Consider the following 56,020-nt stretch of genomic DNA (forward strand, 5'->3'; position numbering starts at 1 on the left):
CGATCGCGATCACCATCGAGGTCACCGTCAGCAGCAACGTCCAGCCAATGCCCCGGATCACCAGGACATCAAAAAGATAGGTACGGACCGTGCCCCAACGGAACTGCGGATTTGTCCAAATCGACTGGATGGCCAGGACCGCCAGCACGATGATGATGACGCTGGCGACCCACCGCCCCGGGTGCCGGACAGGAACGGACTTGATCAGCTCCGGAGCCCCTTCGGGGCCCTGGGCCTTCCTGCGTGCCGCGATGACACTCACTGTGTGACCACCGGGTTGACCTCAGCCTTGGTGACCGCGCCCTCGGTGTTGTTCCAGGCCTTGAGGATCTTGCCATAGGTGCCATCGTCGATCAGCTTGTTCATGACCTTGCCGATGACGTTCGTCAGGGCCATGTCGTTTTTGGCGATCGCGATGCCCTCGGGGGCGCCGTCGTAGACCTTGCCGAGGGTCTGCAGCTGGCCGCCGGTCTGTGACAGGGCGTAGCCGATGATGGGGGAGTCGGCGCTCATGGCGTCGATGCTGCCGTTGACCAGGCGCGTGGTGACGTCCGTCTGGTTCTTCAGCGAGACAATGTCGATGGCGGGCTTGCCGGCCTTGACACAGGCTGCGGAGCGGCCGGACACGTCCGGGTTTTCCTCAATGGTGCCCGTCTGGACGCCGACCTTCTTGCCGCAGAGGTTGTCCATGGTGATGCCCTTGGGGTTGCCCTTCTGGACGGCCCACAGCACGCCGGCATTGAAGTAGCTGACGAAGTTCACGGCCTTGGCACGTTCCGGGTTGATCGTGAAGGAGGAGATGCCGAGGTTGTACTTGGCACCGAGGGACGGCAGGATCGAGGAAAACTCGGCCGTCTGGACCTTGGCCGTCATGCCCAGGGTCGCCGCGATGGCCTTGGCCAGGTCCACGTCGTAGCCTTCGGGGGTCTGGCCGTCCGCGCCGCCGAGGAACTCGGCAGGGGCATAGGAGGTGTCAGTGCCGACGGTCAGGGTGGTCTGGCCCTTCATGGCCGCGGGAAGCTCTGCAATGAGTGCAGGATCCTTGGCCACGGTGCCGGGGTCAAAGGAGGCTGCCGTGGCGCCGCCGGTGCTGCCTGCGCCGGACCCGCCGCCCTGGGACGCGGTGGTGCAGCCTGTCAGTGCCAACGCTGCCACTGCGGCCACGGTTGCCAGGCGAACGGTAAGCCTAGACGAGATTTGCATATTTAACCCTTTGTTTCGAACTGGAGCACAGAGATCAGAATCTAGTGTAACGCCCTGTGATTTGCATCACGGTAAACTATGTTTCACTATCAAACAACTTTATCCGCCAGTGCGCAAGGGCCTTCCCGGGGAAGCTGTCTGAAATCCCGGACGAAATCAGGCATGCAGGCCGAGCGCCTGGAGCATGGGCCGGAACTTGGCCCATGTCTCGGCCAGCTCGGACTCCGGATCGGACGCCTCGACGATGCCGGCGCCGGCGTACAGCCGCACCGAGAAGGGGTCCTCCAGCACCGCCCCGCGCAGGGCGATGCCCCACTCGCCGTTGCCGGCCCCGTCGAGCCAGCCGACGGGCCCGGCATACGGTCCACGGTCCATCTTTTCCAGTTCGAGAATCAGCTCCCCGGCGTTTTCGCGGGGCGTTCCGCACACGGCCGCCGTGGGGTGCAGCGCCTCGACGAGGGCCAGGGAGGTGGGGAGGTGGCCCTCAAAGTCGGCCAGCTCGGCCGTGACGTCGGAGGCCAGGTGCCAGACGTTGGGCAGCTCCAGGATGAACGGTTCGGCCGGAAAGGAAAGGTCCGTGGCGAAGGGCGCAAGCTGCCGGGTCAGGGAACGGACGGCAAAGTCGTGTTCCTGGCGCTGCTTGGCCGAGCCGCCCAGGACCGACGCCGCAAACCCCACCGCGCCGGCCGGTTCGTCGTTGCGGTCCAGGGTGCCGGCGAGCACCCTGGCCTGCGCCGTGGTGCCGTCAACCTTGATCAGCATTTCCGGCGTGGCACCCACCAGGCCGCGCACCCCGTACGTCCAGCATTCGCCGTACAGCTGCACCAATCGTTGCAGGATTGAAACCCGCGAGACCGGTTTTTCAAGGTTCGCCACCACATCGCGGGCCAAAACCACCTTGTCCAGGCCGCCGCGTCCAATGGCGCGGACGCCCTCGGCGACGGTTGCCTTCCACTGCTCCTCGGTGAGCGCCCCGGAACGCACGGTGCCCGCGGCGGGGGGCTCCGGCGTCGTACCGGAACGGCTTCCGGCAGCGTTGGACAGGACGCCGCGCAACAAGGCGTGGGCGGAATCCGCCGTGGGCACCGTGCCGTCCACGGTGAGATGTGTGACCCACGCAGTGCCGTCGCGGAAGCCCACCACGAGTTCCGGAATGACCAGCACGGACGGGTGCGGGCTGGACTTGGAGAACGCGAAGGAGCCGAAGGCGAGGGGGCCGGTGCCCGGCACGCGGACGGGATCCCGGACCAAGGCGCCCTCCAGCAGCTCCTTCCACCACTGTTCGGCGTCGGCAAAGCGCTCCGGGCCGGTGCCGGAGAACTGGGCGATCTCCCCGTAGCCCAGCAGGCCTTCGCCGCGGCGGAGCCAGCAAAAGGCGTCGGGGGCCAGGAGGTCGGCGGGCGTGGCGGCGGAAAGCCCGTCCAGTGCTGCGGCGTCCAGGGCCGTGGTCAGGGTGCGCAGCGGAAGGGTGCCGGGGGTTGCAGTCATGATGAGTCAAGGTTACTCGTCCACACGCGCGCGCAAAGTTTGAGAGACTAGGGGGGTGAACCGTGCATCCCTTGAGAAGCGTCCGGACGAAGTGGCCGCCATGTTCGACGACGTGGCCCCCCGATACGACATCGTCAACGACATCCTGTCCATGGGGCAGACGCGCCGCTGGCGGCGGGTCGTGGTCGATGCCGTCGATGCCGTTCCCGGCCAGCGCGTGCTGGACCTGGCGGCCGGCACCGGCACCTCCAGCGAGCCCTACGCCGACGCCGGCATCCACGTCGTGGCCTGCGACTTCTCCGTGGGCATGCTCAAGGTGGGCAAGCGCCGCCGCCCGGACATCGACTTCATCGCCGGGGACGCCACCAACCTGCCGTTCGCGGACAACTCCTTCGACGCCACCACCATCTCCTTTGGGCTGCGCAACGTCATCGACCCGAAGAAGGCGCTGCGCGAAATGCTGCGCGTGACCCGGCCCGGGGGCAAGCTGGTGGTGGCCGAGTTCTCCCACCCGACCTTTGCCCCGTGGCGCACCGTCTACACCGAGTACCTGATGCGCGCGCTGCCGGCCGTGGCCCGGAAAACCGCCTCCAACCCGGACGCGTACGTCTACCTGGCCGAGTCGATCCGCGCCTGGCCCAACCAGGACGAACTCTCCGCCTGGCTCCATGAGGCCGGCTGGACGTCCGTGGCGTACCGGAACCTCAGCGGCGGCATTGTGGCCGTGCACCGCGCCGTGAAACCGGCCTAGCGGTCCCCGTGAAGGTACTTGTTGTCGGCGCCGGCCCGGCCGGATCCACCGCCGCCTGGCACCTGGCCTCCGCCGGGACCGAGGTCACGGTCCTGGAGAAGACCCGTTTCCCCCGCGAGAAGGTGTGCGGCGACGGGCTCACGCCCCGCGCCGTGCGGGAAATGCAGCTCATGGGCCTGCCGCACCCGGCCGGGGACGGCTGGCGGCGGAACAAGGGGCTGCGCCTCATTGCCGGCGGCCGCACCGTCGAGGTGCCCTGGCCGGAGCTTTCCAACTTCCCCGACTACGGGCTGATCCGCACCCGGCTGGGCTTTGACGAGGCCCTGGCCCGCCATGCCCAGGCCGCCGGCGCTTCGGTCCTGGAGGGCCATGCGGTCACCGGGGCCCTGACGGACGACGCCGGAACCGTGGTGGGTGCCCGGGCGTCGCTTGTGGACGGGGAGGGGCGGAAGACGGGGGAGACGCGGGACTTTTTCGCCGACGTCGTGCTGGCCGCCGACGGCAACTCAACCCGGACGGCCGTCTCCCTGGGCCTGCAAAAGCGCGACGACCGGCCCATGGGCGTGGCCTGCCGCACCTACTTCACCTCCCCGCGGCACAACGACGACTGGATGGAAGGCTGGCTGGAGCTGGCGGCGCCGTCCAAGGCGGGCCGGCCCGGCAAGCCGCTCCCCGGCTACGGCTGGGTGTTCGGCGTGGGCGACGGCACCTCCAACGTGGGCCTGGGCATCCTGAACTCATCCAAGGAATTCGGCAAGCTGGACTACCGTTCCGTGCTGCGCGAGTGGACGGCCTCCATGCCTGCGGAATGGGGGTTCACGCCGGAAAACCAGGTGGGGCCCATCCGCGGCGCCGCCCTGCCCATGGGCTTCAACCGCACCCCGCACTACTCCGACGGGCTGATGCTGCTCGGCGACGCCGGCGGCATGGTCAGCCCCTTCAACGGCGAGGGCATTTCCTACGCCATGGAGTCGGCCCGCTTCGCGGCGGAATTCATTGTCCGCGCGGCCGGGACCAACTCGCGGCTGGCCGCGAACCACGCCCTCGCCGGCTACAGTGCCCATGTCCGCGGGCAGTGGGGCAGCCACTTCACCCTGGGCCGCATCTTTGCGGGACTGATCGGCAACCCGGCCATCATGAAGCTGGCCCTGCGCACGGGCATGCCGCTCCCGGCCCTCATGCGCTTTGTGGTGCGGCTCATGGCCAACCTCACGGACCCCGGTGAACGCGGTTTTGAGGATAGAGTGATTCATCTACTGGAGAAGCTGGTGCCCGCCACCGGCAACCAAGGCACGACCCGTGACGTCCACGCAACATCCCTTCCAATAGTTAGTGTTAAGCAGTGACTACTTCCGCAGACCATAGCTGGACCCATGCCGGACACGGGCGTACCGATTCCGCGGACGCCAATCCCAGCACCATGGCCATTGCCACCGCCCTGCAATTGCCTGCCGGATTCACCGCCGTCGCCGATGACCCGGAGCTGGGGCCCTCCATCGCGCTGCGCATGGCGAAGGTGGAAAAGGTCCTGCGGGAGGCCATCGCCAACTCCGACCCCCTGGCCGACGCCACGAGCCGCCACCTGGTGGAGGCCGGCGGCAAGCGCATCCGCCCGCTGCTGGTGCTCCTGGCCGCCCACCTGGGGGACGCAGGCAGGCCGGAAGTGGTGCAGGCCGCCGTCGTGGTGGAACTGACGCACCTGGCCACGCTCTACCACGACGACGTGATGGACTCCGCCCCCTACCGCCGCGGTGCGCCCACGGCCCACGAGGTGTGGGGCAACACGGTGGCCATCCTCACCGGCGACCTCATTTTTGCCCGCGCCTCCATCCTGGTATCCGAGCTGGGCGGCCGGGCGCTGGAAATCCAGGCCCGCACCTTTGAACGCCTGTGCCTGGGCCAGCTGCACGAGACCGTGGGGCCGCGCGAGGACCAGGACCCCGTGGAGCACTACCTGTCCGTGATTGCAGACAAGACCGGCTCGCTCGTGGCCGCCTCCGGGCAGCTTGGCGCCATCTTTGCCGGCGTGCCCGAGGAACTGCAGGACGTCATGCTGGAGTACGGCGAAAAGGTGGGCATCGCGTTCCAGCTGGCCGACGACGTCATTGACGTCACGGGGCTCAAGCAGGTGTCCGGGAAGTCGCCGGGCACGGACCTGCGCGAAGGCGTGCCCACGCTGCCGGTGCTGCTGCTGCGCAAGGCCGCTGCGGCGGGCGATGCCGCCGCCGCCTCCGTGCTGGCGCTCGTGGAGGGGGACCTCAGCAGCGACGAGGCGCTGGCGGAGGCCGTGGCGGCGCTGCGCGAACACCCCGTGACCGCCGAGTCCTGGACCGTGGCGCGCGAATGGTCGGCCCAGGCCATCGCCGCCCTGGCCCCGTTGCCTGACGGCATGGTCAAGTCGGCGCTGGCCAGCTTTGCCGAGGCCGTGGTGGACCGCGACGTCTAGCCCAGGTTCAGGCCGGTGACGGCTCCGCCCCGTGCGGGGGTCAGTCGTCTTCGTCGTCGTTGAAGACCCAGTCGAGCATGTCGAGGACAAACTCGCTGAACGTGCCTTCCTCGTTGACCCACTCGCCGGTGGCGTTGTTGCGGCGCCACACGATCGGGTCGGGGACATCGGCCTGGTCCACCCGCATGCCCCAGGTGTAGGCCTCGTCCTCGTCCTCCAGGAACAAAAGGTAGCCGTCCTCGATTTCGAGCTCTTCCGGATCCCAGAAGTAGTAGTACGCCTCCATGAGTTCTTCACAGTTGCCCACGGCGTTGAGGAATTCCTGCAGGGCCTGGGGGACGGTGAGGTCCAGTTCGGCAAAAATGCTGTCCAGGTCCTCCCGGTCGATCCCGTCCGCTTTCTGCCACGGTTCGCCCAGGTACAGGGGAACCAGGCCACGGAACTTCTCAACAAAGATGTCGGACATTCAATACTCCAGGATCGGCGATTGTTGTTTCCCCAATCCTAGCCGCGACGGAATCGCGGTCGTGCCCAGCTGCGGGCCGCCAGGGGCGCGTGCCAGTGGAAGTGCAGGGCCAGCATGCGCAGGGCGAAGACCACCACCGCGACAACAGTCCCCGTGACCAGGTTCAGCCAGCCCAGGTACCACAGGCCCGTGGCCAGGGCCGAACCCAGGAGTGCCGGAATGGCGTACATGGTCTTCGGGTCGAAGACGCTCGGCACCTGGTCTGCCGTGATGTCGCGCAGGATTCCGCCGCCCACGGCCGTCGCCACGCCCAGCAGGATCGCGGCGGCCGCGTTCATGCCGGCCTCCAGCGCCTTCAGCGAACCGGTGATGCAGAACAGGGCCAGCCCGCCGGCGTCGAACATCAACACGAGCCGGCTGACGCGTTGCACGCCGCCCACCACGAGGTACACCATCAGGGCGGCCAGCAGCGGCGCCGCCAGGTAAATGGGGTTGCTGAAGGCGGCGGGCGGCCCGGCGTTGAGGATGAAGTCGCGGACCACGCCGCCACCCAGTCCCACAAGGGATCCCAGCAGCACCGAGCCCACCAGGTCAAAACCCTTCCGGACCGCCAGCAGCGAACCGGAGACGGCGAAGAAAAAGCAGCCCGTGAGGTCCAGGATCAGTGGAATGTCAAGGTGCACGTGTCACTTCCTTGGGTCGGAGGGTCGGCGGAGCGGCCGCGGAGGGCCGGTTCAAGCGTACGGCGGCCGACTGCAGGGCAACCATCAGCGGTCCCGGACGCGCCGGGCGCACGCCCCCACGGCCGTGAAATGTCGATACGCTGGCACCATGGACAACGCCGTCGCGCAACCTCTCATCCACATCAAGGATTTTCGCATGCAGTTTGGCGAGAACACCGTCATTGACGGGCTCTCCTTCGACGTGGCGCGCGGGGAGACGTTTGGTTTCCTGGGCAGCAACGGCAGCGGGAAGACCACCACGATCCGGGCCCTGCTGGGCATCTACCGGCCCACGTCCGGCACCCTGGAAATCAACGGCCGGGTGTTCAGCGACGACTATGGGGCCCGGCTCGGGTACCTGCCCGAAGAGCGCGGACTGTACAAAAAGGAGTCCGTGCTGGACGTCATGACGTACTTTGGCCGGCTCAAGGGACTCTCCCGGGCGGATTCACAAAGGTTTTCCCGCGACTACCTGGACCGGGTGGACCTGGCCGACAAGGCGGATGTGCGTGTGGACAAGCTTTCCGGCGGACAGCAGCAAAAGATCCAGCTCGGCGTCACCATCATGAACAATCCGGAACTGTTGATCCTGGACGAACCCACCAAGGGCTTCGACCCGGTGAACCGCAGGCTGCTGATGGACATCATCGAGGACAGGAAGAAGGCCGGCGCCACCGTCATGATGGTCACGCACCAGATGGAGGAGGTGGAACGGCTGTGCGACCGGATCATCCTGCTCAAGGACGGAAGGAGCGAGGCCTACGGCACCATTGACGAGGTGCAGAACCAGTTTGGCGGGCGCACCGTGCGGCTGAAGTTCTCCGGAACCCTCCCCCCGTCACCGAATTTCCGGGTGGTGCTGGCGGACACCAACTATGCCGAGCTGGCCCTGGACGACTCCGCCGACGAAGCGGAGGTGTTGCGCGAACTGGTTCATTCCGGGCTGCTGGTCCGCAGCTTTGTGGCGGCAAAGCGCAGCCTGGACGACATCTTCATCCAGGTCTATGGGGAAAATTCCACGGCCGAAGCGGCGGCGATCTAGCATGGCACGGCACAACCTGGGCACCGTGGTGCAGTTTGAATTCACCCGCACCATCAAGAAACGCCGGTTCTGGATTGCCACGCTGGCCATCCCGGCGCTGCTGGCCATCGTGTTTGGGCTCGTGTTCGCCAGCAGTTCCAGCACCAAGTCCCTGTCCGAGGCGCAAAAGAACGACAAGCTCAGCTTCAGCTACACGGACGCCTCCGCGCTGCTGGACCCCGCCATAGCCCGGGCCATGGGAGGGCAGGTGGAGACGGATCCGGGGACCGCCGTCGAACGTGTCCGGGAGGGCAGGCTCAACGCCTACTTCAGCTTCCCGGCCAGCCTCACCGCAGGCCAGGTGAAGGTGTACGGCACGGACCACGGCATTTTCAAGAACGGCACCTACGAGGCGGTGGCCAGGCAGCTGGTGGTCCTCTCCGCACGGGAAAAGGTGGGCTCGGCGGAGCTGGCGGCCGCCGTGCAGGGAACGTTCAGCACGCAGGCGGAAACCTTCAAGGACGGGCAGGTCTCCGGCGGGCTGGAAACCGTGGTGCCGCCGCTGCTGTTCCTGGTGCTGTTTTACGTGGTGATCATCCTGCTGGCGAACCAGATGCTGGCGTCCACGCTGGAGGAGAAGGAAAACCGGGTCACGGAGATGATCCTCACCACGCTGAACCCGACCACGCTGGTGGTGGGCAAGGTGGTCTCGCTGTTTTTGGTGGGCACGGTGCAGGCCGTGGTGTTTGCCGCGCCGATGGTCCTTGGCTACGTGTTTTTCCGCGACCAGCTGGCCATGCCCAACTTTGACATCTCGCACCTGCAAATCCAGTTCTGGCCCATGCTGGTGGGCGCCCTGCTGTTCATTGGCGGGTTCATCCTCTTCACCGGCGTGTTGGTGGCCATCGGTGCGGTGATGCCGACGGCGAAGGATGCCAGCACCGTGTTCGCCCCGGTCATGATCATGATGTTCATCCCGTTTTACATCGTGACCATGGTGGTCAGCGACCCCGGCAACGTCATCGTCCAGATCTTTACCTTCTTCCCGTTCACCGCCCCCATCACGGCCATGCTGCGCAATGGCTTCGGCTCGCTCAACGCGGCCTCGGCGGCGGTGGTCATTGCCGAGCTGTTTGCCTTCGGCGCGCTGGCCCTGCGCCTGGCCGTGCACCTGTTCCGTTACGGCTCCATCGAATATTCGCGCAAGCTCTCGCTGCGCACCGCCTTCGCCAGAAGGCGCTGAACCATGCAGCGCCGCGTGCTGTGGGTGGCGGTCCTGGCATCGTTCGTGGCGTTCCTCGACGGCGCCATCGTCAATGTGGCGCTGCCGGCCCTGACCCGGGAGCTGGGCGGGGGCCTGACCACCCAGCAGTGGGTGGTGGACGCCTACCTGCTGGCCCTGGGTTCGCTGATCCTCATTGCCGGCTCGTTGTCCGACACCCTGGGCCGCGTCCGGGTCCTGCGCGCCGGGCTGCTCATATTTGGCGTTGCTTCCCTGGCCTGCGCCGTGGCGCCCACCGCGCTGGTGCTGATCCTGGCGCGCTGCGTGCAGGGCGCGGGCGCGGCGCTGCTGGTGCCCAGCTCACTGGCGCTGATCACCTCCACGTTCAGCGGGACCGCGCAGGGCAAGGCGATCGGCTCCTGGACGGCCTGGACCGGCACAGCGTTCCTGGCGGGCCCGCTGCTGGGCGGGCTGCTCGTGGACTTCGCCAGCTGGCGGTTCATCTTCGCCGTCAACGTCCTGCCGATTGCCGCCACGCTGGTGCTGCTGCGCGGGCTGGCGCTGCCTTCCGCGGACGACGCCGGTGCTGCCGCCGGCTCCCCGGGGCGGGTGGACGTCCCGGGTGCGCTGCTGGCCTCCGCCGGACTGGCCGGGACGGTGTTTGCCCTGATCGAGCAGGACCGGTTGGGCTGGGGCAGCCCCGCCGTGGTTGTGCCGTTCGTGCTGGGGTTGGCTGCGCTGGCCGTGTTCCTGTGGTGGGAAGGGCGCACGCGGGCGCCCATGATGCCGCTGGGCCTGTTCCGCATCAGGAATTTTGGCATCGGCAACGTTGCCACCACCTTCATCTATGCCGGGGCGTCCCTGGGCGGGCTGATGATGGTGCTGTTCCTGCAGGAGGTGGCCGGCTTCCCGGCGGCGCTGGCCGGGCTGGCGTCGATGCCCACCGCCGTCGTCATGCTGTTGCTGGCCGGCCGGTTTGGGACCCTGGCCGGCAAATACGGCCCGAGGCTGTTCATGACGGCGGGGCCCATCCTGGCCGGTGCCGGCTACCTGCTGATGGCCACCGCCTCCCGGCCGTTCAATTTTTGGCTGCATATCCTGCCGGGCCTCCTGGTGTTCTCCGTGGGCATGTCCGTCACGGTGGCGCCGCTGACCTCGGCCATCCTGGGGGCGGTGCGGCCGGCGCAAAGCGGGATTGGATCGGCCATCAACAATGCGGTGTCCCGGGTGGCGGGCCTGGTCGCTGTGGCGCTCGCGGGCGCCATGCTGGGCGGTGTGCTGGACTTTGGGTCGTTCCGGCGCATTGTGGCCATCACCGCCGGCATGTTCATTGCCGGGGGCGTTGTTTCCGCGTTCGGGATTACGAACAGGGCCGCGGCGGAGGTGCCCGCGGCGGCGGTGGCCGTGGAGGAGGGCACGCCAGACACCGGTGACACACCTTGATTGACGTACATTGAACAGAATGATGCAAACGACTTTGGGAGGTGGGCCCGTGGCGGAGGGCAGCACAGGCACAGGCGACGCCGGCACGACGGTCATGATCGCCTGCGCCCACGGCACGAACAACGCAGACGGCCGGGCCCGGATCAACCGGCTCCGGGCCGACATCGCGGACCTCCGCCCCGGATTGGCGGTGCTGGAAGCCTACGTGGACGTCCAGGAACCGGCGCTCCCGGAGGTGATAGCGGGGCTGCCCGCCGGGATGCGGGCCGTCGTCGTGCCCCTTCTGCTGACGGTGGGGTTCCACGTCCAGGTGGACATTGCCCACGCCGTGGCACGCCGGCCCGGCTCGCTCGCGGCGGCGCCGCTGGGCCCGGACCCGCGCCTGGCCAAGCTGCTTGACGAGCGGCTGGGGGCGCTGCCCGCGCACTGGGGGATCGTCCTGGCGGCGGCCGGCTCCTCCCGGCCGGAAGCCGCCGGGCAGATCGAGGTGCTGGCTGCCGACCTAGCCGTCCGCCGGCCCGAAACGGTGCTGGCCGCCTATGGTGCCAGCGCCAAACCAACCGTGCCCGACGCCGTGGCGCAGCTGCGCGCGCAGGGTGCGGCCGGCGTCGCCGTCGCCTCCTACCTGCTGGCGCCGGGGTACTTCCACGACCAGCTGGGCACGGCCGGCGCGGACCGGGTCAGCGAGCCGCTGCTGCCCTCGCCCCTGGTGGCGCAGCTGGCACTGGAACACTTTGACGCAGCCGTGGCCGCTGCAGCGAGAAAAGCCGGGCAGGGCGCCTCCTGACCCGCTGGCCCCCGCCGCCGGCACGACATCCCAGCCCAGCACACCCGGCGCCCAAACGGGGCACGTGACGAAATATTGCCCAAGGTGAACCCGCGTTGCACCGCCTTCCTGCCGCCGGCAACAGGCAACCTACGCTCGTTTCATGACACAGACAGTTCTCGCCGGAGCGGCCGCCCCCGGCACGGAAAACAGCCCCGCCGCCGAGTCCGCCGGGACGCCGGCACAGCGCCCCGTCCGCGCCCGCCCCGCCGCCAAGCCCCACGGCCAGTGGAAGGTGGACGGCAAGGCGCCGCTGAACCCTGTCGAGGTGTGGAAGCAGGAAGACGACGGGCTCTCCGTGCGCCACCGCATCGAGACGATCTACTCCAAGCAGGGCTTCGATTCGATCGCCGACGACGACCTGCACGGGCGGTTCCGCTGGTGGGGCCTGTACACGCAGCGCAAGCAGGGGATCGACGGCGGCAAGACGGCCCAGCTGGAACCGCACGAGCTCGAGGACAGCTACCTCATGATGCGGGTGCGCACCGACGGCGGCAAGCTCACCACCGAACAGCTGCGCGTCATCGGCCAGATTTCCATTGATTTTGCCCGCAATACGGCGGACTTGACCAACCGCCAGAACATCCAGTTCCACTGGATCGAGGTTGAGAACATTCCGGAGATCTGGCGCCGCCTCGAAGCAGTGGGCCTGCAAACCACCGAGGCCTGCGGCGACGTGCCCCGCGGCATGCTCGGATCCCCCGTTGCCGGCATCGCCAAGGCCGAGATCATCGACCCCACCGGATTCCTGCAGGAACTGCGCGAGCGCTACATTGGCAACCCGCAGTTTTCCAACCTGCCGCGCAAGTACAAGACCTCCATCACCGGCTACCCGGACCACGACACGATCCACGAAATCAACGACATTTCCTTTGTGGGCGTGCAGCATCCGGAACTGGGCCCCGGCTACGACCTGTGGGTGGGCGGCGGACTCTCCACCGCACCCCGCCTGGCCAAGCGCGTTGGCGTGTTTGTGCCGCCGGAGCAGGGCCCCGCCGTGTGGGAGGGCGTCACCAGCATCTTCCGCGACTACGGCTACCGGCGCATGCGCAACAAGGCCCGGCTGAAGTTCCTGGTGGAGGACTGGGGGCCGGAGAAGTTCCGCCAGGTCCTCGAGGACGAATACCTGGGCCACAAGCTGCCCGACGGCGTGGCCCCGCCCAAGGCCAAAGTCAACGGCGACCACGTTGGCGTCCACGAGCAAAAGGACGGCAACTTCTTCATCGGCGCCGCCCCGTGCGTGGGCCGCTTCTCCGGCACGGGCATGCTGGCCCTGGCGGACCTGCTGGAAGCCCACGGCTCCCACCGCCTGCGCACCACCCCGCTGCAGAAGATCATCGCCCTGGACATTCCCAGGGACCACGTTGAGCCGGTCATTGCCGGCATGGATGAAATTGGGCTCTCCGCCCGGCCCTCCGTCTTCCGCCGCAACACCATGGCGTGCACAGGCGTCGAATTTTGCAAGCTGGCCATCGTGAACACGAAGGACACGGCCATCAACATCATTTCCGAACTTGAGGAGCGCCTGGCCGACCTGGTCGACGCCGGGGAACTCGAGGAGCCGCTCACCCTGTACCTCAACGGCTGCCCCAACTCCTGCGCCCGCATCCAGACGGCGGACATTGGCCTGAAGGGCATTGTTGTCCCCACGGACGACGGCGGCACCCAGGGGGGCTTCCAGGTCCACCTCGGCGGCGGCTTGTCCTCGCACAACCGTGAGGAGGCCGGCCTGGGCCGCACCGTCCGCGGTTTGAAGGTGGCCATCCCCGACCTGCCCGACTACGTGGAGCGCGTCATTCGCAGCTACGTCAACAACAAGCTGGCAGGGGAAACCTTCGCAGAATTCGCCCACAGGGTTGATGAGGAGCTGCTGAAATGAGTGCCAACCCACTGACCCCGCTGGTCGAGCCTGTCGAGACCGCGCTCCGCTCCCACACCGAACTCCAGGCGCTCGCCGAGGCGGGCGCCGCGGCACTGGCCTGGGACGCGTCCGCGAAGGAGGTCATCGCCTGGGTGGCGAAGAACTTCGAAACGCAAGCGGCCGCCGTCGCCTGTTCCATGGCCGACGCCGTGCTGCCGGCCCTGGTTGCCGACCAGCTGCCCGGCGTTGACGTGCTGTTCCTGGACACCGGCTACCACTTCCCGGAAACCTACGCCACGCGCAACGAGGTGGCGGAAAACCTGCGGGTGAACGTCGTCGACGTCCTGCCGGAGCACACCGTGGCCGAACAAGACTCGCTGCTGGGCCGGGACCTGTTTGCCCGCGACCCCGGCCGCTGCTGTGCCCTGCGCAAGGTGGCACCCCTGCACAAGGCCCTCGCCGGCTATGAGCTGTGGTTCACCGGCGTGCGCCGCGACGAGGCCCCCACCCGCACCAACACGCCGCTGGTCAGCTGGGATGAAAAGAACGGCCTGGTCAAGGTCAACCCGGTGGCCACCTGGTCCGCCGAGGACCTGGCCGGCTACTCCGAGGACAACCTCCTGCCCGTCAATCCGCTGCTGGGCCAGGGCTACCCGTCCATCGGCTGCGCACCCTGCACCAAGAAAGTGGCCCCCGGCGCGGACCCCAGGTCCGGCCGCTGGGCCGGCACCTCCAAGACAGAATGCGGGCTACACACATGAGCACCCAAACAACAGAACCGACGCTGGTCGAGCCTGATTCGCCGGTCGAGCCCCAAACGCTCCCCGGCCTCACAACCCCGGCAGGGGACCCCTCGCGTCCGGGGCCCCAAGTCGAGACCCTGGACTCCCTGGACCTCCTCGAATCCGAGGCGATCCACATCATCCGCGAGGTCGTTGCCGAGTTTGAGCGCCCCGCGCTGCTGTTCTCCGGCGGCAAGGACTCGGTGCTCATGCTGCACCTGGCCACGAAGGCATTCTGGCCGGGCAAGGTCCCGTTCCCCGTGCTGCATGTGGACACCGGCCACAACTTCCCCGAGGTCATCGACTTCCGCGACCGCACGGTGGAACGGCTGGGCCTGCGCCTGGAAGTGGGCTCCGTGCAGGAGTTCATCGACAGCGGCGAGCTGGCCGAGCGCGCTGACGGCACCCGCAACCCGCTCCAGACCGTGCCACTGCTGGACGCCATCGCCCGCAACAGGTTTGACGCCGTCTTTGGCGGCGGCCGCCGCGACGAGGACAAGGCGCGCGCCAAGGAGCGCATCCTGTCCCTCCGCGACGAGTTCGGCCAGTGGGACCCGCGCAACCAGCGCCCCGAACTGTGGAACCTGTACAACGGCCGCCACACGGTGGGCCAGCACGTGCGGGCCTTCCCCATCAGCAACTGGACCGAGCTGGATGTGTGGCGCTACATCGCCCGCGAAAACATTGAGCTGCCGGGCCTGTACTACGCCCACGAGCGCGAGGTGTTTGAACGCGACGGCATGTGGCGTGCCGTGGGCGAGGTGTCCCAGCCGCGCCCCGATGAGGAAGTGGTCATCAAGCAGGTCCGCTACCGCACGGTGGGTGACATGTCCTGCACCGGTGCCGTGGCCTCCAGCGCCGCCACCGTCCACGACGTGGTGCGCGAAGTGGCCGCCTCAACCCTGACCGAACGTGGCGCCACCCGGGCCGATGACCGCATCTCCGAGGCCGCCATGGAAGACCGCAAGAAGGACGGGTACTTCTAATGAGCACTTCAACCAACCCGCTGGTCGAGCCTGTCGAGGCCCCTGTCGGCACCCTGTTCCGCTTCGCCACGGCCGGCTCCGTCGACGACGGCAAGTCCACCCTGGTGGGCCGGCTGCTCCACGACTCCAAGGCCATCCTGGCCGACACGCTCGACGCCGTGACCCGCACGTCCGCGGACCGGGGCTTCGGCGGAGAAAACGGCAGCACGCAAAAGATCGACCTGGCCCTGCTGACCGACGGCCTGCGCGCCGAGCGCGAACAGGGCATCACGATCGACGTGGCCTACCGCTACTTCGCCACGGACCGGCGCAGCTTCATCCTCGCCGACTGCCCCGGGCACATCCAGTACACCAAGAACACGGTGACGGGAGCGTCCACGGCTGACGCCGTCGTCGTGCTCATCGATGCCCGCAAGGGCGTGTTGGAGCAGACCCGCAGGCACCTGTCCGTGCTGCGCCTGCTTCGCGTGCCCAGCGTGGTGGTGGCAGTGAACAAGATCGACCTCGTCGATTTCAGCGAGGACACCTTCCGTGCCATTGAGGCGCAGGTGCAGGGCGTGGCCGAGCAGATCGGCGTCACCGATGTGCTGGTGGTGCCCGTGTCCGCGCTGGAGGGCGACAACGTGGTGGAACGCTCCGCCCGCACCCCCTGGTACACGGGCCCCAGCCTGCTGGAAATCCTGGAGACGCTGCCCACCCTGGACGAGGTGGAGCGCGGCCTGGAGCCGTTCCGCTTCCCGGTCCAGCTGGTGATCCGTCCGCAGGGTGCGCTGGCCCCCGGGCTGGTTTCCGCGGACGACGCCGGCGCCTCCTTCCGTGACTACCGCGCCTATGCGGGCCAAGTGGCGTCCGGGTCGGTGGCCGTGGGTGAGGACATCACGGTCCTGCCGTCCGGACGGAGGGCCACCGTGGTTGGCATCGACTTTGCGGGGCGTTCGCTGGAACGGGCCGTGGCGCCGCAGTCGGTCTCGCTGCGCCTGAGCGAGGAGATCGACATTGCCCGCGGCGACCTGATCGCCGCGACGGGCACCTTTGGCGAAACGAGCCAGGACCTGTACGCGGAACTGTGCTGGCTCTCGGCCAAGCCGCTGCGCGAAGGTGCCAAGGTGCTCATCAAGCACGGCAGCAGGACCGTCCAGGGCCTCATCCGGGCCGTGACGGGCAAGCTGGACCTGGAATCCTTTGGGCTGGAGGCCGCCTCCGGGCTGGAGCTGAATGACATCGGCACGGCCCAGATCCGGCTGTCCTCGGCACTGCCGGTCGAGACGTACGCGCTGCACCGGCGCACGGGCGCGTTCCTGGTGGTGGACCCGCAGGACGGCAACACGCTGGCCGCAGGCCTGGTGCGGGACCACCCCGGAGACCACGAGGACGAACGCTACGTGATCTAGCGGTCCGGTGGTCGAGCCGTGCGCCCGGGTGCGGGACGCACCCAAGGAGGGAACGCCGTCGTCCATTAACCTTCAAAGGGGGTGTTGCATCCCCAGTACTTAACGCTACTATGTACCAGTAGCTAGTAACACTGGGTAGATGACGGGGGTTCGGGTGGGCAGGCAGATGACGGAGATGCTCAAGGGCACGCTGGAGGGCATTGTCCTGGCGATCCTGTCCGTGCAACCCGCCTACGGCTACGAGATCACGGCGCGGCTGCGGGAACAGGGCTTCACGGATATCGCCGAAGGCACCGTCTACGCCCTCCTCGTCAGGATTGAGCGCAACGGCCTCGTCGAGGTGGAGAAGGTCCCGTCCGAGAAGGGGCCGCCGCGCAAGGTCTATTCACTCAGCACCCCCGGGCGGGCCTACCTCGACGAGTTTTGGGTGACCTGGGGCTTTCTGGCCGACCGGCTGGGGCAGCTGAAGAAGGAAGGGAACTAGGCATGGCGGCAAAATGGATCGAGCTGGTCACCGGACCGCTCGAGCAGAAGAAGCAATACCGGCAGTACAAGGCCCGCTCCAAGGCGCTTCCCGCGAACTACCGCACCGCCATCGAGGCGCTGGAGCGGTACCTGATGCACTTTGGGGCGATTTCCAACAGCGAAACCCTGGTGCGGATGCTGGAAGACCTTCTGGACCTCTTTGAACAGAGCGTCGCCGACGGAACCCCGGTCCGCAGGATCGTTGGCGAGGATCCGGTGGAATTCGTGGAGACGTTCCTGGCGAACTATGCGGAGGGGCAGTGGATCAACAAGGAACGCAAGCGGCTCATCGACGCCATCGACAGCGTCGCGGGCAGCGAGCCGTAGCGGAAGGAAAATCCGGATGGACACAGCCGGCCAGGCGCCCGTGATCCGTGTGCGGGGCCTGAAGAAGTCATACAAGGACGTGCAGGTGCTGCGCGGCGTGGACTTCGACGTGGCACGCGGCAGCATTTTCGCGCTCCTCGGTTCCAACGGCGCCGGCAAAACCACCGTGGTGAAGATCCTGGCCACCCTGCTCAAGGCCGACGCCGGCGCTGCCGCCGTCAACGGCTTCGACGTCGCCACGCAGGCGGCCCGGGTGCGTGAGTCCTTCAGCCTCACCGGCCAGTTCGCGGCGGTGGATGAGATGCTCACCGGGCGCGAGAACCTGGTGCTCGTCGCGAAGCTGCGGCACGTGAAGGACCCGGGTGCTGTGGCGGAGGAACTGCTCAAACGGTTCTCGCTGGCCGATTCTTCCGTCCGGAAGGTGTCCGGGTACTCCGGCGGCATGCGCCGCCGGCTCGACATTGCGATGAGCCTCATCGGGAACCCGCCGGTCATATTCCTCGACGAACCCACCGCCGGGCTCGACCCCCAGGCGCGGCTTGAAGTCTGGGAAGCGGTGCGGGAACTGGCGTCGCACGGCACCACCGTGCTGCTCACCACGCAGACCCTCGACGAAGCCGAACAGCTGGCCGGGCGCATCGCCATCCTGCACGGCGGGCGGATCATCGTCAACGGCACGCTTGAAGAACTCAGGGCGCTGCTTCCGCCCGCCAAGGTGGAATACGTCGAGAAGCAGCCGACGCTCGAGGACGTCTTCCTCGCCGTCGTCGGCGCGGAAAAGTAAGGGGTTTGCCATGAACAAGCATTTCCTCGGCGACACGGGCATCCTGTTGGGGCGGTCCCTGCGGCACATCACGCGCAGCCTGGACACAATCATCACCACCACCATCATGCCCATCGCATTCATGCTGCTGTTTGTGTACGTCTTCGGCGGCGCCATCCATGCCGGCACCGGCGCCTACATCAACTACCTGCTGCCCGGCATCCTGCTGATCACGATTGCCTCAGGCATCTCCTACACCGCGTTCCGGCTCTTCCTGGACCTGAAGGGCGGCATCTTCGAGCGTTTCCAGTCCCTGCCGATTGCCCGGTCCTCCGTGTTGTGGGCGCATGTCCTGGCCTCGCTGCTTGCCAACCTGGTCTCGATCATCGTGGTGGTTTTGGTGGCCCTGCCCATGGGCTTCCGTTCCTCCGCGGGGCCGCTGGCGTGGCTGGCCGTGGCAGGCATCCTGATGCTGTTCACCTTGGCGCTGACCTGGATAGCCGTCATTCCGGGACTTTCAGCGGGCTCCGCCGACGGCGCGAGCGCCTTCTCCTATCCGATCATCTTCCTGCCGTTCATCAGCTCGGCCTTTGTACCCACAGACACCATGCCCGGTCCGGTGCGCGCCTTCGCCGAGAACCAGCCGGTCACCTCCATCGTCAACGCGATCCGCGGGCTGTTGGAGGGCCGGCCCGTGGGCAGCAGTGCCTGGATTGCCCTTGCCTGGTGCACCGGCATCCTCATCGTCGCCTACCTTTTCGCCATGGCCGCGTACCGGCGCAAAATCGCCTAGCTTGCGGGCAGTGGCCCGGTGGAACGTGTCCCCTGGCGGGAAACGGGGCGCGGCAGGGTGTAAAATCCAATGTGCAAAAAATTCAGCAGACCGTTCCCGGCCTTGGACGAAGGTGGGTTGGCAATGGTTTGCTCTCCCTGCTCCATGGCACTTCCCAGATATTTTTCCACACCAAGACGGTCCCCGGGCTGTTGATTCTTGCGGCCTTTGCGGTGGCCGACTGGCGCATGGCGATACTCGTGCTCCTCGGCAGCGCCGGCTCGTCGTTGGCCGGCCTGATGTTGCGCGTGCCCGCCCATGAAGTGCGCAACGGACACCAGGGATTCTGCGGGGCGCTGGTCGGGGCGGCAGCCTACGCTTCACTGGGCAGTGGATGGCTGGGCGTGCTGGGGGCGGTTGTTGGCGGCGTGGCCTGTGCGCCTGTGACCTGGGTGCTGGTGCGCGTCTTTGACTCGCGCCCGCTCAGGCGTTACAAGCTGCCGTACACCACGGCACCCTTCTGCATTATTGGCGGGCTCATGCTGCTGGCCACCGCGGGGCACCATGTCTCGGAGGCCATTGGCGAAATTGACGACTCCCTCAGGACCGACTTCTTCCGTTCACTGCTCACAAATATTTCCGAAGTCGTACTGATTGACAACGTGGTGGCGGGCGGACTGATCCTGCTGGCATTGTTTCTCATCCATTGGAAGGTGGGACTGGCGGCGGTGCTGGGAAGCGTGCTGCAAACCTTTTTGGTCCTGTTGCTGCACGAGGATGCTGTCAGCCTTGGCCAGGGTGTGCTGGGCTATTCGGGCGTCCTCGTCGCAATTGCCATGGCCGCAGTCTTCCTGAAGGGCACGTGGCAGCCGTGGGTCATGGCGGTGGCCGGCACGGTGCTGGCCTGCCTTTTCACGCTCGTGGTGCAGGACCTGCACGGCGTCTACACCTGGCCGTACGTCATCACCACGTGGGTTCTGTTGGTGGTTTCCCGTTACATCCCGGGCGTCGACCACGCCACACACGAGCCGCTGCCCGGATAACCCCGCACGGCGGGTCGGCGGGCTCCGTCCTCCCCAAACGCTCCCGCGCAACCGGGGCACTTTCCCCCAACGCCCGCGCGCAACCGGGGCACTTTCCCGAAGCGCTCCCGCACAATCCCCGCCGAACGCCGCCTCTCGGGGCGGGGCCGGCCGCCAGGCCGTGCGAAACCCGGCCCCTGATTTCGGTCCAACCGAACCACGGGGCCCCCGGAATGGGTAGAGTTGTATCCAAGCCCAGGCAGGATAAAAGGATGTGACCATGCGGCAGTCCGTTGGTGAGTTCAGCCCGGAAGTTATGGACTTTGCCGGGCGCATCAGCAACTATGAAGCCGCCGCGGAAGCCATCCGCCAGTGCATTGTTGCCCGTCTCCGGGACGACGGCCTGAACCATCACGACGTCCGTTGCCGCGTGAAGACACCGACCTCCGTGCAGGAAAAGCTGGATCGCCGCGATGACCTGGGCAATCCCCGGTATCCCGGCGGGCCCGAAAACCTGGATGACCTGGTCGGCGTCCGCGTCATCCTCTTCGTCGAAACGGACATCAAGGCCGTGGCAATCGCCCTGACGAACCAGTTCATCTGCCATGACGACGAGGACAAAACCGCAGTCATCCGCAAGAACGGCGGGATCGGCTACGCCGGCCGCCACCTGACGCTGGAGGTGCCCGTGGACAACCCTCCGGTGGGTTGCGAGGCGTACCGGGGGCAGCGGTTCGAGGTCCAGCTGCGCACCGTGCTCCAGCACGCATGGGCGGAATTTGAGCACGACATCCGTTTCAAGGGCACCCACGTGGACAATGCCGAGATCAGCCGCGCTTTCACCATGGCCTCGACGCTGATCGAATTGGCGGACCAGCAGTTCGTGAACATTGCCGACATCCTGAAAAGGATGCAGTCGGAAAGTGCCGCCACCGAGTCCCAGGAGCTGGACGCCAACAACGTCCAGCTGCTCCTGGACCGTGTTTTCCCCGCCTACCCACACAGCAAGGCCGGCCAGTACCGGTGGCTTGTGGAAGTGTTTGGGGCCAACGGCTTCAGCACGGTGGCCGCGGTGGAGCAGTGGTTCATGGACATAGACCAGCGCGCCATGGTTTCCGGCCTGGGCTACCGGTTCCTGCCCGGCCAGGTCCGAGTGGTCGACGACCTCCTGCTGAAGACCCTCGGCGAACCCTACATTGAGGCCACCAAGAACGTGGGCAATGACTTCAACCGCGAGGGCAAGCTGCGCTTCCGCCTGCGCCGCTTCCGCACCCTCCAACACTGACCACCCGTCCGCCGGGACTTGCAGCCGGCACTTTGTGACGCTCCATGAACGCCCGTGACCCCGGGTGTCCCCTTCGTTGAAGCGCGCCCGCACCCTTTCCTAGCGTTGAGCCATGACCATTTTGGCAGCGCCCGCCGGCCCACGCACCCCGGCCGCCTCTGCCGCGATGTAGCGCGCGTCAACCACCCGCAGGCGCCCCTCCCAGCAAAGGACCCGAACCATGCCGACCACGCCCGACCACCCGCCCAGGCTGGCCACGACCCGGATCGTCGCGGGCGAAAAGCCCAAGGGCCCGCGCCGCACCGTGGAGATCGTCGCCGTCGCGGCCCTGGTGGTGCTCATCGGCGCAGGGGCCGCCGTCGCCTCCGCCACGGCCAACAACAATTCAGCCAAGAACGACGCCGTAACCCAGACGGGCGCCGCGGCGACGCTCCGGCTGGGCTACTTCCCCAACGTCACGCACGCCCCGGCCATCGCCGGACTGCAGGAGGGCATCTTCGCCAGGGACCTCGGCACCACGAAATTGACCGCACAGGTGTTCAACGCCGGGCCCTCCGCCATCGAGGCCCTCAACGCCGGCGCGATCGACGCCGCCTACCTGGGCCCGAACCCCGCCATCAACGCCTACGCCAAGAGCAGCGGCGCATCGCTGCGCATCATCGCCGGCGCGGCCAGCGGGGGAGCGCAGCTGGTGGTGAAGCCGTCCATCACCTCGGCCGCGCAGCTCAAGGGCAAGGTGCTGGCCACCCCGCAACTCGGCGGAACCCAGGACGTGGCCCTCCGCTCATGGCTGGCGGGCCGGGGCCTCAAGACCACCCCGGGCGGCGGCGGGGACGTCACCATCAACCCCACCGGCAACGCCCAAACCCTCAAGCTGTTCCAGGACGGAAAGCTCGACGGCGCCTGGCTCCCCGAACCGTGGGCCTCCCGCCTGGTGCTTCAGGCGGGGGCGAAGGTGCTGGTCAACGAGGCCGATCTGTGGCACAAGGGGCAATTTAGTACAACCGTGCTGGTTGTGAACAAGGCGTTCCTTGACGCCCATCCGCAGACCGTGGAGGCGCTGCTGAAGGGCCACGTGGACTCCATCCGATGGCTCGATGCACACCAACGGGAGGCGGCCGCCGTCATCAATGCCGGGCTGAAGGATGCCGCCGGGCAGCCGCTGGCCCCGGACGTCATGGACAGGGCGCTGGCCGGTCTGGCGTTCTCGCCCGATCCCCTGGCCGCCACGTTCCCCGAGCTGCTGGCGCACGGGGTGGCGGCCGGAGTGGCCGGGCCCGCCGACATCAAGGGGATCTTTGACCTGGCACCGCTCAATAAAGTGCTGAAGGCTGCGGGGCAAAAGCCCGTGCCGGCGGCCGGACTGGGGACGCAATGACGCAGACGCTCACGCCGGCACGGGAACCGGGCAGCGCGCCGGGGGCCGGGGAACGGCGCAAGGAAGGCGGGCCGCGGGACAGCGCCCCCGCCGTCGTACTGGAAAACCTGGGCAAGCGCTTCGGCGCCGGTCCCGCCGTCCTCGAAAACGTCAGTGCCACCGTGGCGCAGGGCGAGTTCGTGGCCCTGCTGGGGGCGTCGGGCTGCGGAAAGTCGACGTTGCTGAACATCATTGCAGGCCTGGACGTGCCGACGTCGGGCGCCCTGGAAGTGCCCTCGGACGGGGCGGCATTCATGTTCCAGGACTCGTCGCTGTTCCCGTGGCTCAGCGCCGCCGGCAACGTGGAACTGGCACTGAAGCTGCGCGGCGTGGGCCGGGCGGAACGGACGGTGCGGGCCAGGGAACTGCTGGAGCTGGTGAACCTGGGACACGCTGCGGACAAGCGGCCGCACGAACTGTCCGGCGGCATGCGCCAGCGTGTGGCGCTGGCGCGCTCGCTCGCCCAGGACCGGGCGGTGCTGCTGATGGACGAGCCCTTTGCCGCCCTGGACGCCATCACCCGCGAACTGCTGCACAACGAGCTGGAACGGGTGTGGCGGGAAACCGGGCGCACCATCATTTTTGTCACGCACAATGTGCGCGAGGCCGTGCGGCTGGGCCAGCGGGTGCTGCTGCTCTCCTCCCGGCCGGGCACCGTGGTGGCCGAATGGGACGTGTCCGACGAACACCGCACGAATGCCGGGGCCGCCGGCGAACTGACGGCCGGCATCACCGCCCGACTGCGCGAGGAGATCCGCCGCCATGCCTGAAACGCCCACCGCAACGCTGCCCGCGGGCGGGAGCGTCGAGGACCTGCGGACCCTGGAGGCCGGCCTCGACTCGCTGCAGTCCGAGCCCGGCCGCCGCCGCCGGCTGGACCTCTCCCGCATCCTGCTGCCCCTCGCCGCCCTGCTGGTGCTGGTCCTGGCCTGGCAGTTTTATGTCACACTGGGCCTGCGCCGCCGCGACCAGGTGCCGGGTCCGCTCGACGTCCTCGGCTCGCTCGGGCTCCTGTGGCAGGAAGGAACCGCGCAGGAGGCCATCTGGACGTCGCTGCAACGCGGTGTCGTCGGTTTCGCAATCAGCATTGCGGTGGCCACACCCATCGGGCTGCTGCTCTCCCAGGTGCGCGTGCTGCGCCGGGCATTCGGCCCGCTCGTGTCCGGGCTGCAGGTGCTGCCGTCCGTGGCGTGGGTGCCCGCCGCCATCATCTGGTTCGGGCTCAGCGACGCGACGGTGTACTTCGTCATGTTCATGGGCGCCATCCCGTCCATCATCAACGGCCTCATTTCCGGGGTGGACCAGATCCCGCCGCAGTACCGCCGTGTGGGGCGGATCCTGGGCGCGTCCCGCTGGGAGATGGCACTGCACGTGGTGCTGCCCGCCGCACTTCCCGGCTACGTGGGCGGGCTGAAACAGGGCTGGGCCTTCTCGTGGCGCTCGCTCATGGCGGCCGAAATCATCGCCATGGGCGGCACACTCGGTTTCGGCCTCGGTTCGCTGCTGGAGCAGGGCCGCCAACTGGCCGACATGGGAGTTGTCATGTCCGCCATCCTGGTCATCCTCTTCGTCGGCATCGCGGTGGAACTGCTGGTGTTTGCCCCCGTGGAGAAGCGGCTGCTGCGCGGGCGGGGCCTGCTGGCCGGCAGCACGCGGTAGGCCCCGGCCTCGCCCCGGCCTCGTGCCCGTGGGCCCACCCGCCGCCTTTCTCGCAGACACCCGCCTGGACCGCTGATTGTGTCCCCGCGTGACGCCCCGTGAACAGGTGTAACGAAGGTCTTGAACAGCTTATTTTCCACTCCCTAGGGTCGTGCCATGGCAATTGATGATCTCTTCCCCACGTCCCTGCGGCTGCTGGGCCGCCCCGCCCTCGTGGTGGGCGGCGGAACCGTTGCCGCCCGCCGTGCCAAGGCCCTGCTCGACGCCGGGGCCCGGGTCACGCTCGTGGCCCCCGCCCTCGGCGGCGCAGCCCGGGCCCTCACGGACGTCCTGCACTGGGAAGCACGCGAATACCGCGGCACCGACTTGGACAACTCCTGGTTTGCCGTCGCGGCCAGCGGCGACCCCGCAACGGACGCCCGCGTGGCAGTCGACGCCGAGGCACGTCGGATCTGGTGCGTCAACCACTCCCACGCGGAGGACTCCGCCGCCTGGACGCCCGCCGTTGCCACGGTGGACGACGTCAAGGTGGCCGTCAACGCCGGGGGAGACCCGCTCCGTGCCGCCGCCATCCGCAACGCCATCGCCGCCGGGCTGGAAACGGGCGAACTGCCGTTGGGGAGGTACCGCCGGGGGAGCAGCGGGCCGGGGCTCGGCAGCCCCCATCACCGCGGCTCCGTCGCACTCGTTGGCGGCGGGCCCGGCGCCGAAGACCTGATCACCGTCCGCGGCCGCCGTCTGTTGGCGGAGGCCGACGTCGTCGTAGCCGACCGGCTGGGTCCGCGCGGCCTCCTGGACACGCTGGGCCCGGAGGTGCGCATCATCGAGGTCGGCAAGACCCCCGGCCACCACCCCGTCCCGCAAACTGACATCAACGCCATCCTGGTCCGCGAGGCCCAGGCCGGCAACCGCGTGGTCCGGCTCAAGGGCGGCGACCCGTACGTGCTGGGCCGCGGCGGCGAGGAAGCCATCGCCTGCCGCGACCACGGCGTGGACGTGGAAGTGGTCCCCGGCGTCACAAGCGCCGTCAGCGTCCCCGCGGCCGCCGGCATCCCCGTCACACACCGCGGCCTGGCCAAGGCCTTCACCATGATCAGCGGCCACGAGGAGCTGGAAAACGTCCCGCACGGCAGCGACCACACCGTCATCCTGCTCATGGGCGTCGGCACCCTGAACCGCTCCATCCCCACCCTGCAGGCGGCCGGACGCGGGCCGGAATGCCCCGTGGCCATCATCGAGAACGGCTTCGCCCCCAACCAGCGCGTCACCATCGGCACCTTGGGCACCATCACGGCCCAGGCGCAGGCGGGCCGGGTGCGCAACCCGGCGGTCGTCGTCGTCGGCGACGTGGTGCGGATCAGCCCGCTGGCCCCGGCGGCGCTGGCACTGGCACGCATCAGCAGGCGGGAAACTTCCAGCACACTCTCCTAGACTTGTCCCAAGCCCCTTTCCCCTTTGAAAGAAACGAGCACAGCCTTGCCTTCACCCACCCCCTCGACACCAGCCGGCGCTGCCCGCGGCACTGCCGGGCGCCCGCTGCGCATCGCCGTCATCGGTTCCGGCCCTGCCGGCGTCTACGCCGCGGACATGCTGACCAAGAGCCAGGAAGTGGCGGACGGGCTGGTCCTGGCGATCGACCTCTTTGACCGCTACCCGGCACCCTACGGGCTGATCCGCTACGGCGTGGCCCCGGACCACCCCCGCATCAAGGGCATTGTCAACGCCCTGCACAAGGTGCTGGACCGCGGCGACATCCGCTTCTTCGGCAACGTCGACTACGGCACCGACGTCTCCCTCGAGGACCTCCAGACGCACTACGACGCCGTGATCTTCGCCACCGGTGCCATCAACGATGCGGACCTGAACATCCCCGGCATCGAGCTGGAGGGCTCCTTCGGCGGAGCCGACTTCGTCTCCTGGTATGACGGCCACCCGGACGTCCCACGCGAGTGGCCGCTGACCGCCAAGGAGATCGCGGTCATTGGCAACGGCAACGTGGCCCTCGACGTGGCCCGCATCCTCTCCAAGCACGCCGACGACCTCCTTGTGACCGAAATTCCGGACAACGTCCACCAGGGCCTGAAGGCCTCGCCCGTGACGGACGTGCACATCTTCGGCCGCCGCGGCCCCGCACAGGTGAAGTTCACGCCCATGGAGCTGCGCGAACTCAGCCATTCCCGCGACGTGGACATTGTCCTGTATGCGGAGGACTTCGACTTTGACGAGGCCTCCGACGTTGCCGTGAAGACCAACAACCAGGTCAAGACCATGGTGAACACATTGACCAACTGGCTGGTTGAGCAGGACGATGACGCCGCCGACCCCGCCACGGGCGCGTCCCGCCGCCTGCACCTGCACTTCCTGCACAATCCCGTGGAAGTCACAGGCGGGGACGGCAAGGTCACCGGCATCACGTTCGAGCGCACCGAACTGGACGGCACCGGCAACGTCCGCGGCACCGGCGAATTCATCGACTACCCCGTCCAGGCCGTCTACCGTTCCGTTGGCTACTTCGGCTCCGCCCTCCCGGACGTGGAGTTTGACCACCGCCGCGGCGTTGTGGTGAACGAGGGCGGGCGCGTCCTGGACGCCGACGGCACCCAGGTGCCGGGCGTCTATGCGACGGGCTGGATCAAGCGGGGGCCCGTGGGGCTGATCGGCAGCACCAAGGGCGATGCCCTGGAGACCATCACACACCTGCTGGCGGACCGTGACGGGCTTCCGGCCGCGGCCGTGGCCGGGCACGACGCCATCCTCGAACTGCTGGCCGGCCGCGGCGTGGAATACACCACCTGGGAAGGGTGGCACGAGCTGGACGCCCACGAAAAGGCGCTCGGCGCCGAGGCCTCCGCCAACGGTCCCGTCCAGCGCGAGCGCGTGAAGGTGGTCTCACGGGAGGAGATGGTCAACGTCTCCCGCGGCGCCGCCGTCGTCGGGTAGGCGGGCCACCACCGTCCCCGGCCCGCCGACCCGTCGGCTGTGGCGGTTTTCAGCCGCGATAACCGCCACAGCTGACGGGTCGGGCGTCAGGCGAAGTCCTTGCGCGTGCCCAGGCGGCCAAGCAGGGACCTCCCGGCGAGGTCCAATGGATCATCCCAGCCGCCAAGAACCAGCATCCGGGCGATTTTTGTGATGGCGGGCCTGCCGTCCCCGGCCATGTCGTGCTTGTTGATGATGGCCTGCTGCCAGCCCAGGGACAGCGTGACGAAGTTGCGGTCATGGTCCCGGCCCTGCTGTTCCGCCGTGAGGTGGTGGCCGCCGTCGTATTCCACGCAGGTGCGGAACTGCGGGCAGGCAAGGTCCGGGCCAAGCCTGCCCGTGCCGGCGCCGTCCCTGATCTCGTGGTTGCAGTGAAACTCCGGAAGGGGTGAGCGGCCCAGCAGCAGCCGAAGCCGGGTTTCAGGTGTTGAATCCGAACCCACCCGGACCAGGGCCATGGCCTGCTGCAGCTTGCGCATGCCGCGGGCGCCGGCGTGGCGGGCAAGGTAGCTGCGCAGGTATCCGATCTCCACCAGGGGAAGGACCGTGCGCCCAAAGCTGTAGTTGTGGGCGCAGACTATTTGATCGGCCAACGCCACCAGTTCATCGACGCCCAGGTCCGGTGCAATGTCCAGCAACGTGCGTTGCACGGAAGTGGCCGGAACACCGGCAACGTCAACCACGTCTTCGGCGTCGAGCAGTAGCTCATGGCCAATGACATGGCGGCGCCGCGGCCGTTGCAGGCCAACGGGCCTGGACAGATGAAACGCCGGCAGCCTTTCGAAGCGCCGGGGAATGCGCAGGCCATGAAGCAGGGCCGCGGTGTGGTGGCTGACCACGGCCTGCGGCGTCACCAGCACCAGGACCCGGCAGCTTTCCAGCCACGAGACCTCCCCGGCCCACGCCCGCCTCGCGTGCCTGCCCAACGGTGAACGCCCGTGCATTGAGCCGATCCGGGAGCGGCTGGGGATTCTTCATGCCTTCCATTGAGGCCCCAAGCGGCGAGGGACGGGCGGCCGGATTTCGATTTTGTGGACAACCCGCTGCCCGGCCGCCCCTGTGGTGGCGTTGTTGTGCCCGACCCGTCAGTCGTGGCGGCTCTGGGCCGTCGGAACCGCCACAAGTGACGGGTGGGTCCGGCCGGGGCTCCGCCGGCCAGGCGTCAGGCCGGCGGTGACAGGCGGCGCACGGCCAGCGCCAGCCACAGCTGCACCCGGTCCGGGGTCACGGCGGGGTCGTAGCCGGTGAGTTCGGCAATCTGGGTCAGCCGGTAGCGGACGGTGTTCCGGTGCAGCGTGAGCGCGTCGGCCACCGCGGCAACGGAGCCGTTGAGCCGCAGGTACGTTTCAAGCGTGTCCACGAGTTCGGCGCCGTGCGCGGTGTCGAAGGCAACCAGCGGGCCCAGGGCCTCCGCAGCCATGGCCGCCATCGGCACGTCGCCGCTGGCCAGCAGCAGGGAGGTCAGGCTCAGCCGCTCGGGGACGTTGACGTCCAGCCCCCGCGTGGCGGCTTCCCGCGCCTCAAAGTAGCTCCACCGCAGCCCGTTTGCCTGCGCATAGCTGCCGCCAATCCCCACCGCCTCGGTAATGCCCACGTCGTGCATCTTCCGGCTCAGCGCCCGCCCCAGCCCGGCCGGGTCGCCCAGCTGGGAGGGGACGATCAGCAGCAGTTCGTCGTGTTCGTCCGCCTTGATGACGGCGGCGACGGCGGAGTGCAGCTCCGCGGGCAGCACCATGGTGGACAGCATGGCGAACCGGTCCCCGCTGTCCTGGACCAGCAGGACAAAATATTTCGACGCCGGGTCCAGCCCCAGCGTCTCGATCCGTGCGTCGGCGTCGGCGGCCTCCACCGTGCCGCGGACAATGTCCGTCACCACCTGCCCGGCGATCTGGCGGGCCGTGTGCCGGCGCTGCGCCAGGTTGTTCAGTTCAATGCTGATCAGGCCGCGGGCATAGTCCACAATGCCGTCGTCGCGGAAAGGCTTGCGCAGCCACAGCGTGCTGGCGTCCCGCTTCCCGGTGGACAGCGCCACCGCATGCCAGCCGTCGTCGTCCCCGTCCGTGGCGGCGGCGGTGGCTCCGGAGGTGGAAAACACCTCGCTGCCGTACTGGGAGATGGACAGCTCCGAACCGACCATGCCGGCCAGCTTGCGCAGCAGCGCCGGCAGCCCGCCGCCGGTCAACAGCGCCCGGGCCAGCACCTGGTGCTCGCGCAGCAACCGTTCCAGCTTGGTGTAATGGTCTGCGGACCGCGCATCCGCAACGAGTTTGCCGATCGCAATGAACGGGGTCACGTACGGCACTTCCACCACGGGGACACCCCAGCGGTTGGCCTCGGCAATGAGGGCCTGGGGGACCGCGTCGTGCTCAAAGCCAATGCCAAAGCCAATGCCGACGGCGCCCGCGCGCCTGATCTGGCGTACAAAGGACCGCTGGGCGTCGGCGGTGCCCTGCCGGGCTCCCGTGGTGAGCACCAGTTCGCCGCCGCTGAGGAACGCCTGAGGGTTTTCCAGCTCGGTGACGGCCACCCAGTCGATGGGCGCGGTCAGCGGGGTGCGGGTGGAGCCCAGGTTTTTAAGGTGCAGGGCCGGAACTGCCATCAGGTCTGCCAGGGATAATGCCATTCCTTAACTATACAAACGCACTATCGGAAGTGAGTGCCGTGGTGCAAAGGGCCATTCGCCCAAGCGGCATCGGGGGCTTAGGCTCGGATCAAGCGGCAAAGCCAGCCGCGCCACACCGAAGCAAAGAGGTTGAACACCGTGGTCCAAACCTTGCAGAATTTCATCAACGGCGAATTTGTGCCCGTCACCGGCACGGAGTCCCTGGACATCGTCAACCCCGTCAACGGGGAGGTCGTGGCCAAGGCCCCGGTCTCCAGCCAGGCCGACGTGGACGCGGCCATGGCCGCCGCGGCCGCCGCCTTCAAGTCCTGGAAACACGCCACGCCCGGCCAGCGCCAGGCCGTCCTTCTCAAGCTCGCGGACGCCATCGAGGCCCACAGCGACGAAATTGTTGAAGCTCAGCACCGCAACACCGGCCAGGTCCGGCAGATGATCGCGGATGAGGAAGTGGGTGCCGGAGCCGACCAGCTGCGCTTCTTCGCCGGTGCCGCGCGCCTGCTCGAGGGCCGTTCCGCCGGCGAATACATGGAGAACTTCACTTCCTATGTGCGCCGCGAACCGGTGGGTGTGGTGGCCCAGGTGACGCCGTGGAACTACCCGTTCCTGATGCTGGTCTGGAAGATCGGCCCGGCCCTGGCCGCGGGCAACACCGTTGTGCTCAAGCCCAGCGACACGACGCCGGAAAGCACCCTGGTCTTTGCCGGCATCGCCAAGGACATCCTGCCTGCCGGTGTGCTGAACATTGTCCTGGGCAACGGTGCCACGGGTGCTGCCATGGTGGAGCACAGGACCCCGGCCATGGTGTCCATTACCGGTTCCGTCCGGGCCGGCATCGCCGTGGCCACGGGCGCGGCCGCCGGGTTGAAGCGCGCCCACCTGGAGCTGGGCGGCAAGGCGCCCGCCATCGTCTTTGCCGACGCCAACCTGGGCAAGACGGCGCAGGAAATTGCGGAGTTCTCCTTCTTCAACGCCGGGCAGGACTGCACGGCCATCACCCGCGTCCTGGTGGAGGAATCCGCGCACGACGAATTCGTCGAGGCCCTCGCCACGGCGTCCAAGGGCCTGGAAACCGGCAACGCGGACGATTCCAAGAACTATTACGGACCGCTGAACAACATCAACCACTTCAACGCCGTGGTCAAGGTCGTGGAGAACATTCCCGACTACGCCACGGTGGTCACCGGCGGCAAGCGGGTGGGCGAGAAGGGCTTCTTCTTCGAGCCCACCGTGGTGGACGGGGTGAAGCAGACCGACGACATCGTGCAAAAGGAAACCTTCGGCCCGGTCATCACCGTCCAGACGTTCAAGACGGAGGAGGAGGCCGTGGCGCTGGCCAACGACGTCGAGTACGCCCTGGCCTCCAGCGTCTGGACCTCAAACCACGGCGTGGCGATGCGCGTCTCGCGCGACCTGGACTTTGGCGCAGTCTGGATCAACACCCACATCATGCTCACCGCAGAAATGCCGCACGGCGGGTTCAAGCAGTCCGGCTACGGCAAGGACCTCTCGATCTACGGCGTCGAGGACTACACCCGCATCAAGCACGTCATGAGCAACCTCGACGCCTAAGTGCCCGCACCCCTACTTTGAAAGGTCTTTCCATGTCTGAAATCCACTACCGGCTCGAGCAAAAGCGCCACCTGGCCGGCTCCTTCCCCGGGCCGAAGTCCGCAGCCCTTGACGCCCGCCGCAAGGCCGTGGTGGCCGGCGGAGTCGCCTCCAGCGTGCCCGTCTACGTGGCCGACGCCGACGGCGGCATCATCACCGACGTGGACGGCAACTCGTTCATCGACCTGGGCTCCGGCATCGCGGTCACGACTGTGGGCGCGTCGGAGGAGAGGGTTGTTGACGCCGTCCGCGAGCAGGTGGGCCACTTCACCCACACCTGCTTCATGGTCACCCCGTACGAAGGTTACGTGGCCGTCGCCGAGGAGCTCAACGCCCTGACCCCCGGCACGCACGAGAAGCGCACCGTGCTTTTCAACTCCGGCGCCGAAGCCGTGGAGAACGCCGTCAAGGTGGCCCGCCTGGCCACGGGCCGCGACGCCATCGTCGCCTTCGACCACGCCTACCACGGCCGCACCAACCTGACCATGGCGCTGACCGCCAAGGCCATGCCGTACAAGACGAATTTTGGTCCCTTCGCCCCCGAGATCTACCGCGTGCCCATGAGCTACCCCTACCGCGAGGAGTCGGACATCAAGGGGGAAGAGGCAGCACGCCGGGCCATCACCATGATTGAAAAGCAGATCGGGGCCTCCTCGGTGGCCGGCATCCTGATCGAGCCCATCCAGGGCGAGGGCGGCTTCATCGTCCCGGCCGACGGCTTCCTGCCCACCCTCGCCGCCTGGGCAAAGGACAACGGCGTGGTCTTCATCGCCGACGAGGTCCAGTCCGGCTTCTGCCGCACCGGCGAATGGTTTGCCTCCCAGCACGAGGGTGTGGTCCCGGACATCATCACCATGGCCAAGGGGATCGGTGGCGGCCTGCCGCTCTCCGCGATCACGGGACGCGCCGACCTCATGGATGCCGTGCACCCCGGCGGCCTGGGCGGAACCTACGGCGGCAACCCGGTGGCCTGCGCCGCCTCGCTGGCGGCCATCAAGACGATGAAGGAGCACGACCTCAACGGGCGCGCGCAGAACATTGAGCGGATCGTCACCGCGCGTTTCACCGCACTCGTGGAGGAACTTGGCGAGGCCGGCATCATCGGTGAAATCCGCGGCCGCGGCGCCATGATGGCCATCGAACTGGTCAAGCCAGGCACCGCCCGGACCACCAAGGAAGTGAACCCGGAGGCCGCAAAGGCCATCGCCGCCGCCTGCCTGCGGGCCGGGGTCATCATCCTCACCTGCGGCACCTACGGCAACGTCATCCGCCTGCTCCCGCCGCTGGTCATCAGCGACGAACTGCTTGGCGACGGGCTGGACGTTCTCGCCACCGCGGTGCGCCAGGCCGCCTAGCCCCTCCCTCGGGCATGTACGACGGCGGCACCCGGCGGGTCTTTCGGCCCGCCGGGTGCCGTTCCGTCCCCTGTGCTGGGCAGGCTGAAGCAATCATTGTCCGGACGTGGCGCACCACAGGGGGCTGGGATGGAAAGCGGTTTCGACGAACGGTACCCGGCAATTTTTCAGTCCGGCGGCGAGGAACTGCCCCGCACGGCGGTGCCTCTGGCCCCGGCCGTCCGTCCAGCTGTGCCGGCCGTGGCGTCCAGTCCAGCCGCGCCGGCCGTGGCGGCGGCCGCACGCAGAATCCCTCCTGCGTGCGGCCTTCGTGCTGCTGGCGCTCGCCACCGGTGCGGCCGGCTGCCTGGTTTGTGGTGCCGCGGCGGTGGCGAAACCCCTGGCCCGGGCCGGAAGACGTCGGCGGCACCGAGCCCGGCCGGGACGTTTCCGGGGTGGACCTTCCTGCCGACGGCGTGCCCCGGACCCGGCGTGGCCTGCTGTTTGGCGTGGTGGCGCTGTCCGCGGCAGCTGCGGCCCTGTTCGCGCCCCGGCCCTTCCCGCTATCGACCGGTGTGCTGACGGTTTCCACGGACGACGGTGGAAGCTATGTGCAGCAGGCCTGGGCGGCCATGGCGCCATGGCTCGCGACGCCGCTCCGGCGGCGGCCCGGGACGGGAACCCGACGGAACCGCCGCCGCACCTTGAAAGTGCCGTGCAGCGCAGGAAAGCACCGCCTCAGTAGCTGGGTGCGGCGGGCAGCCCGAAGTACTGCTCCAACGTCCGGTAGCCGCGGTAGTGCATGTCGGTGGCCGTGCGCACGCCGATGTAACGCAGGTGCCAGGGCTCGTAGGTGTAGCCCGTGATGGCGTCGTAGCCGTTGGGGTAGCGGATGATGAAGCCGTAGCGCCAGGAGTTGGCTGCGGCAAACTGCCCGGCGGGTGTGCCGGCAAAGCAGGCCTGCAGGCCGCAGGCTCCGTCCGGATTGCCAATGTCCATGACCAGGCCGGTCTGGTGTTCGCTGTATCCTGGACGGGCCGAAATGGTGTCCGCCACGGCCTGCCCGTACAGCGACACGTAGTAGTTGTAGAGGCTGGCCTGCGAGGAATAGGACCTGAACCCGCTGACGGTTGTGACGGCCACGCCGGCACCCGACGCGCCGCGAAGGAACAGCGTCAACTGGTTGGCGGCCTCCCACCGCATGAGCTGGGAACCGATCCCGACCAGGTCCGGTGGCGTTTGGTTGACGGGGGAATTGGGCCGACGCTTGTTGACCACCACGCCCACGCTGCGTGCATTGGGGTTGACGCTGACGCCGCCTCCGGAGACCCAGGTGATGCTGCCGCCCAGGAACTGCTGGACACATTGATGCGGAACCCCGGAGCAGGCCTCCTCGCTGCTGGGGTAGCCGAGCGGGTTACGCTCATACCCCATCTGGACCCATTTGCGCCCGATGCCGCCGTGGATGGTGTGGGCGCTGACGGAGGACTGCCAGTAGACGTAGCCGCCCTGGTAGCTTTGCACGCAGCCGGCCCAGGCCAAGGTGCAGTTTTCGTCGCTGACGGGGTAGCCGAGGAAGCCGCGCTCCCATTGGAACACGGCCCACCGCCCGGCGATGCCGCCGAGGGTGACGTGGGCGCCGGTCCCGGCAGACCAGTGGATGCTGCCTCCGTGGTAGGCCCGGTAGCAGCCTCCGTGCACCAGTCCGCACCGCAGGGGGGTGATGGCGGCGCCGAGCGGTCCTGAAGCGCCACCTGTCGACTGGTATTTGGCGGCAATGGCGCCGTTGTCGGGCGTGGCGGCCGTGGCCGCTCCGGGGGAGAGGCCCAGCACGGCCAGCACCACGACCGCGGCCATCACCAGCCGGCCGATCCCCATCGAATGACCGTCCCTGCCTGCCGGGTATTGGTCTGTAGAGCCTAGGCCGGTTTTCCGTGCGGGGCAAGGGCTGGAACCGCAACCGGCGTGCCCCTATCGGTGCAGCCGGTGCGGTTGTACAGTCAGTGCTGTGAATGCTGCGGCGTCCGCGGAATGCCCCTGCACACGCGGCCCATCGAGAGGTTGATTGCATGAAATATGTCGTTGGTTACCGTCCGGACGAGCGCGGTGCCGATGCCGTCGCGCTGGCCGCAGTCATCGCCAAGACCCAGGGTGCCGGGCTGCACCTGGTGAACGTGGTGCACGAGCGCACGGAGGCAGATGCCCACGTGGAAAAAGCTGCGCTTGCCCTGGTGCCCGACGGCATCGCCGCCAGCTACTCAACGCTTGCGGCCGAGTCGTTCGTGCGCGGGCTGATCGAGACGGCACGGGAGGAGAACGCGACGCTGATCGTGGTTGGCGCTGCCAGCAACGGGCTGTTCAAGCGCTTCACGGTCGGCTCCGTCGCCAACGGGCTGCTGCACGCCTCACCCGTCCCCGTGGCGCTGGCACCCCGCGGCTACAACCGCAGGGACCCGCTGACCCGGCTGACCGTGATGACCGGTGTCCGGGAAGGCTGGCAGGCCGTGCTCGACGTCGGCACCACCGCCGCCGGACGGCGCCACGTGCCGCTGCGGCTCGTGTCCCTGGTTGAAATTGACCAGCTGGACCAGAAGGAGTTTGAGCTGGACAACGCGCTGAGCCCCGCACGCCAACACGTCAACACCGTGCTGGCGGAGGCCGCGGCCAGGCTGCCCGACAACAAGGTCACCGTGACCCTGGCCCACGGGCGAAACACCGAGGAGGCCGTGGACGGGATCGGCTGGAAGTCCGGCGAACTCGTGGTGGTCGGCTCCAGCCGCCTGGCCGAGAACCACAAGATCTTCCTCGGCTCCACGGCCAGCAAGATCCTGCGGGCCCTGCCGGTGCCCATGGTGGTGGTGCCGCGCGACTTCGTGGCGCCTGGGATCTAGACCGCAGCTGTCCTGGGGAGGGCGGCAGGGCGGCGACTCCCTCGCCGGCTATCCGGCGGGCGGCCTTTCAGTCTCCTTTACGCCGGCTACTGAAACCCTCGCCGTGCGGCTGAGCCCTGCTCCGGCTCAGGGCTCCAGGTAGGCGTCGCTGAAGAGGAGCTGCAGGCCTTCGGCCATGGTGGGGTGGGCGATGACCGCGTCGCGGAGCTGCTGGTAGGTCACATCGCCCAGGACGGCCATCTGGACCACGGCGATCACCTCGCTTGACTCGTGGCCGTGCAGAGCGACGCCCAGGATCCTGTCGGTGCTGCGTTCCACCACGGCCTTCCATGAGCCCTCAAGGTGGCCCACGGTTCGGGCGCGTGGAATGGCGGAGACGGGCATTGTGGCGATGCGCACGTCGTGGCCCGCCGCCCGCGCCTGCGTTTCGGAGAGTCCCACCCGGCCCAGTTCCGGGGTGGTGAAAACGCAGTACGGGACCAGCCGGTCCTTCGTGCTCCGGGAGCCGCCGGCAAGGTTGGCCTTGAGGATCCGGTAGTCGTTCCACGAGGCGTGGGTGAACTGCGGGGAACCGGCAACATCGCCGGCGGCCCACACGTTGTCCGCCGTGGTGCGCAGGAATTCATCCACCACCACGGTCCCGCGGCTGGTCAGTTCGATGCCGGCTGCATCCAGGCCGAGGCCCGCCGTGACGGGCTCGCGCCCCACCGCCACGAGGATCTCTCCGGCGCTGACGCTGGTGCCGTCGGACAGTTCCACCGTCACCGTGCCGGATTCGCGCGCAACCGACGCCGCCTGGACGCCGAGCCGGACGTCGACGCCGTCGGCGGCCATGGACTTCAAAACGGCGGCGGAGACATCGGCGTCCTCCCGCGGCAGGATGACCGGGCCGCGCTGCACCACCGTCACCGCCACGCCCATGATGGCCATCATGGAGGCAAATTCGCAGCCGACGTAGCCGCCGCCCAAGATGACGATGCTGGCAGGCAGTGTTTCCAGGGCCAGGATCGTGGTGCTCGTCCGGGGCTTGGCGGCACGCAGGCCCGGGATGTCCGGCACAAACGGGACCATGCCGGTGTTGACCACGACGTTGGTGCCGGACAGCGTGCGGCGGGCGCCGGTGTCGTCCGTCACCTCAACGGTGCGCTCACAGATAAAGCGGGCCTGGCCGATGACCAGGTCCATGCCGGACCCCAGGAACGATTTGCGCTGGCCCGCCACCATGGTGTCCACCACGTCCTCCTTGCGGGCGCGCAGCAGGTTGATGTCGACCGCGGGGGATCCGGCGCCGGCGATGCCAAACTCGGCCGCACGGCGGGTGACGGACAGTAGGCGCGCGCTGTTGACGAGCGTTTTTGTGGGGATGCAGGCCACGTTGATGCACGTGCCGCCAATCATGCCGCGCTCCACCATGGCGACACGTTGTCCCGCTGCGGCCAGGTCCATGGCGAGTGACTTGCCCGCCTTGCCCCCGCCCACCACCAGCAGGTCAAATTCCTCAACGGCCATGTTCTTGCCTTTCGCTAGGGATTGGCCTGCGCGGCGGCTCGGCGCAACCGCGAGGCGTGCCGGTAGTGGTTCAACGAGTCCGCCGTCAAGAGCACCAACGCCAGCCACACTATGCCAAAACCAATCCAGCGGTCGAGCCCCATGTGTTCGCCCAGGAACAGGGTGGCCACCGCAAATTGCATCAGCGGGGCAATATATTGGAGCAGGCCGATCGTGGTCATGGGCAGGCGCCGGGCGGAGGCGCCAAAGAACAGAAGCGGGACGGCCGTGACAATGCCGGAGGAGGCCATGAGCCAAAAGTGCCCGGCCCCCAGGTCCGTCAGCGTCGACTGCCCGGCAACCGCCAGCACCACCATCGTGGCCGCGGCGAACGGCGTGAGCACGGCCGTCTCCACGCTCAGGCTGGTGATGGCGTCGACCTTGCCGCCCACCCGGTTCTTCACGAAGCCGTACAGCCCGAAGCTGAACGCCAGGACCAGCGCAATCCACGGCAGCTTGCCGTAGCTGATGGTCAGGACGACGACGGCCGCGAACCCCACACCGACTGCCGCCCATTGGAGGGGGCGCAGCTTTTCCTTCAGGACGATCACGCCCAGGAGGACCGAGACCAGGGGGTTGATGAAGTAGCCCAGCGACGCCTCAATGGCGTTGCCGTTGGTCACGGCAAAAACGTAGGTCAGCCAGTTGATGACGATCAGGACGCCGGCAACTCCCAGCGGTCCAAGGATGCGGGGGTCCCGCACGGCGGCGAGGACCTCCTGCCAGCCGCGCGTGAGCGTGATGGCCAGGGCACAAAAGACCACCGACCAGACCACACGGTTGGCGACAATCTCCACGCTGCCCGCCGGGACCAGCAGGATGAAGTACAGCGGCAACAGTCCCCACAGACCGTAGGCGCCGACCCCGAAGAGCAGGCCGATGGCCGGTTCGGTCCGGGCCGGACGTGCCGGCTTGCCGCCGGTTGGGGAAACTGTTGGCAGGGAAGTGGACGGCGAAGTGGGTTTGCTGATCGGCACAACGCCTACAACAGCGCGAACGGGCCCAATATTCCGCGGCTGTCCGGGGTGCGGCGGGTCCGCAGGCCGCGCCCTGCGGGGTGTTGAGTGGTTGGTCACGTTCCGTGCAGGGACCCTTACCGGCACCGGGCCCGGACATCTAGACTGGGAAAGCAGCGCCCACTTGGCGTTTCCGCCGCGGCAGGCCCCATCCTGGCGCCGCGGTCCACAGTTCGGAAGGACTCCTCCTTGTCTAACTCGACAACCGCCCGCCCGTTCCGCGTCGCCATCATCGGCTCCGGCCCGGCCGGTGTCTACGCCGCAGACATCCTGACCAAGTCGCAGGAAGTGGCCGGCGGCGACGTTGAAGTCAGCATCGACATTTTTGAGTCGCACCCGGCCCCGTACGGGCTGATCCGCTACGGTGTTGCCCCGGACCACCCCCGCATCAAGGGCATTGTCAATGCGCTCCACAAGGTGCTGGACCGTGGCGACATCCGCTTCTTCGGCAACGTCACCTATGGCCGGGACCTTTCGCTGCGTGACATCCGCTCCTTTTACGACGCCGTCATTTTCGCCACCGGGGCGGTCAAGGACGCGGACCTGGACATCCCCGGGATCGGGCTGGAGGGTTCCTTTGGCGGGGCGGACTTCGTCTCCTGGTACGACGGGCACCCGGACGTGCCGCGGGAGTGGCCGCTGACGGCCAGGGAAATTGCCGTGATCGGCAATGGCAACGTGGCGCTGGATGTGGCGCGGGTGCTGTCCAAGCACGCCGTGGACCTGCTCGTCACCGAGATCCCGGACAACGTCTACCAGGGGCTGAAATCCTCCCCCGTGACGGATGTGCACATCTTTGGCCGCCGCGGCCCCGCCCAGGTGAAGTTCACCCCGCTGGAACTGCGCGAGCTTTCGCACTCGCGCGACGTTGACATTGTGCTGTACGAGGAGGACTTCGACTTTGACGAGGCCTCCGATGCCGCCATCCGCACCAACAACCAGGTCAAGACCATCATCAAGACGTTCACCAACTGGCTGGCCGAGGAGCACGACGAAAGCAGGGTCCCGGCGTCGCGCCGCCTGCACCTGCACTTCCTGCACACGCCCGTGGAAATCCTGGGCACCGACGGCAGGGTGTCCGGCATCAAGTTTGAACGCAACGAGCTTGACGGCACCGGCAATGCCCGCGGCACCGGGGAGTTCATCGAGTACCCCGTCCAGGCCGTCTACCGGGCCGTGGGCTATTTTGGCTCCGAACTCCCGGAGGTGGACTTCGACGCCAAACGCGGTGTCGTCCCGAACGACGGCGGGCGCGTCCTGCGCGCCGACGGCACCCCGGCACCGGGCCTGTACGCGACGGGCTGGATCAAGCGCGGGCCGGTGGGACTGATCGGCAGCACCAAGGGCGATGCCCTGGAGACCATCGGCTGCCTTTTGGAGGACCGCGCCGGCCTGCCCGTGGCCGAGCACCCCGGCGAGCACGAGATCGTGGAACTGCTCGAATCCCGCGGCGTCGAGTACACCACCTGGGAGGGCTGGAACAAGCTCGACGCCCACGAACAGCACCTGGGTGCCAGCTACGTGCCGGAGCCGGGCGTGGAGGTGGTGCGCGAGCGCGTCAAGGTCGTGGACCGTGAGCAGATGGTCAATATTTCCAAGAAATGACTCCGCCGGGGGAACCGTCCATGGTGCAGTGTTTCGGAACGGCCGTCTCAAATAGTGAGAATAGCTACCTTGGATGCGGCTAATCTGATAGTGCTTCGGTAAAGTCGAATGGTTGAAAATACCTGAAGATTAAGCGATCCCCATGAACTTGTTCCGTACCAAATCCATTGAACACTCCCTTGCCGATGCAGATGAACCCGGGCGCACCCTGAAACGGAGCCTGAGTACCTGGGACCTGATGATCATGGGTGTTGCCGTGGCCGTCGGTGCCGGCATCTTCTCCGTGGGGGCCAAGGCCGCTGCAAACTACGCCGGCCCGGCGGTCACCATTTCCTTTGTGCTCGCCGCCATCACGTGCGCGCTCGCCGTCATGTGCTACGCCGAGTTCGCCACCGCGATCCCCGTCACGGGCAGCGCGTACGTGTTCACCTACGCAACCATGGGTGAGCTGCTGGCCTGGATCATCGGCTGGAACCTGATCCTGGAACTGCTGATGGCCGCCTCCGTCATCGCCAAGTACTGGGGCGTCTACCTGAGCAACTTCCTGGAAGCCGTCCACATCGGCATTCCATCCAACTTCCCCGTGCTCGGCGTCACGGTGTACTGGGGCCCGCTGGTGGTGGTGGCAGCCTTCACGGTGGTCCTGGTGCTGGGGACCAAGCTGTCCGCCCGGATCAACAATGTGTTCACCATGATCAAGATTGCCATTGTGCTGTTCGTGATCGTGGCAGGCTTCTTCTTTGTCAAGGCCAGCAACTTCGCCCCGTTCGTTCCCGCCTCCCAGCCTGCGCCCACCACGGACAGCTCATGGGCCACCCAGCCGTTCCTGTCCTTCCTGACCGGCGCCACGCCGGCCATGTACGGCTTTACCGGCATCATTTCCGGGGCGGCGCTGGTGTTCTTTGCCTTCATTGGCTTCGACGTGGTGGCCACCAGCGCCGAGGAAGTCAAGAACCCTGCCAAGACCCTGCCACGCGGCATCTTCGCCGGCCTGGCCGTGGTGACGGTCCTGTACATCCTGGTCACCCTGGTGGTCACCGGGATGGTTTCCTACAAGGACCTGGCTGCGGCGGCGGACCCCTCGCTGGCCACGGCCTTCCACCTTGTGGGGGCCGAGTGGGCCGTGGTCATCATTTCCCTGGGCTCGCTGATCGGCCTGACCACCGTCATCATGGTGCTGCTCATGGGCCTGGCCCGCGTCAGCATGGCCATGAGCCGCGACGGCATGCTGCCGCGTGCCCTCAGCCGCACCTCGGACAAGCACGGCACCCCCGCCCGCACCCAGATCCTGTGCGGCGCCGTGGTCGCCATCCTGGCCGGATTCACGCCCGTGGAACTGCTCAGTGAAATGATCAACATCGGCACGCTGAGCGCGTTCGTCATGGTGAGCATCGGCATCCTGGTGCTCCGGCACAAGCGTCCGGACCTCAAGCCCTCCTTCCGCGTGCCGCTGGGCCCGGTCCTCCCCGTCCTCTCAGCCCTGCTGTGCATCTACCTCATGTTCAACCTCGCAACTGTCACCTGGGTGTTCTTTGCCATCTGGGTGGCCCTGGGACTTGCCATCTACTTTTCCTACGGGCACTGGAACTCACGCCTGCGGCGCGAAGAGGCCGCCGGGATCTCTCCGACCGTTCCGGCCGGGCTGCGCGGCTAGCCGTGCGCCGGCGCCGGCACGTTGCGGGGATTGGGGACCTTGCCCCGGAATCCGTGCTGCTGGCCGGAGCCGGACGGGCCATCCTTTTGCAACTGGCCAACCCGGCCGTCGGCCACGGCGTGGCCAGGCATTCAAATTTTGCCGCCGACCCGCTCAAACGGCTGCATGCAACACTGCAGTACGTCTATGCCCTGTCGAACGGGACCCCCGCAGAGCAAAGGCTCGTCAAGGCCCGCGTCCAGCGGGCCCATCTGCCCGTCAAGGGCGGCCCCGGGCCGGACCACCCGGGCTACGACGCCTCCGACCCCGGGCTCCAGCTATGGGTGGCCGCCACCCTCTACGACTCCGCCATGCAGGTGTACGACGCCGTGTTCCCGGCCCTGGCGCCGGACACTGCCGAGGCCGTGTACCGGGACTATGCACGGCTGGGCACGGCCCTGGGCATGCCGGCGGCACTGTGGCCCGCCAGCCGGGCGGACTTCTCCGCCTACTGGGACCGCAGCCTCCGCGGCCTGGCCGTGGACGGCACCATCCGCCAGGTGGCGGCGGAGCTCCTGGCTGCCACCAACGCGCCGCCATGGATCCGGCTGCTGATGCCCTTGGCCCGTTTCCTGACAGTGGGCCTCCTTCCCCCCTCCGTGCGGGAGCTGTACCAGTTCGCCTGGTCTGCGCGCCAGGACCGGTTTTTGCGCGGGTTTTTCACGATGGCATCGGTGCTGGTCCGGATCACGCCGGCCCGGGTCCGCCACGCGCCGATGCGCCACTACCTCAAACGCCTCGGCTGACCATGCAACGGGGGCCTGTGGCCCGCCCCCAGGCCTGCCCCTACGGTGCCGCGTATCGGATGGTCCAGTCCACCAGCGGACGCAGCTGCTCCCAGTGCCTGGCCACCTCCTGCCTGGCGCCGGCAGTGTCCAGCCACGCCGGCTGGCCGAGCAGCTTTGAAGCGCTCAAGGTCTTGTGCTTGAGCAGCTCAGCACGCGGGTGGTCCTTGGGGAAGCCGCGCGGGACGGTCTTGAGCCGTTGGCCTTCGACAGCGAATCCGGCCTCCGTCAATGCGTCCGCCAGCCCGGCCAGGGCAGCGCCGCTGAGGGGAGCGTCGACGGCCGAGCGGAAGCGGGCCAGGTGGGCCGGCGAGCTGGAGTGGAAGCCGCCACCCACCAGCAACCCGTCGGCGCCGAGCTGCAGGTAAAAGCCGACGCCCTCGTGGTTGGACACAAAGGCCCCCTGTGCCGTCTTGTACGGCGACTTGTCCGGTGAAAACCGCACGTCCCGATACGGCCGGAACAGCTTGGCGGGGCCAAAGACGGGGGCCAGCCCGGCAAGGAGTGCCTCCAGCGGCTGCCGCACCGCGGCGTCGTAAGTGTCCTTGTGGGACAGCCACCAGTCGCGGTTGTTGTGCTCCTCGAGTTCGGCATAGAACCCGACCGCTGCCGCGGGAATTCCGGTAAATTTTTCCATGCAAGTGAGACTACGGAGTTCCCCACGCGCGCAACAGGGGGACGATGGAAGGTGTGGACCGCCCAACGGCGGGCCCTGCCTGTGGAGGAGACACCAAAAAGATTTACTGGACTCGGTCCAGAAAACATGAAAGGGTGGGACGCATGGTCGATGTACGGAAACCCGAGGACATGTTGCGGGCAGCTTCGCTGCGCGTGACGCGGCCCCGGCTGGCCGTCCTCGAAGCAGTCCGGGCCCATCCGCATGCCGACGCCGACACCATCATTGGCGTCGTTCGGGATGTCCTGGGCAGCGTCTCCAAGCAGGCCGTCTATGACGTGCTTTCAGCCTTGGCCGACGCCGGACTGGTCCACAGGATCGAGCCGTCGGGATCGCCGGCACGCTTCGAGGCCCGTGTGGGGGACAACCACCACCACGTGGTGTGCCGGAGCTGCGGCGACATTGCCGACGTCGACTGTGCCGTTGGCGAGGCTCCGTGCCTGCACGCCTCCAACGACCACGGCTTCACGATTGACGAAGCCGAGGTCATCTACTGGGGAACGTGCCCGGCCTGCACCGCCAAGAAGACTTTGGAAACCCAAAACACCTAGGAGCGAAACACTTTATGGCTAACGACAACACCTTGCCGCTGACCACCGTTGCCGGGGCACCTGTCGCGAACAACCAGGACAGCCTGACCGCCGGCCCCCGCGGCCCCATGCTGCTCCAGGACGTCTGGTTCCTGGAAAAACTGGCCCACTTTGACCGCGAGGTCATCCCGGAGCGCCGCATGCACGCCAAGGGCTCCGGCGCGTTCGGCACCCTGACCATCACCAACGACATCTCCCGGTACACCAGTGCCAAGGTTTTCTCCGAGGTGGGCAAGAAGACCGAGATGTTTGCCCGCTTCTCCACGGTGGCCGGCGAACGCGGCGCAGCCGACGCCGAGCGTGACATCCGCGGCTTCGCCGTGAAGTTCTACACCGAGGAAGGCAACTGGGACCTGGTGGGCAACAACACCCCCGTGTTCTTCTTCCGCGACCCGCTGAAGTTCCCCGACCTCAACCACGCAGTGAAGCGTGACCCTCGCACCAACCTGCGCAGCGCCGAGAACAACTGGGACTTCTGGACCAACCTGCCCGAGTCCCTGCACCAGGTCACCATCGTCATGTCCGACCGCGGCCTGCCGGCGTCCTACCGCCACATGCACGGCTTCGGCTCCCACACGTACTCGCTGATCAACGCCGAGGGCGAGCGTTTCTGGGTCAAGTTCCACCACGTCACCCAGCAGGGCATCAAGAACCTGACCGATGGGGAAGCCGCCGCGCTCGTCGGCTCCGACCGCGAGTCCCACCAGCGCGACCTCTTCGACGCGATCGAGGCCGGCGACTTCCCGAAGTGGAAGCTCATGGTCCAGATCATGCCCGAGGCCGACGCCGAGACCTACAAGTACCACCCCTTCGACCTCACCAAGGTCTGGAGCAAGAAGGACTACCCGCTGATCGAGGTCGGCGAATGGGAACTGAACCGCAACGCCGAGAACTACTTTGCCGACGTCGAGCAGGCAGCGTTCTCCCCGGCCAACGTGGTCCCCGGCATCAGCTTCTCCCCGGACCGCATGCTCCAGGGCCGCCTGTTCTCCTACGGTGACGCCCAGCGCTACCGCCTCGGCGTCAACCACCACCAGATCCCGGTGAACGCACCCAAGGCGCCCGTCAACTCCTACCACCGTGACGGCGCCATGCGCATTGACGGCAACCAGGGCGCGACGCCGAGCATCCAGCCGAACTCCTATGGCCGCTGGGCCGAGCAGCCCGCCTACGCCGAGCCGGCCCACGCCGTCGGCGCCGTGGCCGACCGCTTCAACTACCGCGAAGACGATGCCAACTACTTTGAGCAGCCGGGCATCCTGTTCCGCGAGAAGATGACGCCGGCACAGCGCCAGGTCCTGTTCGAGAACACCGCAAGGGCCATCGACGGTGCCTCACAGGCCACCATCGAGCGTCACATTTACAACTGCACGCAGGCCGACCCCGCCTACGGTGAAGGCGTACGCCAAGCGATCGAGGCCCTGCAGGCCGCCAAGAATGACGGCGCCCTCGTCAATTCGGACGCCGTCTAGGGACTGCCGCCGGCCCGGTGCGCACCGTAATGGTGCCCACCGGGCCGGCGGTGTTTAAGGACCGACGGCGTTTGACGACCGACGGCGGCGTCCCCGCCGGTGCCGCGGGCATTGCGGCCGGTGCTGCGGGCGGCGCGGCGACGCAGGGCGGCGTCCTCCCGTCGGCGCGGAAAATCAGCCGAGCAGGTGTTCGCGGCCAAACATGGCCGCTGCCGCCCGGGCCGGGGGCGTGCCGGCGTCGAGGTCGGCCCCGGCGGCCACGAGCAGGGCCACCACGGACTCCTCACCCTTGAACAGGGCGCCGGCGACGGGCGTCTGGTCGCGGCCGTTGCGGATGTTTGGCCCGGCTCCGCGCTCCAGCAGCATTTTCACCGTCTCAGTCCGGCCGCTGTAGGCGGCAAGCATCAGCAGGGTGTTGCCGTCGGGATCCCGAGCGTCCACCTGCAGGCCGTGGTCGAGGAACTCGGCGAGTTCGGCGGTGCGGCCCTCGCGGGCCAGGTCCATGGCGAGGGCGATGACCCTGGCGGCCTGTTCGTCATTGAGGGAGGGGTTGGAAGTCATTTCTCCAGCGTAGGCGATGGCGCGTCGTTTTTCGCCTGCCCATCCGCCGGGACGGGCAGGTCCAGCCCGCCGCCGGCCACGAAGCCGGCCAGCAGCGGGGAGGACCCGCCGTGCCGGCGGGCGAAGATGTGCAGCGTTGCCGGGGCGGGGGAGCCCCAATCGTCCGTGGCCCAGACAGCGAGGCCCTGGCGCCCCGGGTGCGGGTGCGACGCCAGCCGTTGCATGGTTTCGGCGAGTGTCAGGAGCGCGGCCGGGGCCAGGCGGTCAAGCGTCGGGGCCGGGAAGCGGGGGATTGCCGTCCAGTGGCCGCCGCGGAAGGGTTCGCCGGGCCGGGGCGGGGCCGGCTCGATGTGGAAGGGACGGTCCGCCCAGCCCGGCGGTTCCCACGAACGGTCCGCGCCTGGTGGGGGATCCCCTGGGCGAGGCCCCTCTCCCAAGGCGCGACGGGACACGGCGGACTCGGGAGTGGCGCCGGTGCCGGAGGACGGCAGCCCGGCCAGCCTGCCGCGCAGCTCCGCGTCCAGTTCCCCGGTGCCCGGAGCGGCCATGCGCCGGTGGGCGGGGAGGCGCAAGGGACCCGCCGGCGCGGTGCCTCCCGGCCAATGGAAAAAGAGGTGGAGGGTGGGGGTGGAGGTCTCCGCCAGGGGTTCCCCGACGGCGTCGCCCACCGGCTGCCAGTCCAGGGCCAGGTACAGCTGCGCGGCCGTGGCACCCTTGAGCGCCGCCAGGGCGCGGCGCAGGCGCCCGTAGCAATTCAGGAGGTCCGCGGCGGAGGCGGTGCCGAAGGCGAGGGCCGGATCGTTGAGGCGGAGCACAAGGTGTCCCTCCGTCAGCGGCAGCTTGGGCCGCCTGGCACTCCAGAACCTGGAGGAATGCAGCTGCGTGCGATGTGGAGCCAAGTCGTCCCCCCCTTCCGGTGGACCCGGCGCCACCGATGCCATGGCCAGACTACGTGCCCGGCCGGCCGGGCGGAAGCGGCGGACCACACGGCTAGGCTTGGCCCGTGCCAAAAATACTCGCCGACATCACCCCGCTGAAGGAAAGCCCGGCCTTTCGGCGCTTGTGGCTGGGCAACGGGCTCTCCTCGATCGGCACGCAGCTGACCGTCGTGGCCGTCAGCCTGGAGGTGTACTACCTCACCGGCTCCACCCTGGCCGTGGGCATGCTCGGGCTCGTGGCGTTGGTGCCGCTCGTGTTTGCCGGGCTGTACGGGGGTTCCATCGCCGACGCGCACGACCGCCGCACGGTGGCCCTGGTCTCCTCCACGGCCCTGTGGCTGGTGACCATCGGCATCGCCGCCCAGGCCTGGCTGCGCCTGGACAATGTGTGGATCCTGTACGGGCTCATCGCCATCCAGTCGGCGGCGGCCGGGGTGAACGGCTCGGCCCGCAGCGCCATCGTGCCGCGGCTGGTGCGCCCGGAACTGCTGCCCGCGGCGAATGCGCTGAGCATGATCGTCATGGGCCTGGGCACCACGGTGGGCCCCCTGCTGGCCGGCATCCTGGTGGCCAATGTGGGCTACGGCTGGACCTACACCGTGGACGTGCTGACGTTCACGGCGTCGTTGTGGGCATTGTTCCGGCTGCCGGCCCTGCCGCCGCTCGGCGGCGGCAGGGTCCGGCGGGCCGGGCTGAAATCCGTGCTGGAGGGGTTCCGGTTCCTGGGCAGCCGGCCCAACCTGCGCATGACGTTCCTCGTGGACATGTGCGCCATGGTCTTTGCCCTGCCCCGCGCGCTCCTGCCGGCCATCGGCGCCGTCTGGCTCGGCGGCGGCCAGCAGACGGCGGGGCTGCTGCTGGCCTCCATCGCGGCCGGCTCCTTCCTGGCCGCCCTGTTTTCCGGCCCCCTGGGCGGCGTCCGGCGCCAGGGCCTGGCCGTGCTCTGGTCCATCACGGTGTGGGGTACGGCGATCGCGGGGCTGGGCGGTGCTGTCCTGGCCGGCGGCCGCCTCCCGCCCGGCGGCGGCGTGTCGCCGTGGATTGTTGGTGCAGTGGCCGCCCTGGTGGTGGCCGGCGTGGCCGACTCCGTCAGTTCCGTGTTCCGCTCCACGATCCTGCAGTCCGCCACCCCGGACCACCTCAGGGGCCGGCTGCAGGGCATTTTCGTGGTGGTGGTGACCGGCGGCCCGCGCCTTGGCGATGTTTTCTCCGGCTCCACCGGCCAATGGCTGGGCGAGGGCTGGGCTGCCGTGGCCGGGGGCCTGATGTGCATTGCGGCCGTCTGGGCGCTGGCGGCGTGGCAGCGCGGCTTCAGGGCCTATGACGCCCGCCACCCGGAGCCCTGAGACGGGAACAACCGGCCCGGCCGGCTCGTTTTACCCATGTAGCTTTTTATGCGAATGACAGAAGGGACGGGGCCGTGCACAGCCACTTCAACGGACTGAAGACCACCGCGTTGTTTGGTGTCCTCTGGGCGGTGCTGCTCGGCATCGGCGCGCTCGTTGCGGGCGGCATGCGCAGTGCCGCGCCGTTGTGGATTTTTGCGCTGATTGGTGTCGGGACCACCGCCTACGGCTACTGGAACAGCGGCAAGATCGCCATCCGCTCGATGCAGGCCTACCCCGTCACGGAGGCGCAGGCGCCGGGCATCTACCGCATTGTCCGGGAACTCTCGACCAGGGCCAACCAGCCCATGCCGGCCATCTACGTTTCGCCCACGCAGGCGCCCAATGCCTTTGCCACGGGGCGCAACCCGAAGAACGCCGCCGTGTGCTGCACCGAAGGGATCCTGAACCTGCTCGATGAACGCGAACTGCGCGGCGTGTTGGGCCACGAGCTCATGCACGTCTACAACCGCGACATCCTCACCTCCTCTGTGGCGGCGGCCGTTGCCGGCGTCATCACCTCCGTGGCCCAGATGATGCTGTTCTTTGGCGGCGGCGACCGCCGCAATGCGAACCCGCTCGCCATGATGGCCATGGCCCTGCTGGCCCCCATGGCCGCCTCCATGATCCAGCTGGCCATCAGCCGCACCCGCGAATACGACGCCGACGAGGACGGTTCGAAGCTGACCGACGACCCGCTGGCGCTCGCCTCCGCACTCCGGAAGCTGGAATTCGGCGTCCAGCAGGCACCGCTGCCGGAGGAGCAGAAGCTGGTCAACGCCAGCCACCTCATGATCGCCAACCCGTTCCGCAACGGCGGTGCCCGCAAGCTGTTCTCCACCCACCCGCCGATGGCGGACCGCATCGCCCGGCTCGAAAAGATGGCTGGCCGCCCGCTCGCCTAGCCGCGGCGGAAGCGGCGCTGCCTACGCGAACCCGCCGAGGACCAGGGCGGCATGCACGAGTGACTCCCGGTCCGTGGTGGCGTGGGGCGAGAGGCGGATGCGCCACCGGCCGTGCAGGGTGGCCGTGATGCCGGCCAGTGCCAGGGCGGCGTGCGCCTCAGCGGCGTTGCCGTCAGGGAAGCCGGCCACCACAATGCCGGCGCGCTGCCCGGGCCCGCGCGGCGAGAGGACTTCCACGCCGGCGTCGTCCAGCAGCCCGATGAGCTCTCCGGCGCGTGCCTCGACGGCGGCCGCGACCCGTCCCGTGCCCGCCTCCTCCAGGAGTTCCAGCGCCGTGGCGAAGGCACCGGTGGCAAAGGGGGAGAGGTTCGTGACGCCGTACTTGAGGGCGTCGGCGCGCGCTGCATGCTCCACGCCGTCGTACGCCGTGGGGCTTTCGACGCCGGTCCAGCCGCCCAGGACGGGGCGGATCCGTTCCAGGCCTGCGGGCGAAAATGCCATGGCACCGGCCCCCCCAGCCGCCGCGCACCCACTTTTGGCTGCCAACCACGACGGCATCCGCCACGGTCCAGTCAATGTCCGCCGCGCCAAAGCCCTGAATGCCGTCGACGAGCAACAGCCGGTCCGGGCCCAGGACGGCACGGAGGCCGGCCAGGTCGGCACGGTGCCCGGTGCGGAAGTCGACGGCGCTGACGGCCACCGCCGTGACGTCCGGGGCCAGCGCCGCTGCCACGAGCTCCGGGGTCACCGGGGCTGCGTCCAGCAGCACAAGTTCGCACAGGCCGGCCTGTTGCGCCCGCAGCCACGGGTAGACGTTGGCCGGAAATTCACGGGCCCCGGCCAGGATCTTGCCCGGAAGGCCGAACGCCAGCTGGAACAGCCCGTACGATGTCGCGGGGACCAGCGCCACGTGGTCCGGCGCGAAGCCGCTGAGCCGCGAAAACACCTGGCGTGCCCGCAGGTCCCCGGCATGCAGCCGCCCGCTCGCGCCCACCCCGCCCTCGGCGGCCAGGGACATCAGGGCGGCAGCGGTCTCCAGCACCGGGGCCGAGGGCGGGCCGTAACTGGCAAAGTCCAGGTAGCCGGGCTGTTCCCGGAACGCGGCGGAGTAGCTGGCGGGCAGTGGGGCTGGAGCCTGCATGGGTCGGTTCCTTGCGGGGATGGGGACTGTCACGGGTGCCTCAAGCATGCCACGGCTCCGCGGGGCCGGCAGGAAACGGGGACCCGGGCAGCCGGCGCCCACTGCAGTTCCCAGCGCGGTAGGACAGAATGGGGGTATGCGACTGATCCTGATCCGACACGGCCAGACACCCAACAACGTCCGGAGCCTGCTCGACACGGCCGTCCCCGGTCCGGGGCTGACCGCCATGGGGGAGCAGCAGGCAGCCGCCCTGCCCGCCGCCCTGCGTGGCGAGCGGATCAGCCGCCTCTATGTCTCCAACCTGGTCCGCACCTCCCTGACCGCCGCACCGCTTGCCGCAGACCGCGGCCTGGAACCGGTGGTCCGCCCCGGGCTCCGCGAGATCAGTGCCGGATCCCTGGAAATGAAGGGCGACCCCGACTCGATCCAGGCCTACCTGGAAACCGTCCTGGCCTGGCTGGGCGGCGACTTGTCGGCGCGCATGCCCGGCGGCGACACCGGCCGGGAAGTGCTTGAACGCTTTGACGCCGTCGTGGCGGAAGCGGCCGCCGGCGACGGAACCGGCGCCGTCGCCATGGTCAGCCACGGTGCCATGATCCGCTTCTGGGCCGGACACCGGGCCACCAACGTCGACTGGTCGGACCCGAAATACCACGAACTTTCCAACACGGGGATTCTCACGCTCGAGGGCACGCCGGCCCCGGGGAACGCACCGGGCGGCTGGCAGCTCCTGGACTGGCAGGGAACCCCAGCCGGCGGACTGGGCGGCACCGACTTTGATGGGCCGACGGCGGAGCTGGACGCGGGCGCGGCCCGCGCCGACAATGTCCAACACTAGCCACGGGGCCCGGGCAGGATCCCCGGGCACCGGCGCGGGGCCCGGGCAGGGTGCGTTCAACACGGCCAACCTGTGGCGGCTGAAGCGGATCGGCTGGGTGTGGCTGGGCACGGCCGCCGTGTGCATTGCACTGCTGGCCGTCGGGGCGCCGCTGAACATGACCCTGTACCAAATGGTGCTGCCCTTCGGGCTGGGCATGGCAATCCTGCACGCGGCCGCCCTGGGGCTGACGGCGGCGCGGCCGGTGGCGGGCATGGCGGTGTCGCTCGTGCCCATGGTGGTCATGCCGCTAGTGTCCACGCCGCAGGGGGGCGCGCCCATGCCCTTCAGCGTGGTGGCCATGGTGACACAGGTCCTGGTGATCTGCGTGGCCGGGATGCGCAGCCACTGGATGGTGGCGGCCGGCGGGTGGCTGCTGAGTGTGGGCGTGGGCGTGATGGACAACTACCTCACCCTGCCGCACGGGCAGACGCAGGCCGCCCAAATCAACGTGGTGGTCTTCGCCGCGGTGTCAGGCGGACTGATGGTGGCCTCCGTCGTGGCCCAGCAATGGCAGCACCTGCGCGCCGAACTGGCCGCCGAACGTACCCTCAGCGCCGAGGAACAGTCCCGCCGCCGGCTGGCCGAGGAGCGCACCCGCATTGCGCGCGAACTTCACGACGTCGTGGCCCACGGCATGTCCGTGGTGGTGGTCCAGGCAACCACCGCGGCGTACCGGCACGCCGGACTCAGCGACGAGCTGAAGCAGGAATTTGAGGACATCGCCAACAACTCACGCCGGGCCATGACGGAAATGCGGAGCATGCTCGGATCATTGCGCGATTCCGGCGGGGGGCGCGAAACGGCGCCGCAGCCGGGCTTTACGGACCTCCCGGGCCTGCTGGCCTCCGCCCGCACGGCGGGGGTGCGCGTCCGCGACCCCGAGCTGTCCGGTGTCGACCTTGACGCGGTGGGTGAGGTGATCGCCCTGACGGCCTACCGGATTGTCCAGGAGGCCCTGAGCAATGTGATCCGCCACGCCCCCGGGGCCGCGGTGGAGATCGGCTTCACCACGGCGGCCGGCAGGCTTGAAGTGTCGGTGGTCAATTCGCCGTCGGACGTCGGTGCCGTGATGGCCCAGCTGGACCGCGGCTCCCATGTGGGCCAAGGGCTGATCGGCATGCGTGAGCGGGCGGCCATTGTCGGCGGATCGGTCTTCTGCGCCCCGACGGTGGACGGCGGCTTTTCCGTCGTGGCCTCGCTGCCGATGATCAGCGTCGGCAAGGGATCCCCCGCCCGGAACCAGGACGGGAAGGGCACAGCATGAGCATCCGGGTGTTGGTGGTGGATGACCAGGCGATGGTGCGGGAGGGCTTTGCCGCCCTGCTTGGCGCACAGTCGGACATCGAGGTGGTGGGCCAGGCCGAGAACGGCGCCGTGGCCGTTGAACTCGCGGCAAGCTGCCGTCCCGATGTGGTGCTCATGGACGTGCGCATGCCCGTCATGGACGGCTTGGAAGCGGCCCGGCGGATCCTGGCCGAGGCCCTGGACGGCGGGCCGGAACGGTCGGTCCACGTGCTGATGCTGACCACCTTTGACGTGGACGACTACGTCTACGACGCCCTTCGGATCGGGGCCGGCGGCTTCCTGTTCAAGGATGCGCTCGCCGACGAACTGGTGGCCGCCGTGCGGATTGTGGCCGGGGGAGAGGCACTGCTGGCGCCGTCCGTGACCCGGCGGCTGATTGAACGGTTTGCGCAGTCCAGCGCCCGCCCCGAACTGTCCCGGGACCGCCTGGACGGGCTGACGGACCGCGAGCTGGAAGTCATGACGCTGGTGGGCCGGGGGCTGTCGAACCACGAGATTGCCGCGGCACTGTTCATCGCCCAGCAGACCGTGAAGACGCATGTGAGCAAAATCCTGGCCAAGCTGGAACTGCGGGACCGGGTGCAGATGGTGGTGCTGGCCTACGACACCGGGCTCGTGGAGCCCGGTGCGTAGGGTCCGGGCTACCGCGCCGGCGGCTGGATGACCTTGAACAACGCCCCGGTGGGATCGGTCAGCCCGGCCAGGCGGCCGAAGGGGGTGTCCTGGGCCGGCTGGACCACGGTGGCACCCAGGGAGAGGGCCGTCGCAACGGCCGCATCGGCGTCGTCCACCTGGAAATAGACCTGCCAGCTGGAGGGGGCCTGCTCGGGGAGCTCGCGGCTGGCGTCCATGACGCCGGCGACGGAATCGCGTCCCTCTCCCACCGTGGAGTACCTGAACTCAGGGGTGTCGCTCATGACGGCGGTCTTCCAGCCAAAGACGTCCTGGTAGAACTTCAGGGCCGCGGGGTAGTCCTTGGTCCAGAGCTCGTGCCAGTTCGCGGCGCCGTCGACGGAGTGGGCCTGGAAGCCGGTGTGGCCGCCAAACTCCCACAGGCCCACGGCCGCGCCGGCGGGGTCGCCCAGCATGGCCATCCTGCCCTGCTCCGGGACGTCCATGGGTGCGAGGTAGGTGACGCCGCCGGCCTTGGTGGCCGCGGCCACCGTCGCGTCAATGTCGTCGACGCGCAGGTAGGTGGACCACACGTCAGGGTGCCCGGCGTCGTCCGGGTTGCTTTGCATCAGCCCGGCCACGGACTTCCCGTCCTTCAAGGCCGTGGTGTAGCCGCCGTACTTCTCCACGTCGCCGGTCTCGTACGTCCAGCCGAACAAGGCGGTGTAAAACTCCTTGGCGCGGGCCGGGTCCGCGGTCATCAGGTCGATCCAGCAGGGTGCGCCCGCGGGAATTTCAGTCATGGCTGCTCCTTGGCATGTGAATTGAAAGATCAGGTGAATTACAAGGTCAGGTGAATTGAAACGTCAAGACAAGCCACGAGCCTATGCCCGCAGGGACGGGCCCACAAGTGCAAAAGGGCACTTGCAGGCTGGGAATTCACCGGGCGTCCACCGGAGCTTTCCCGCGCGCAAGTGCCCCGTTGGGCCGGCGGCGCCAGTCAGCGCAAATTGACGAACTGCAGGTCCGCATCCTCAAACTTGCGCAGCAGCGCCATGACCGCCTGCAGGTCGTCACGGCTCTTGGAGCTCACCCGCAGTTCGTCACCCTGGATGGTGGACTTGACGCCCTTGGGCCCCTCGTCGCGGATCAGCTTGTTGATCTTCTTCGCCACGTCCTGGGCAATGCCTTCCTTGATCGAGGCTTCCAGGCGGTACTCCTTGCCGGAAGCGAACGGCTCGCCTGCATCCAGGGACTTCAGCGAAATGCCGCGCTTGATCAGCTTGGATTCAAAAACATCCATGACGGCCATGACGCGTTCCTCGGAATTGGCCTTAAGCAGGATCTTCTCGCCGCTGAAGTCGATTTCCGCGCCGACCCCCTTGAAGTCGTAGCGCTGGGCGACCTCCTTCTGGGCCTGGTTCAGCGCGTTGGCGACCTCCTGCTTGTCCACCTTGCTGACGACGTCGAACGTTGACTCACTGGCCATGATTCCTCCACATGCATGAAAAAGTGACGGTTGATTTGAAACCAAGCCTAGCGCCCGAGGGGCGGGCTGCGAGATTACGAGCGGTTCACAGTTCGCTCCAAGCGGACGCGGAGTGGGAGCACATTTGGACCGGGAATCGTTATACCCGTTGAGAGCCACCACGTCTGGAGGACTGATGAGCAAGACCGAAGGCACGACGCCGGAACCCGACCCCGTCCCTGCGGCACCATCCGCCGTGGCCCCCATGGAGGGTGCGGCGGTTCCCGGCAAGTCCCGGCCCGGAATGAAGGCAGCCGTGGGCACGGCCATGGCGGCGGCCACCCTGGCGGCCGTGACGGTGCTGTCCGGGACCGTGCTCAGCCAGGAGCCCGACGCCATCCTTGCCTCGCCCGTCAACTCGGCCTCGTCGCGCATCGCCGGTGTCCAGGCGGACATGGCGCGCGCCGTGGCCCTTCAGCAGGTGACGCCCGAACAGGCAGCGTTCCTGGAGAAACAGCTGGTCCGCCGGATCGAAGGCGGCACGCAGGCCTGATTCCCCGGGCACGACGGGGATGGAAAACGCCCGATTCGATTCTTGGCCGAATACCTTGTATTGTTTTACTGCTCCCACTTGATGGGGGCGAAAGCCGGGACGCAACAATGAGGCCCGGCGGGCCATGGCAGATTACCCGAGTGGCCAAAGGGGGCTGACTGTAAATCAGCTGGCAACGCCTTCACTGGTTCGAATCCAGTATCTGCCACCATCAGGGGAAGCCCGGAGCCTTGCGGGAAATCGCAGGCTCCGGGCTTTCCGCCTTTAACGCCCGCAGCCACCACCGCAGCCCGCAGGATGCGCCCGGAGGGCGGGGAACTACAGTTAAGGCATGGAATATCTCGTGCCCTTGGTCATTGTGCTGGTCATTGTCATTGTGGTGATCGTGGCCTCCCGGTTCATGGGCCGCAAGGGGAGGGCCATCCAGGATGCAGAAGGCCCGAAGCCCCGCACGGCGGCTCCGTCCGAACGCAAGCCCAGGGTCACGCGTGAGATGGCCGTGGAGGCCGCTGCGAAGCTGACGCCCGAGACCCACCGGGCAGTCTATTCGCTGATTGCCCGCCAGCAGGTGCTCAATGCCGTACAGGCCTACCGCAAGGCCACAGGCACCAGCCTGGGCAAGTCCGCCGCGGCCGTTGCTGCACTGGCCGAATATCCCCAGCCCTTGCCCGAACAACCCGCCGACGCCCCCCTGGTGGTCGAGGACATCCTCCAGGCTGCCCCGAAACCTGCCGGGCCGACGCCGGCCACCCCGAAAGCTGCCGATCCCGGACAATCCGAATCCGGACAATCCGGATCCGGCCAGCCCAATTCCGGCCAGCCCAATTCCGGCCAGTCCAAATCCGGCAAGGACACTACGGAGCGGGCCGAGGGCAGGGCCGTACCGGCCGCACCCAGCTACCGCTACCGGGCCATCGTCTCCCGCGGCGACGAGGTCCGTGAGGTGGCCAGCACGCGCCTGAACGAGGAAGTCTTCGGGCGCATCCGTTCGCTCGCTCTGTCAGGGGACCTGGACGGTGCGGCCCGGCTCCTGCGCAACCACGCCGATTTGTCCGAGGACGACGCCCGGGAGTT

General features: G+C 68.0%; 52 protein-coding genes, 1 tRNA gene and 2 pseudogenes (1 of these 55 cut by a window edge). 38 read left to right on the forward strand and 17 right to left on the reverse strand.

Features of this window, described 5'->3' with window-relative positions:
* From MMF96_RS12740 to MMF96_RS12750, 3 genes and pseudogenes are all read right to left on the reverse strand, one after another.
* Positions 1–262: pseudogene (locus MMF96_RS12740) on the reverse strand (hypothetical protein); the annotation flags it as partial.
* On the reverse strand, positions 259–1,155 hold the full coding sequence (locus MMF96_RS12745) for an ABC transporter substrate-binding protein (RefSeq protein ID WP_256883739.1): 897 nt from the start codon (positions 1,153–1,155) through the stop codon (positions 259–261). The gene MMF96_RS12745 and the pseudogene MMF96_RS12740, both read right to left, overlap by 4 nt.
* A gap of 204 nt (positions 1,156–1,359) precedes the next feature.
* Complete coding sequence (locus tag MMF96_RS12750) at positions 1,360–2,691, reverse strand: isochorismate synthase MenF (protein WP_176618518.1); 1,332 nt, start codon at positions 2,689–2,691, stop codon at positions 1,360–1,362.
* 55 nt (positions 2,692–2,746) lie between these two features.
* On the opposite strand from MMF96_RS12750, the gene MMF96_RS12755 reads away from it, so the two are divergent.
* The 3 genes from MMF96_RS12755 to MMF96_RS12765 are packed head-to-tail and all read left to right on the forward strand — an operon-like array spanning position 2,747 to position 5,888.
* Complete coding sequence (locus MMF96_RS12755; RefSeq protein ID WP_176618519.1) at positions 2,747–3,442, forward strand: demethylmenaquinone methyltransferase; 696 nt, start codon at positions 2,747–2,749, stop codon at positions 3,440–3,442.
* A gap of 8 nt (positions 3,443–3,450) precedes the next feature.
* Complete coding sequence (locus MMF96_RS12760) at positions 3,451–4,788, forward strand: geranylgeranyl reductase family protein (RefSeq protein WP_176618520.1); 1,338 nt, start codon at positions 3,451–3,453, stop codon at positions 4,786–4,788.
* Positions 4,785–5,888, forward strand: coding sequence for a polyprenyl synthetase family protein (locus MMF96_RS12765; protein WP_176618521.1), 1,104 nt, complete (start codon positions 4,785–4,787; stop codon positions 5,886–5,888). Before MMF96_RS12760 ends, MMF96_RS12765 begins: the two co-directional genes overlap by 4 nt.
* A 40-nt stretch (positions 5,889–5,928) precedes the next feature.
* Here the strand turns inward: MMF96_RS12765 and MMF96_RS12770 are convergent, their stop codons facing one another.
* Together MMF96_RS12770 and MMF96_RS12775 are read right to left on the reverse strand one after the other, a co-directional pair.
* A complete protein-coding gene (locus tag MMF96_RS12770; protein ID WP_256883740.1) occupies positions 5,929–6,354 on the reverse strand; it encodes a hypothetical protein in 426 nt (141 codons plus the stop codon).
* Positions 6,355–6,392: 38 nt separating this feature from the next.
* Positions 6,393–7,037: a TRIC cation channel family protein gene (locus tag MMF96_RS12775; protein WP_256883741.1), complete on the reverse strand. Its 645-nt coding sequence runs from the start codon at positions 7,035–7,037 to the stop codon at positions 6,393–6,395.
* A 148-nt stretch (positions 7,038–7,185) separates the two neighbouring features.
* Here MMF96_RS12775 and MMF96_RS12780 point away from each other — a divergent pair, with 148 nt between their 5' ends.
* The 19 genes from MMF96_RS12780 to MMF96_RS12870 all read left to right on the forward strand — a co-directional run bounded on the left by MMF96_RS12780 (position 7,186) and on the right by MMF96_RS12870 (position 27,318).
* Positions 7,186–8,118, forward strand: a complete 933-nt coding sequence (locus tag MMF96_RS12780; RefSeq protein WP_256883742.1) for an ABC transporter ATP-binding protein — start codon at positions 7,186–7,188, stop codon at positions 8,116–8,118.
* Between the two features lies 1 nt (position 8,119).
* The gene (locus tag MMF96_RS12785; protein ID WP_256883743.1) at positions 8,120–9,340 is read left to right on the forward strand and encodes an ABC transporter permease; all 1,221 of its coding nucleotides are present in this window, start codon (positions 8,120–8,122) and stop codon (positions 9,338–9,340) included.
* A 3-nt stretch (positions 9,341–9,343) separates the two neighbouring features.
* Positions 9,344–10,762 (forward strand): MFS transporter, encoded by a 1,419-nt coding sequence (locus tag MMF96_RS12790; RefSeq protein ID WP_256883744.1) that lies wholly within the window; start codon positions 9,344–9,346, stop codon positions 10,760–10,762.
* Between the two features lie 19 nt (positions 10,763–10,781).
* Positions 10,782–11,549: a sirohydrochlorin chelatase gene (locus MMF96_RS12795; RefSeq protein ID WP_256883745.1), complete on the forward strand. Its 768-nt coding sequence runs from the start codon at positions 10,782–10,784 to the stop codon at positions 11,547–11,549.
* A 142-nt stretch (positions 11,550–11,691) separates the two neighbouring features.
* Positions 11,692–13,467 carry a nitrite/sulfite reductase gene (locus MMF96_RS12800; protein ID WP_176618526.1) on the forward strand — a complete coding sequence of 592 codons (1,776 nt, stop codon included), beginning with the start codon at positions 11,692–11,694 and terminating at the stop codon, positions 13,465–13,467.
* Positions 13,464–14,210, forward strand: a complete 747-nt coding sequence (locus MMF96_RS12805; protein ID WP_176618527.1) for a phosphoadenylyl-sulfate reductase — start codon at positions 13,464–13,466, stop codon at positions 14,208–14,210. The genes MMF96_RS12800 and MMF96_RS12805 overlap by 4 nt, the downstream gene beginning before the upstream one ends.
* Positions 14,207–15,217, forward strand: coding sequence for a sulfate adenylyltransferase subunit CysD (gene cysD / locus MMF96_RS12810; protein ID WP_256883746.1), 1,011 nt, complete (start codon positions 14,207–14,209; stop codon positions 15,215–15,217). The genes MMF96_RS12805 and cysD overlap by 4 nt, the downstream gene beginning before the upstream one ends.
* Complete coding sequence (locus MMF96_RS12815; RefSeq protein WP_256883747.1) at positions 15,217–16,608, forward strand: sulfate adenylyltransferase subunit 1; 1,392 nt, start codon at positions 15,217–15,219, stop codon at positions 16,606–16,608. Before cysD ends, MMF96_RS12815 begins: the two co-directional genes overlap by 1 nt.
* Positions 16,609–16,762: 154 nt before the next feature.
* Positions 16,763–17,092: a PadR family transcriptional regulator gene (locus MMF96_RS12820; protein ID WP_309145231.1), complete on the forward strand. Its 330-nt coding sequence runs from the start codon at positions 16,763–16,765 to the stop codon at positions 17,090–17,092.
* Between the two features lie 2 nt (positions 17,093–17,094).
* Entirely contained in the window at positions 17,095–17,460 is a 366-nt protein-coding gene (locus tag MMF96_RS12825) for a DUF1048 domain-containing protein (protein WP_176615035.1), read from the forward strand.
* A 16-nt stretch (positions 17,461–17,476) separates the two neighbouring features.
* Positions 17,477–18,244: an ABC transporter ATP-binding protein gene (locus MMF96_RS12830; RefSeq protein WP_256883749.1), complete on the forward strand. Its 768-nt coding sequence runs from the start codon at positions 17,477–17,479 to the stop codon at positions 18,242–18,244.
* A 10-nt stretch (positions 18,245–18,254) separates the two neighbouring features.
* Positions 18,255–19,016 (forward strand): ABC transporter permease, encoded by a 762-nt coding sequence (locus MMF96_RS12835; protein ID WP_176615037.1) that lies wholly within the window; start codon positions 18,255–18,257, stop codon positions 19,014–19,016.
* Between the two features lie 128 nt (positions 19,017–19,144).
* On the forward strand, positions 19,145–20,038 hold the full coding sequence (locus MMF96_RS12840; protein WP_256883750.1) for an urea transporter: 894 nt from the start codon (positions 19,145–19,147) through the stop codon (positions 20,036–20,038).
* Positions 20,039–20,297: 259 nt separating this feature from the next.
* Entirely contained in the window at positions 20,298–21,302 is a 1,005-nt protein-coding gene (locus MMF96_RS12845; protein ID WP_256883751.1) for a GTP pyrophosphokinase family protein, read from the forward strand.
* 220 nt (positions 21,303–21,522) lie between these two features.
* The gene (locus MMF96_RS12850; protein ID WP_256883752.1) at positions 21,523–22,680 is read left to right on the forward strand and encodes an ABC transporter substrate-binding protein; all 1,158 of its coding nucleotides are present in this window, start codon (positions 21,523–21,525) and stop codon (positions 22,678–22,680) included.
* Positions 22,677–23,489, forward strand: a complete 813-nt coding sequence (locus MMF96_RS12855; protein WP_176615041.1) for an ABC transporter ATP-binding protein — start codon at positions 22,677–22,679, stop codon at positions 23,487–23,489. The genes MMF96_RS12850 and MMF96_RS12855 overlap by 4 nt, the downstream gene beginning before the upstream one ends.
* Entirely contained in the window at positions 23,482–24,378 is an 897-nt protein-coding gene (locus tag MMF96_RS12860) for an ABC transporter permease (RefSeq protein WP_256883753.1), read from the forward strand. The genes MMF96_RS12855 and MMF96_RS12860 overlap by 8 nt, the downstream gene beginning before the upstream one ends.
* Positions 24,379–24,534: 156 nt before the next feature.
* Positions 24,535–25,809 carry a uroporphyrinogen-III C-methyltransferase gene (gene cobA / locus MMF96_RS12865; RefSeq protein WP_256883754.1) on the forward strand — a complete coding sequence of 425 codons (1,275 nt, stop codon included), beginning with the start codon at positions 24,535–24,537 and terminating at the stop codon, positions 25,807–25,809.
* A 45-nt stretch (positions 25,810–25,854) separates the two neighbouring features.
* The gene (locus MMF96_RS12870) at positions 25,855–27,318 is read left to right on the forward strand and encodes an FAD-dependent oxidoreductase (protein ID WP_256883755.1); all 1,464 of its coding nucleotides are present in this window, start codon (positions 25,855–25,857) and stop codon (positions 27,316–27,318) included.
* Between the two features lie 86 nt (positions 27,319–27,404).
* Here the strand turns inward: MMF96_RS12870 and MMF96_RS12875 are convergent, their stop codons facing one another.
* Complete coding sequence (locus MMF96_RS12875) at positions 27,405–28,301, reverse strand: hypothetical protein (RefSeq protein WP_256883756.1); 897 nt, start codon at positions 28,299–28,301, stop codon at positions 27,405–27,407.
* A gap of 218 nt (positions 28,302–28,519) precedes the next feature.
* Entirely contained in the window at positions 28,520–29,980 is a 1,461-nt protein-coding gene (locus MMF96_RS12880; protein ID WP_256883757.1) for a PucR family transcriptional regulator, read from the reverse strand.
* 138 nt (positions 29,981–30,118) lie between these two features.
* Here MMF96_RS12880 and MMF96_RS12885 point away from each other — a divergent pair, with 138 nt between their 5' ends.
* Positions 30,119–31,549, forward strand: a complete 1,431-nt coding sequence (locus MMF96_RS12885; RefSeq protein ID WP_176615047.1) for a gamma-aminobutyraldehyde dehydrogenase — start codon at positions 30,119–30,121, stop codon at positions 31,547–31,549.
* Between the two features lie 32 nt (positions 31,550–31,581).
* Entirely contained in the window at positions 31,582–32,943 is a 1,362-nt protein-coding gene (gene gabT, locus MMF96_RS12890; RefSeq protein WP_256883758.1) for a 4-aminobutyrate--2-oxoglutarate transaminase, read from the forward strand.
* Positions 32,944–33,660: 717 nt separating this feature from the next.
* On the opposite strand, the gene MMF96_RS12895 is transcribed toward gabT, so the two are convergent.
* Positions 33,661–34,800, reverse strand: a complete 1,140-nt coding sequence (locus MMF96_RS12895) for a D-alanyl-D-alanine carboxypeptidase family protein (RefSeq protein WP_256883759.1) — start codon at positions 34,798–34,800, stop codon at positions 33,661–33,663.
* 191 nt (positions 34,801–34,991) lie between these two features.
* Here MMF96_RS12895 and MMF96_RS12900 point away from each other — a divergent pair, with 191 nt between their 5' ends.
* Entirely contained in the window at positions 34,992–35,813 is an 822-nt protein-coding gene (locus tag MMF96_RS12900; RefSeq protein WP_256883760.1) for a universal stress protein, read from the forward strand.
* A gap of 126 nt (positions 35,814–35,939) precedes the next feature.
* Here MMF96_RS12900 and MMF96_RS12905 read toward each other — a convergent pair whose 3' ends face one another.
* Together MMF96_RS12905 and rarD are read right to left on the reverse strand one after the other, a co-directional pair.
* Positions 35,940–37,322, reverse strand: a complete 1,383-nt coding sequence (locus tag MMF96_RS12905; RefSeq protein WP_256883761.1) for an NAD(P)/FAD-dependent oxidoreductase — start codon at positions 37,320–37,322, stop codon at positions 35,940–35,942.
* Between the two features lie 14 nt (positions 37,323–37,336).
* Positions 37,337–38,338, reverse strand: coding sequence for an EamA family transporter RarD (rarD, locus tag MMF96_RS12910; protein WP_375141433.1), 1,002 nt, complete (start codon positions 38,336–38,338; stop codon positions 37,337–37,339).
* Positions 38,339–38,566: 228 nt separating this feature from the next.
* Between rarD and MMF96_RS12915 the strand changes: the two genes are divergently transcribed.
* The 3 genes from MMF96_RS12915 (at position 38,567) to MMF96_RS12925 (ending at position 42,421) form a co-directional block, all read left to right on the forward strand.
* Positions 38,567–39,982 (forward strand): FAD-dependent oxidoreductase, encoded by a 1,416-nt coding sequence (locus MMF96_RS12915; protein WP_176615053.1) that lies wholly within the window; start codon positions 38,567–38,569, stop codon positions 39,980–39,982.
* A 142-nt stretch (positions 39,983–40,124) separates the two neighbouring features.
* Positions 40,125–41,636, forward strand: a complete 1,512-nt coding sequence (locus MMF96_RS12920; RefSeq protein WP_256883762.1) for an amino acid permease — start codon at positions 40,125–40,127, stop codon at positions 41,634–41,636.
* 2 nt (positions 41,637–41,638) lie between these two features.
* Positions 41,639–42,421, forward strand: coding sequence for an oxygenase MpaB family protein (locus MMF96_RS12925; protein WP_256883763.1), 783 nt, complete (start codon positions 41,639–41,641; stop codon positions 42,419–42,421).
* Positions 42,422–42,461: 40 nt separating this feature from the next.
* Here MMF96_RS12925 and MMF96_RS12930 read toward each other — a convergent pair whose 3' ends face one another.
* Positions 42,462–43,097, reverse strand: coding sequence for a DUF2461 domain-containing protein (locus MMF96_RS12930; protein ID WP_256883764.1), 636 nt, complete (start codon positions 43,095–43,097; stop codon positions 42,462–42,464).
* Positions 43,098–43,240: 143 nt separating this feature from the next.
* Between MMF96_RS12930 and MMF96_RS12935 the strand changes: the two genes are divergently transcribed.
* The gene (locus MMF96_RS12935) at positions 43,241–43,687 is read left to right on the forward strand and encodes a Fur family transcriptional regulator (protein WP_176615057.1); all 447 of its coding nucleotides are present in this window, start codon (positions 43,241–43,243) and stop codon (positions 43,685–43,687) included.
* Positions 43,688–43,701: 14 nt separating this feature from the next.
* On the forward strand, positions 43,702–45,198 hold the full coding sequence (locus MMF96_RS12940) for a catalase (protein ID WP_176615058.1): 1,497 nt from the start codon (positions 43,702–43,704) through the stop codon (positions 45,196–45,198).
* Between the two features lie 174 nt (positions 45,199–45,372).
* On the opposite strand, the gene MMF96_RS12945 is transcribed toward MMF96_RS12940, so the two are convergent.
* On the reverse strand, positions 45,373–45,759 hold the full coding sequence (locus tag MMF96_RS12945; RefSeq protein ID WP_256883765.1) for an ankyrin repeat domain-containing protein: 387 nt from the start codon (positions 45,757–45,759) through the stop codon (positions 45,373–45,375).
* Positions 45,756–46,658: a hypothetical protein gene (locus tag MMF96_RS12950; RefSeq protein WP_256883766.1), complete on the reverse strand. Its 903-nt coding sequence runs from the start codon at positions 46,656–46,658 to the stop codon at positions 45,756–45,758. Before MMF96_RS12950 ends, MMF96_RS12945 begins: the two co-directional genes overlap by 4 nt.
* 104 nt (positions 46,659–46,762) lie before the next feature.
* Here MMF96_RS12950 and MMF96_RS12955 point away from each other — a divergent pair, with 104 nt between their 5' ends.
* Both MMF96_RS12955 and htpX read left to right on the forward strand, forming a co-directional pair.
* Complete coding sequence (locus MMF96_RS12955; protein ID WP_256883767.1) at positions 46,763–48,043, forward strand: MFS transporter; 1,281 nt, start codon at positions 46,763–46,765, stop codon at positions 48,041–48,043.
* A 74-nt stretch (positions 48,044–48,117) separates the two neighbouring features.
* Positions 48,118–48,987 (forward strand): zinc metalloprotease HtpX, encoded by an 870-nt coding sequence (htpX, locus tag MMF96_RS12960; RefSeq protein ID WP_256883768.1) that lies wholly within the window; start codon positions 48,118–48,120, stop codon positions 48,985–48,987.
* 21 nt (positions 48,988–49,008) lie between these two features.
* On the opposite strand, the gene MMF96_RS12965 is transcribed toward htpX, so the two are convergent.
* Together MMF96_RS12965 and MMF96_RS19900 are read right to left on the reverse strand one after the other, a co-directional pair.
* The gene (locus MMF96_RS12965) at positions 49,009–49,488 is read right to left on the reverse strand and encodes a hypothetical protein (RefSeq protein ID WP_256883769.1); all 480 of its coding nucleotides are present in this window, start codon (positions 49,486–49,488) and stop codon (positions 49,009–49,011) included.
* Between the two features lie 40 nt (positions 49,489–49,528).
* Positions 49,529–50,356, reverse strand: a pseudogene (locus tag MMF96_RS19900) (hypothetical protein); the annotation flags it as partial.
* Here MMF96_RS19900 and MMF96_RS12970 point away from each other — a divergent pair.
* Genes MMF96_RS12970 through MMF96_RS12980 form a run of 3 tightly spaced genes read left to right on the forward strand, consistent with a single transcriptional unit; the run spans position 50,265 to position 52,946 of the window.
* On the forward strand, positions 50,265–50,966 hold the full coding sequence (locus tag MMF96_RS12970) for a histidine phosphatase family protein (RefSeq protein WP_256883770.1): 702 nt from the start codon (positions 50,265–50,267) through the stop codon (positions 50,964–50,966). The pseudogene MMF96_RS19900 and the gene MMF96_RS12970 overlap by 92 nt on opposite strands.
* Positions 50,953–52,272 (forward strand): sensor histidine kinase, encoded by a 1,320-nt coding sequence (locus MMF96_RS12975; protein ID WP_256883771.1) that lies wholly within the window; start codon positions 50,953–50,955, stop codon positions 52,270–52,272. Before MMF96_RS12970 ends, MMF96_RS12975 begins: the two co-directional genes overlap by 14 nt.
* Positions 52,269–52,946: a response regulator transcription factor gene (locus MMF96_RS12980; protein WP_176615066.1), complete on the forward strand. Its 678-nt coding sequence runs from the start codon at positions 52,269–52,271 to the stop codon at positions 52,944–52,946. Before MMF96_RS12975 ends, MMF96_RS12980 begins: the two co-directional genes overlap by 4 nt.
* An 8-nt stretch (positions 52,947–52,954) precedes the next feature.
* Here MMF96_RS12980 and MMF96_RS12985 read toward each other — a convergent pair whose 3' ends face one another.
* A complete protein-coding gene (locus MMF96_RS12985; RefSeq protein WP_256883772.1) occupies positions 52,955–53,728 on the reverse strand; it encodes a VOC family protein in 774 nt (257 codons plus the stop codon).
* A gap of 197 nt (positions 53,729–53,925) precedes the next feature.
* A complete protein-coding gene (locus MMF96_RS12990; RefSeq protein ID WP_176615068.1) occupies positions 53,926–54,414 on the reverse strand; it encodes a YajQ family cyclic di-GMP-binding protein in 489 nt (162 codons plus the stop codon).
* A gap of 175 nt (positions 54,415–54,589) precedes the next feature.
* Between MMF96_RS12990 and MMF96_RS12995 the strand changes: the two genes are divergently transcribed.
* From MMF96_RS12995 to MMF96_RS13005, 3 genes are all read left to right on the forward strand, one after another.
* The gene (locus MMF96_RS12995) at positions 54,590–54,946 is read left to right on the forward strand and encodes a hypothetical protein (RefSeq protein WP_256883773.1); all 357 of its coding nucleotides are present in this window, start codon (positions 54,590–54,592) and stop codon (positions 54,944–54,946) included.
* A 126-nt stretch (positions 54,947–55,072) separates the two neighbouring features.
* Positions 55,073–55,157: transfer RNA gene (locus MMF96_RS13000), tRNA-Tyr, on the forward strand.
* A gap of 120 nt (positions 55,158–55,277) precedes the next feature.
* On the forward strand, positions 55,278–56,020 hold the 5' portion of the coding sequence (locus MMF96_RS13005; protein ID WP_256883774.1) for a hypothetical protein. The gene runs 28 nt beyond the window's last position; only the first 743 of its 771 coding nucleotides appear in the window; its start codon is at positions 55,278–55,280; its stop codon lies off the right edge, out of view.

The sequence above is a fragment of the Arthrobacter sp. STN4 genome, assembly GCF_024539665.1.
In the GTDB taxonomy this organism is placed as follows: Bacteria; Actinomycetota; Actinomycetes; order Actinomycetales; family Micrococcaceae; genus Specibacter.

What these genes read in the sequence shown, in the direction of transcription:
- MMF96_RS12980 (WP_176615066.1), top strand. Translation starts at nt 52,269, where the DNA reads ATGAGCATCCGGGTGTTGGTGGTGGATGACCAGGCGATGGTGCGGGAG.
- MMF96_RS12965 (WP_256883769.1), bottom strand. Translation starts at nt 49,488, where the DNA reads ATGGCATTTTCGCCCGCAGGCCTGGAACGGATCCGCCCCGTCCTGGGC.
- MMF96_RS12860 (WP_256883753.1), top strand. Translation starts at nt 23,482, where the DNA reads ATGCCTGAAACGCCCACCGCAACGCTGCCCGCGGGCGGGAGCGTCGAG.
- MMF96_RS12940 (WP_176615058.1), top strand. Translation starts at nt 43,702, where the DNA reads ATGGCTAACGACAACACCTTGCCGCTGACCACCGTTGCCGGGGCACCT.
- MMF96_RS12770 (WP_256883740.1), bottom strand. Translation starts at nt 6,354, where the DNA reads ATGTCCGACATCTTTGTTGAGAAGTTCCGTGGCCTGGTTCCCCTGTAC.
- MMF96_RS12835 (WP_176615037.1), top strand. Translation starts at nt 18,255, where the DNA reads ATGAACAAGCATTTCCTCGGCGACACGGGCATCCTGTTGGGGCGGTCC.
- MMF96_RS12895 (WP_256883759.1), bottom strand. Translation starts at nt 34,800, where the DNA reads ATGGGGATCGGCCGGCTGGTGATGGCCGCGGTCGTGGTGCTGGCCGTG.
- MMF96_RS12990 (WP_176615068.1), bottom strand. Translation starts at nt 54,414, where the DNA reads ATGGCCAGTGAGTCAACGTTCGACGTCGTCAGCAAGGTGGACAAGCAG.
- gabT (WP_256883758.1), top strand. Translation starts at nt 31,582, where the DNA reads ATGTCTGAAATCCACTACCGGCTCGAGCAAAAGCGCCACCTGGCCGGC.
- MMF96_RS12920 (WP_256883762.1), top strand. Translation starts at nt 40,125, where the DNA reads ATGAACTTGTTCCGTACCAAATCCATTGAACACTCCCTTGCCGATGCA.
- MMF96_RS12945 (WP_256883765.1), bottom strand. Translation starts at nt 45,759, where the DNA reads ATGACTTCCAACCCCTCCCTCAATGACGAACAGGCCGCCAGGGTCATC.
- MMF96_RS12855 (WP_176615041.1), top strand. Translation starts at nt 22,677, where the DNA reads ATGACGCAGACGCTCACGCCGGCACGGGAACCGGGCAGCGCGCCGGGG.
- MMF96_RS12875 (WP_256883756.1), bottom strand. Translation starts at nt 28,301, where the DNA reads ATGCACGGGCGTTCACCGTTGGGCAGGCACGCGAGGCGGGCGTGGGCC.
- MMF96_RS12975 (WP_256883771.1), top strand. Translation starts at nt 50,953, where the DNA reads ATGTCCAACACTAGCCACGGGGCCCGGGCAGGATCCCCGGGCACCGGC.
- MMF96_RS12900 (WP_256883760.1), top strand. Translation starts at nt 34,992, where the DNA reads ATGAAATATGTCGTTGGTTACCGTCCGGACGAGCGCGGTGCCGATGCC.
- MMF96_RS12790 (WP_256883744.1), top strand. Translation starts at nt 9,344, where the DNA reads ATGCAGCGCCGCGTGCTGTGGGTGGCGGTCCTGGCATCGTTCGTGGCG.
- cobA (WP_256883754.1), top strand. Translation starts at nt 24,535, where the DNA reads ATGGCAATTGATGATCTCTTCCCCACGTCCCTGCGGCTGCTGGGCCGC.
- MMF96_RS12970 (WP_256883770.1), top strand. Translation starts at nt 50,265, where the DNA reads ATGCGACTGATCCTGATCCGACACGGCCAGACACCCAACAACGTCCGG.
- MMF96_RS12815 (WP_256883747.1), top strand. Translation starts at nt 15,217, where the DNA reads ATGAGCACTTCAACCAACCCGCTGGTCGAGCCTGTCGAGGCCCCTGTC.
- MMF96_RS12795 (WP_256883745.1), top strand. Translation starts at nt 10,782, where the DNA reads ATGATGCAAACGACTTTGGGAGGTGGGCCCGTGGCGGAGGGCAGCACA.
- MMF96_RS12880 (WP_256883757.1), bottom strand. Translation starts at nt 29,980, where the DNA reads ATGGCATTATCCCTGGCAGACCTGATGGCAGTTCCGGCCCTGCACCTT.
- cysD (WP_256883746.1), top strand. Translation starts at nt 14,207, where the DNA reads ATGAGCACCCAAACAACAGAACCGACGCTGGTCGAGCCTGATTCGCCG.
- MMF96_RS12850 (WP_256883752.1), top strand. Translation starts at nt 21,523, where the DNA reads ATGCCGACCACGCCCGACCACCCGCCCAGGCTGGCCACGACCCGGATC.
- MMF96_RS12905 (WP_256883761.1), bottom strand. Translation starts at nt 37,322, where the DNA reads ATGGCCGTTGAGGAATTTGACCTGCTGGTGGTGGGCGGGGGCAAGGCG.
- MMF96_RS12750 (WP_176618518.1), bottom strand. Translation starts at nt 2,691, where the DNA reads ATGACTGCAACCCCCGGCACCCTTCCGCTGCGCACCCTGACCACGGCC.
- MMF96_RS12930 (WP_256883764.1), bottom strand. Translation starts at nt 43,097, where the DNA reads ATGGAAAAATTTACCGGAATTCCCGCGGCAGCGGTCGGGTTCTATGCC.
- MMF96_RS12780 (WP_256883742.1), top strand. Translation starts at nt 7,186, where the DNA reads ATGGACAACGCCGTCGCGCAACCTCTCATCCACATCAAGGATTTTCGC.
- MMF96_RS12800 (WP_176618526.1), top strand. Translation starts at nt 11,692, where the DNA reads ATGACACAGACAGTTCTCGCCGGAGCGGCCGCCCCCGGCACGGAAAAC.
- MMF96_RS12995 (WP_256883773.1), top strand. Translation starts at nt 54,590, where the DNA reads ATGAGCAAGACCGAAGGCACGACGCCGGAACCCGACCCCGTCCCTGCG.
- MMF96_RS12830 (WP_256883749.1), top strand. Translation starts at nt 17,477, where the DNA reads ATGGACACAGCCGGCCAGGCGCCCGTGATCCGTGTGCGGGGCCTGAAG.
- MMF96_RS12785 (WP_256883743.1), top strand. Translation starts at nt 8,120, where the DNA reads ATGGCACGGCACAACCTGGGCACCGTGGTGCAGTTTGAATTCACCCGC.
- MMF96_RS12845 (WP_256883751.1), top strand. Translation starts at nt 20,298, where the DNA reads ATGCGGCAGTCCGTTGGTGAGTTCAGCCCGGAAGTTATGGACTTTGCC.
- MMF96_RS12935 (WP_176615057.1), top strand. Translation starts at nt 43,241, where the DNA reads ATGGTCGATGTACGGAAACCCGAGGACATGTTGCGGGCAGCTTCGCTG.
- MMF96_RS12985 (WP_256883772.1), bottom strand. Translation starts at nt 53,728, where the DNA reads ATGACTGAAATTCCCGCGGGCGCACCCTGCTGGATCGACCTGATGACC.
- MMF96_RS12805 (WP_176618527.1), top strand. Translation starts at nt 13,464, where the DNA reads ATGAGTGCCAACCCACTGACCCCGCTGGTCGAGCCTGTCGAGACCGCG.
- MMF96_RS12825 (WP_176615035.1), top strand. Translation starts at nt 17,095, where the DNA reads ATGGCGGCAAAATGGATCGAGCTGGTCACCGGACCGCTCGAGCAGAAG.